The 54,302-nt window shown below is 73.7% G+C and carries 55 protein-coding genes, 3 pseudogenes and 1 riboswitch (2 of these 59 only partly in view); of the genes and pseudogenes, 26 read left to right on the forward strand and 32 right to left on the reverse strand.

Features of this window, described 5'->3' with window-relative positions:
* Positions 1-177 carry the end of a COG1470 family protein gene (locus BLW14_RS01920; RefSeq protein ID WP_093703660.1) on the forward strand. It extends 1,155 nt beyond the left edge of the window, so only the last 177 of its 1,332 coding nucleotides appear in the window; its start codon lies off the left edge, out of view; the stop codon is at positions 175-177.
* Positions 178-210: 33 nt separating this feature from the next.
* Here BLW14_RS01920 and BLW14_RS01925 read toward each other — a convergent pair whose 3' ends face one another.
* Positions 211-1,068 carry an eCIS core domain-containing protein gene (locus BLW14_RS01925; protein ID WP_218137679.1) on the reverse strand — a complete coding sequence of 286 codons (858 nt, stop codon included), beginning with the start codon at positions 1,066-1,068 and terminating at the stop codon, positions 211-213.
* A gap of 248 nt (positions 1,069-1,316) precedes the next feature.
* Between BLW14_RS01925 and BLW14_RS01930 the strand changes: the two genes are divergently transcribed.
* Both BLW14_RS01930 and BLW14_RS01935 read left to right on the forward strand, forming a co-directional pair.
* Positions 1,317-1,727, forward strand: a complete 411-nt coding sequence (locus BLW14_RS01930; RefSeq protein ID WP_093710618.1) for a VOC family protein — start codon at positions 1,317-1,319, stop codon at positions 1,725-1,727.
* Between the two features lie 77 nt (positions 1,728-1,804).
* A complete protein-coding gene (locus BLW14_RS01935; protein WP_093710619.1) occupies positions 1,805-2,884 on the forward strand; it encodes an NAD-dependent epimerase/dehydratase family protein in 1,080 nt (359 codons plus the stop codon).
* A 3-nt stretch (positions 2,885-2,887) separates the two neighbouring features.
* Here BLW14_RS01935 and BLW14_RS01940 read toward each other — a convergent pair whose 3' ends face one another.
* Positions 2,888-3,994: a sensor histidine kinase gene (locus tag BLW14_RS01940; RefSeq protein ID WP_093703664.1), complete on the reverse strand. Its 1,107-nt coding sequence runs from the start codon at positions 3,992-3,994 to the stop codon at positions 2,888-2,890.
* Complete coding sequence (locus BLW14_RS01945; RefSeq protein WP_093703666.1) at positions 3,991-4,746, reverse strand: response regulator transcription factor; 756 nt, start codon at positions 4,744-4,746, stop codon at positions 3,991-3,993. The genes BLW14_RS01940 and BLW14_RS01945 overlap by 4 nt, the downstream gene beginning before the upstream one ends.
* Positions 4,747-4,870: 124 nt before the next feature.
* Between BLW14_RS01945 and BLW14_RS01950 the strand changes: the two genes are divergently transcribed.
* The 3 genes from BLW14_RS01950 to BLW14_RS01960 are packed head-to-tail and all read left to right on the forward strand — an operon-like array spanning position 4,871 to position 7,013.
* The gene (locus BLW14_RS01950; RefSeq protein WP_093703668.1) at positions 4,871-5,575 is read left to right on the forward strand and encodes a glycosyltransferase family 2 protein; all 705 of its coding nucleotides are present in this window, start codon (positions 4,871-4,873) and stop codon (positions 5,573-5,575) included.
* On the forward strand, positions 5,572-6,219 hold the full coding sequence (locus tag BLW14_RS01955; RefSeq protein WP_093703670.1) for a TIGR04282 family arsenosugar biosynthesis glycosyltransferase: 648 nt from the start codon (positions 5,572-5,574) through the stop codon (positions 6,217-6,219). The genes BLW14_RS01950 and BLW14_RS01955 overlap by 4 nt, the downstream gene beginning before the upstream one ends.
* The gene (locus BLW14_RS01960; protein WP_093710620.1) at positions 6,216-7,013 is read left to right on the forward strand and encodes a methyltransferase domain-containing protein; all 798 of its coding nucleotides are present in this window, start codon (positions 6,216-6,218) and stop codon (positions 7,011-7,013) included. The genes BLW14_RS01955 and BLW14_RS01960 overlap by 4 nt, the downstream gene beginning before the upstream one ends.
* A 328-nt stretch (positions 7,014-7,341) precedes the next feature.
* Here BLW14_RS01960 and BLW14_RS01970 read toward each other — a convergent pair whose 3' ends face one another.
* A complete protein-coding gene (locus BLW14_RS01970; RefSeq protein ID WP_093703672.1) occupies positions 7,342-8,643 on the reverse strand; it encodes a molybdopterin-dependent oxidoreductase in 1,302 nt (433 codons plus the stop codon).
* Between the two features lie 165 nt (positions 8,644-8,808).
* On the opposite strand from BLW14_RS01970, the gene BLW14_RS01975 reads away from it, so the two are divergent.
* Positions 8,809-10,203, forward strand: coding sequence for a hypothetical protein (locus BLW14_RS01975; RefSeq protein WP_093703674.1), 1,395 nt, complete (start codon positions 8,809-8,811; stop codon positions 10,201-10,203).
* Positions 10,204-10,215: 12 nt separating this feature from the next.
* On the opposite strand, the gene BLW14_RS01980 is transcribed toward BLW14_RS01975, so the two are convergent.
* Both BLW14_RS01980 and ligD read right to left on the reverse strand, forming a co-directional pair.
* On the reverse strand, positions 10,216-10,824 hold the full coding sequence (locus BLW14_RS01980; RefSeq protein WP_093703676.1) for an endonuclease: 609 nt from the start codon (positions 10,822-10,824) through the stop codon (positions 10,216-10,218).
* Between the two features lie 19 nt (positions 10,825-10,843).
* Complete coding sequence (gene ligD, locus BLW14_RS01985) at positions 10,844-11,728, reverse strand: non-homologous end-joining DNA ligase (RefSeq protein ID WP_093703678.1); 885 nt, start codon at positions 11,726-11,728, stop codon at positions 10,844-10,846.
* Between the two features lie 296 nt (positions 11,729-12,024).
* Here ligD and BLW14_RS01990 point away from each other — a divergent pair, with 296 nt between their 5' ends.
* Together BLW14_RS01990 and BLW14_RS01995 are read left to right on the forward strand one after the other, a co-directional pair.
* Positions 12,025-12,351, forward strand: a complete 327-nt coding sequence (locus BLW14_RS01990) for a plasmid stabilization protein (RefSeq protein ID WP_093710621.1) — start codon at positions 12,025-12,027, stop codon at positions 12,349-12,351.
* Between the two features lie 88 nt (positions 12,352-12,439).
* On the forward strand, positions 12,440-12,964 hold the full coding sequence (locus BLW14_RS01995; RefSeq protein WP_093703680.1) for a DUF6328 family protein: 525 nt from the start codon (positions 12,440-12,442) through the stop codon (positions 12,962-12,964).
* A gap of 56 nt (positions 12,965-13,020) precedes the next feature.
* Here the strand turns inward: BLW14_RS01995 and BLW14_RS02000 are convergent, their stop codons facing one another.
* A complete protein-coding gene (locus tag BLW14_RS02000; protein WP_093703682.1) occupies positions 13,021-13,986 on the reverse strand; it encodes an LLM class F420-dependent oxidoreductase in 966 nt (321 codons plus the stop codon).
* Positions 13,987-14,111: 125 nt separating this feature from the next.
* Between BLW14_RS02000 and BLW14_RS02005 the strand changes: the two genes are divergently transcribed.
* Positions 14,112-14,486 (forward strand): VOC family protein, encoded by a 375-nt coding sequence (locus tag BLW14_RS02005; protein ID WP_093703684.1) that lies wholly within the window; start codon positions 14,112-14,114, stop codon positions 14,484-14,486.
* Positions 14,487-14,570: 84 nt separating this feature from the next.
* Here BLW14_RS02005 and BLW14_RS02010 read toward each other — a convergent pair whose 3' ends face one another.
* The 5 genes from BLW14_RS02010 to BLW14_RS02030 form a co-directional block, all read right to left on the reverse strand.
* Entirely contained in the window at positions 14,571-15,239 is a 669-nt protein-coding gene (locus BLW14_RS02010; protein WP_093703686.1) for an HAD family hydrolase, read from the reverse strand.
* 34 nt (positions 15,240-15,273) lie between these two features.
* Positions 15,274-15,810 (reverse strand): cysteine hydrolase family protein, encoded by a 537-nt coding sequence (locus tag BLW14_RS02015; RefSeq protein WP_093703688.1) that lies wholly within the window; start codon positions 15,808-15,810, stop codon positions 15,274-15,276.
* A gap of 85 nt (positions 15,811-15,895) precedes the next feature.
* Positions 15,896-16,933: an NAD-dependent epimerase/dehydratase family protein gene (locus BLW14_RS02020; RefSeq protein ID WP_093703690.1), complete on the reverse strand. Its 1,038-nt coding sequence runs from the start codon at positions 16,931-16,933 to the stop codon at positions 15,896-15,898.
* A 21-nt stretch (positions 16,934-16,954) separates the two neighbouring features.
* Positions 16,955-18,145 carry an alcohol dehydrogenase catalytic domain-containing protein gene (locus BLW14_RS02025; protein ID WP_093703692.1) on the reverse strand — a complete coding sequence of 397 codons (1,191 nt, stop codon included), beginning with the start codon at positions 18,143-18,145 and terminating at the stop codon, positions 16,955-16,957.
* Positions 18,146-18,185: 40 nt separating this feature from the next.
* Positions 18,186-18,365: a hypothetical protein gene (locus tag BLW14_RS02030; RefSeq protein WP_093703694.1), complete on the reverse strand. Its 180-nt coding sequence runs from the start codon at positions 18,363-18,365 to the stop codon at positions 18,186-18,188.
* A gap of 352 nt (positions 18,366-18,717) precedes the next feature.
* On the opposite strand from BLW14_RS02030, the gene BLW14_RS02035 reads away from it, so the two are divergent.
* From BLW14_RS02035 to BLW14_RS02045, 3 genes and pseudogenes are all read left to right on the forward strand, one after another.
* Entirely contained in the window at positions 18,718-19,947 is a 1,230-nt protein-coding gene (locus tag BLW14_RS02035) for a cytochrome P450 (protein WP_093703696.1), read from the forward strand.
* Positions 19,948-19,983: 36 nt separating this feature from the next.
* On the forward strand, positions 19,984-20,865 hold the full coding sequence (locus BLW14_RS02040; RefSeq protein WP_093703698.1) for a glucose 1-dehydrogenase: 882 nt from the start codon (positions 19,984-19,986) through the stop codon (positions 20,863-20,865).
* Positions 20,866-20,920: 55 nt separating this feature from the next.
* Positions 20,921-22,377, forward strand: a pseudogene (locus tag BLW14_RS02045) (aminotransferase class I/II-fold pyridoxal phosphate-dependent enzyme).
* 55 nt (positions 22,378-22,432) lie between these two features.
* Here BLW14_RS02045 and BLW14_RS02050 read toward each other — a convergent pair.
* Both BLW14_RS02050 and BLW14_RS02055 read right to left on the reverse strand, forming a co-directional pair.
* Complete coding sequence (locus tag BLW14_RS02050; protein WP_177154197.1) at positions 22,433-23,524, reverse strand: glutamate--cysteine ligase 2; 1,092 nt, start codon at positions 23,522-23,524, stop codon at positions 22,433-22,435.
* A 151-nt stretch (positions 23,525-23,675) separates the two neighbouring features.
* Complete coding sequence (locus BLW14_RS02055; RefSeq protein ID WP_093703700.1) at positions 23,676-24,800, reverse strand: PAS domain-containing protein; 1,125 nt, start codon at positions 24,798-24,800, stop codon at positions 23,676-23,678.
* 215 nt (positions 24,801-25,015) lie between these two features.
* On the opposite strand from BLW14_RS02055, the gene BLW14_RS02060 reads away from it, so the two are divergent.
* Positions 25,016-25,576: a GAF and ANTAR domain-containing protein gene (locus tag BLW14_RS02060; protein WP_256332642.1), complete on the forward strand. Its 561-nt coding sequence runs from the start codon at positions 25,016-25,018 to the stop codon at positions 25,574-25,576.
* A 49-nt stretch (positions 25,577-25,625) separates the two neighbouring features.
* Here BLW14_RS02060 and BLW14_RS02065 read toward each other — a convergent pair whose 3' ends face one another.
* A complete protein-coding gene (locus BLW14_RS02065) occupies positions 25,626-26,597 on the reverse strand; it encodes an iron-containing redox enzyme family protein (RefSeq protein ID WP_093703704.1) in 972 nt (323 codons plus the stop codon).
* A 277-nt stretch (positions 26,598-26,874) separates the two neighbouring features.
* Between BLW14_RS02065 and BLW14_RS02070 the strand changes: the two genes are divergently transcribed.
* Positions 26,875-27,432: a DJ-1/PfpI/YhbO family deglycase/protease gene (locus BLW14_RS02070; protein ID WP_093703706.1), complete on the forward strand. Its 558-nt coding sequence runs from the start codon at positions 26,875-26,877 to the stop codon at positions 27,430-27,432.
* 45 nt (positions 27,433-27,477) lie between these two features.
* On the opposite strand, the gene BLW14_RS02075 is transcribed toward BLW14_RS02070, so the two are convergent.
* On the reverse strand, positions 27,478-28,311 hold the full coding sequence (locus BLW14_RS02075; protein ID WP_093703708.1) for a class II glutamine amidotransferase: 834 nt from the start codon (positions 28,309-28,311) through the stop codon (positions 27,478-27,480).
* Positions 28,312-28,456: 145 nt separating this feature from the next.
* The gene (locus tag BLW14_RS02080; RefSeq protein WP_093703710.1) at positions 28,457-28,819 is read right to left on the reverse strand and encodes a YrdB family protein; all 363 of its coding nucleotides are present in this window, start codon (positions 28,817-28,819) and stop codon (positions 28,457-28,459) included.
* Between the two features lie 284 nt (positions 28,820-29,103).
* Between BLW14_RS02080 and BLW14_RS02085 the strand changes: the two genes are divergently transcribed.
* The 7 genes from BLW14_RS02085 to BLW14_RS02115 all read left to right on the forward strand — a co-directional run bounded on the left by BLW14_RS02085 (position 29,104) and on the right by BLW14_RS02115 (position 37,055).
* Positions 29,104-31,380, forward strand: coding sequence for a catalase (locus tag BLW14_RS02085; RefSeq protein WP_093703712.1), 2,277 nt, complete (start codon positions 29,104-29,106; stop codon positions 31,378-31,380).
* 121 nt (positions 31,381-31,501) lie between these two features.
* Positions 31,502-31,699: a hypothetical protein gene (locus BLW14_RS02090; RefSeq protein WP_093703714.1), complete on the forward strand. Its 198-nt coding sequence runs from the start codon at positions 31,502-31,504 to the stop codon at positions 31,697-31,699.
* Positions 31,700-31,819: 120 nt separating this feature from the next.
* A complete protein-coding gene (locus tag BLW14_RS02095) occupies positions 31,820-32,287 on the forward strand; it encodes a DUF5709 domain-containing protein (protein ID WP_093703716.1) in 468 nt (155 codons plus the stop codon).
* 96 nt (positions 32,288-32,383) lie between these two features.
* The gene (locus BLW14_RS02100; protein WP_256332643.1) at positions 32,384-33,532 is read left to right on the forward strand and encodes an FUSC family protein; all 1,149 of its coding nucleotides are present in this window, start codon (positions 32,384-32,386) and stop codon (positions 33,530-33,532) included.
* Positions 33,533-33,682: 150 nt separating this feature from the next.
* Positions 33,683-34,447: a VOC family protein gene (locus BLW14_RS02105; RefSeq protein ID WP_093703718.1), complete on the forward strand. Its 765-nt coding sequence runs from the start codon at positions 33,683-33,685 to the stop codon at positions 34,445-34,447.
* 338 nt (positions 34,448-34,785) lie between these two features.
* Complete coding sequence (locus BLW14_RS02110; RefSeq protein WP_371128041.1) at positions 34,786-36,072, forward strand: MFS transporter; 1,287 nt, start codon at positions 34,786-34,788, stop codon at positions 36,070-36,072.
* Positions 36,073-36,248: 176 nt separating this feature from the next.
* Positions 36,249-37,055, forward strand: coding sequence for a SigB/SigF/SigG family RNA polymerase sigma factor (locus tag BLW14_RS02115; protein ID WP_093710624.1), 807 nt, complete (start codon positions 36,249-36,251; stop codon positions 37,053-37,055).
* On the opposite strand, the gene BLW14_RS02120 is transcribed toward BLW14_RS02115, so the two are convergent.
* Genes BLW14_RS02120 through BLW14_RS02175 form a run of 12 tightly spaced genes read right to left on the reverse strand, consistent with a single transcriptional unit; the run spans position 37,043 to position 49,421 of the window.
* Positions 37,043-37,960 carry a glycosyltransferase family 2 protein gene (locus BLW14_RS02120; RefSeq protein ID WP_093703722.1) on the reverse strand — a complete coding sequence of 306 codons (918 nt, stop codon included), beginning with the start codon at positions 37,958-37,960 and terminating at the stop codon, positions 37,043-37,045. The two genes, BLW14_RS02115 and BLW14_RS02120, sit on opposite strands and share 13 nt — an antisense overlap.
* Positions 37,957-38,868, reverse strand: a complete 912-nt coding sequence (locus tag BLW14_RS02125; RefSeq protein WP_093703724.1) for a glycosyltransferase family 2 protein — start codon at positions 38,866-38,868, stop codon at positions 37,957-37,959. Before BLW14_RS02125 ends, BLW14_RS02120 begins: the two co-directional genes overlap by 4 nt.
* Entirely contained in the window at positions 38,861-39,868 is a 1,008-nt protein-coding gene (locus tag BLW14_RS02130) for a glycosyltransferase family 9 protein (RefSeq protein WP_093703726.1), read from the reverse strand. The genes BLW14_RS02125 and BLW14_RS02130 overlap by 8 nt, the downstream gene beginning before the upstream one ends.
* 5 nt (positions 39,869-39,873) lie before the next feature.
* Positions 39,874-41,286: a D-glycero-beta-D-manno-heptose 1-phosphate adenylyltransferase gene (gene rfaE2, locus BLW14_RS02135; RefSeq protein ID WP_093703728.1), complete on the reverse strand. Its 1,413-nt coding sequence runs from the start codon at positions 41,284-41,286 to the stop codon at positions 39,874-39,876.
* Complete coding sequence (locus BLW14_RS02140; protein ID WP_093703730.1) at positions 41,283-41,903, reverse strand: D-sedoheptulose-7-phosphate isomerase; 621 nt, start codon at positions 41,901-41,903, stop codon at positions 41,283-41,285. The genes rfaE2 and BLW14_RS02140 overlap by 4 nt, the downstream gene beginning before the upstream one ends.
* Positions 41,900-43,141 carry a glycosyltransferase gene (locus BLW14_RS02145; protein WP_093703732.1) on the reverse strand — a complete coding sequence of 414 codons (1,242 nt, stop codon included), beginning with the start codon at positions 43,139-43,141 and terminating at the stop codon, positions 41,900-41,902. Before BLW14_RS02145 ends, BLW14_RS02140 begins: the two co-directional genes overlap by 4 nt.
* Entirely contained in the window at positions 43,138-44,100 is a 963-nt protein-coding gene (locus tag BLW14_RS02150) for a glycosyltransferase (RefSeq protein ID WP_093703734.1), read from the reverse strand. Before BLW14_RS02150 ends, BLW14_RS02145 begins: the two co-directional genes overlap by 4 nt.
* Positions 44,097-45,104 (reverse strand): glycosyltransferase family 9 protein, encoded by a 1,008-nt coding sequence (locus BLW14_RS02155; RefSeq protein ID WP_093703736.1) that lies wholly within the window; start codon positions 45,102-45,104, stop codon positions 44,097-44,099. Before BLW14_RS02155 ends, BLW14_RS02150 begins: the two co-directional genes overlap by 4 nt.
* A complete protein-coding gene (locus tag BLW14_RS02160) occupies positions 45,101-45,709 on the reverse strand; it encodes a D-glycero-alpha-D-manno-heptose-1,7-bisphosphate 7-phosphatase (protein ID WP_093703737.1) in 609 nt (202 codons plus the stop codon). Before BLW14_RS02160 ends, BLW14_RS02155 begins: the two co-directional genes overlap by 4 nt.
* Positions 45,706-46,761 carry a glycosyltransferase family 2 protein gene (locus BLW14_RS02165; protein ID WP_093703739.1) on the reverse strand — a complete coding sequence of 352 codons (1,056 nt, stop codon included), beginning with the start codon at positions 46,759-46,761 and terminating at the stop codon, positions 45,706-45,708. The genes BLW14_RS02160 and BLW14_RS02165 overlap by 4 nt, the downstream gene beginning before the upstream one ends.
* The gene (locus BLW14_RS02170; RefSeq protein WP_093703741.1) at positions 46,758-48,392 is read right to left on the reverse strand and encodes a carbamoyltransferase family protein; all 1,635 of its coding nucleotides are present in this window, start codon (positions 48,390-48,392) and stop codon (positions 46,758-46,760) included. The genes BLW14_RS02165 and BLW14_RS02170 overlap by 4 nt, the downstream gene beginning before the upstream one ends.
* 12 nt (positions 48,393-48,404) lie before the next feature.
* On the reverse strand, positions 48,405-49,421 hold the full coding sequence (locus BLW14_RS02175) for an NAD-dependent epimerase/dehydratase family protein (protein ID WP_093703743.1): 1,017 nt from the start codon (positions 49,419-49,421) through the stop codon (positions 48,405-48,407).
* Positions 49,422-49,612: 191 nt separating this feature from the next.
* On the opposite strand from BLW14_RS02175, the gene BLW14_RS02180 reads away from it, so the two are divergent.
* On the forward strand, positions 49,613-50,512 hold the full coding sequence (locus BLW14_RS02180) for a polysaccharide pyruvyl transferase family protein (RefSeq protein ID WP_093703744.1): 900 nt from the start codon (positions 49,613-49,615) through the stop codon (positions 50,510-50,512).
* 6 nt (positions 50,513-50,518) lie between these two features.
* On the opposite strand, the gene BLW14_RS02185 is transcribed toward BLW14_RS02180, so the two are convergent.
* Positions 50,519-51,271, reverse strand: coding sequence for an SDR family oxidoreductase (locus BLW14_RS02185; RefSeq protein ID WP_093703746.1), 753 nt, complete (start codon positions 51,269-51,271; stop codon positions 50,519-50,521).
* A gap of 372 nt (positions 51,272-51,643) precedes the next feature.
* On the opposite strand from BLW14_RS02185, the pseudogene BLW14_RS02190 reads away from it, so the two are divergent.
* Positions 51,644-52,384, forward strand: a pseudogene (locus BLW14_RS02190) (cytochrome P450); the annotation flags it as partial.
* A 14-nt stretch (positions 52,385-52,398) separates the two neighbouring features.
* Positions 52,399-52,626, forward strand: a pseudogene (locus BLW14_RS02195) (hypothetical protein); the annotation flags it as partial.
* Positions 52,627-52,677: 51 nt separating this feature from the next.
* Here BLW14_RS02195 and BLW14_RS02200 read toward each other — a convergent pair.
* Positions 52,678-53,070, reverse strand: a complete 393-nt coding sequence (locus BLW14_RS02200) for a hypothetical protein (RefSeq protein ID WP_256332646.1) — start codon at positions 53,068-53,070, stop codon at positions 52,678-52,680.
* Between the two features lie 61 nt (positions 53,071-53,131).
* Positions 53,132-53,199: riboswitch (cobalamin riboswitch) on the reverse strand.
* Positions 53,200-53,302: 103 nt separating this feature from the next.
* Between BLW14_RS02200 and BLW14_RS33950 the strand changes: the two genes are divergently transcribed.
* Positions 53,303-53,404, forward strand: a complete 102-nt coding sequence (locus tag BLW14_RS33950) for a helix-turn-helix domain-containing protein (protein WP_256332647.1) — start codon at positions 53,303-53,305, stop codon at positions 53,402-53,404.
* Here the strand turns inward: BLW14_RS33950 and BLW14_RS02205 are convergent.
* Positions 53,401-54,302, reverse strand: partial view of an aromatic ring-hydroxylating oxygenase subunit alpha gene (locus BLW14_RS02205; RefSeq protein ID WP_093703750.1) — the 3' portion only. It continues 259 nt past the right edge of the window; the window shows 902 of its 1,161 coding nt (coding positions 260-1,161); the start codon falls outside the window, past its right edge — the gene reads right to left on this strand; the stop codon is at positions 53,401-53,403. The two genes, BLW14_RS33950 and BLW14_RS02205, sit on opposite strands and share 4 nt — an antisense overlap.

Genomic DNA, 54,302 nt, shown 5'->3' on the forward strand with positions numbered 1-54,302 from the left:
AACTTCCGTGACTCCGACTACCACTTCGTGACGCCGATCGTGATCCCGGCGGGCGGCAAGGTCACCATGACCATCGACTGCCGCAAGGTGGGCAGGCCGGTGGGCGCGCAGGCCCCTTCGCGGTGCGCGGAGTCGATGTTCCTGGGCGGCACGATGCGTGACGCCGAAGGGGGCTGACCAGGCGTCGGTCACGGTCCGGACCGGAACGCCTCACGCCGGCGGGGCCTCCTCTTCCTCCTCCGGGTTCTTCTCCTCGGCACGCTGGACGAACGAGCCCTGCACGTCGGCCGGTTGCTCGTCCTCGTCCTCCGCGGCCGCCCGCTGCACGGCGGGCGCGGACGTGGGCGCCGCGGCGGCGGGGGCGGCGGGGGCCGCCGGGGCCGGATCGGAGAGCACCCGGTCCGCGTTGGCGACAGCCTCGCGTTCGAACCGGTCCGAGGGGTCGCTGACCCGGATGCCGCCGGGCGCCTCGGTTCCCTCGACGGGCCCGTTGCGCTGCTGGATGACGTGGGTCAGTTCGTGCGCCAGTGTCGTGCGGCCCTGGGGCGACGAGGGGTCGTAGGCGTCGCGCTGGAAGACGACGTTGTTGCCCACGGTGTACGCGTGCGCGCCGACGCCCTTCGCCGACTCGTGGGCGGCGGAGTCGTTGTGGATGCGTACGTCGGAGAAGTCGGCGCCCATCCGGCCCTCCAGGTCCGTCCGGGTCTCGGTGTCCAGGGGGGTGCCGCCGCCGGAGGAGATGACGTCGTGCACCGGCGAGCGCGTCTCCGCCTCCTCGCCCTGCTCCGGCGCGGCGGCCCGGGCGCGCTGGATGACGGGGCCGAGCGCGGCGTTGCCGACCGTGCGCTGGAGGACACCCATGCCGGCGGTGCCCACCACGTCGGTCCGGCCGGTGGCGGCGGCCCGGAAGAGGTGGTGCGGTGCGCCGTGGGTGTCCGAGGTGGCGGGCGCCCCGGCCGTGTCGCCGTGCAGGTGGCCGCCCGAGAGCCGCTCGTGACCGTCCCCGGTCTCCAGGGGCGGGGTGTGGTGCTCGTGCTGGTGGTCGTCGTCGTGGTGCTGTGCGTTCACCGTCGTCTCCCCTGACCGCACCGGGGGCCGGCCCATGCCGCGCGGCCGCGGCGGACCGCCCGCCCCTACCGGCCCTCCACCCTTGTGGACGGCTTCCCGCCCCGTCCAGCCCTGCGCTGTCCGGCCCGGGGCATCGCGCGGTGCCCCATCGGGCAGGGGGCGGGGACGGACGGCCTCGGGCGCCCGGCGGTCCGAACCGGTCAGGAATCGAGAAGCGGGGCGGGGAGGCCGTGCCTAGCATGATCTTCATGGACATCACCATTCACACCAGCGTCCTCCCGCACGACGACCCGGAGGAGTCCCTCGCGTTCTACCGCGACACGCTCGGCTTCGAGGTCCGCACCGACGTGGGCCAGGGCAAGATGCGCTGGATCACCGTCGGTCCGAAGGACCAGCCGAGCACCTCGATCCTGCTGGCCCCGCCGGCCGCGGACCCCGGCATCACCGACGACGAGCGCCGCACCATCACGGAGATGATGGCCAAGGGCACGTACGGCTGGATCCTGCTGGCCACCCGCGACCTCGACGCCACCTTCGAGAAGGTGCAGGCCGGTGACGCGGAGGTGGTCCAGGAGCCGACAGAGCAGCCGTACGGCATCCGCGACTGCGCGTTCCGCGACCCGGCGGGCAACCTGGTCCGGATCCAGGAACTGGGCTAGGGCCGAAGGCTTACGGTTGCGTGACGTGCCGCCGCCGAAGCGCGTGACGGGGCCGCGCGCGTCCTAGCGTGGCGTTCATGCGCGTACTTGTCACCGGCGGAGCCGGGTTCATCGGGTCGGAGATCGTCCGCAGTCTCACCTCCGCCGGGCACGAGGCGGTGGTGCTGGACGCGCTGCTGCCGTCGGCGCACGGTCACGCCGTGCACCGGGCGGCCGGTGACACCGACGGGCGGATGCTCGTCGGGGACGTGCGGGACCGCGCGGCCGTGGACCGTGCGCTGCACGGGGTGGACGCGGTGTGCCATCAGGCGGCGATGGTCGGCCTGGGCAAGGACTTCGCGGACGCCCCGGAGTACGTGGGCTGCAACGACCTGGGCACGGCCGTCCTGCTCGCCGCGATGGCCGGGGCCGGGGTGCGGAGCCTGGTGCTGGCCGGGTCGATGGTGGTGTACGGGGAGGGCCGGTACTCCTGTCCGCGTCACGGCACCGTCCGCCCGGGTCCCCGGGACCGGTCCGATCTGTCGGCGGGCCGCTTCGAGCCGCGCTGTCCGGACTGCGGGGCCGCGCTGGCACCGGGCCTCGTCGCGGAGGACGCTCCGACGGACCCGCGCAACGTGTACGCGGCGACGAAGCTCGCGCAGGAGCACCTCGCCTCGTCCTGGGCGCGGGCGACGGGCGGGAGCGCTGTCTCGCTGCGCTACCACAACGTGTACGGCCCGGGCATGCCCCGCGACACGCCGTACGCGGGTGTCGCGTCGTTCTTCCGTTCGGCGCTGGCCCGCGGCGAGGCGCCGCGCGTGTTCGAGGACGGCGGCCAGCGGCGCGACTTCATCCATGTACGGGACGTGGCCGCCGCGAACACGGTGGCGCTGGAGGCCGTGGGCTCCCGCGCTCCGGGCGGTTTCGCGGCGTACAACACCGGCAGCGGCGAGCCGCACACGATCGGCGAGATGGCCGGGGCGCTGGCGGCGGCCCACGGCGGTCCTGCGCCGGTGGTGACCGGGGAGTTCCGGCTCGGGGACGTACGCCATGTGACGGCGGACTCGCGGCGGCTGCGGGAGGAGCTGGGCTGGCGGCCGGAGGTGGGGTTCGCCGAGGGCATGGCCGATTTCGCGGCGGCCCCACTGCGGGAGGCCGGTGCGGCACTGCCGGTCTGAGGCTCACCCGAGCGGCAGCGTCACCTCGAAGCAGCAGCCGCCGGTGACGTTGCGGACCTCGGCCCGGCCGGCGTGCGCCTCCACGATCCCCCGCACGATGGCGAGTCCCAGACCCGCGCCGGCCGGCGGCGTACGGGCGTGGCTGCCGCGCCACCCGGTGTCGAAGACCCTCGGCAGGTCCTCCTCCGGGATGCCGCCGCAGCCGTCGGTCACCGAGAGGACCACCCCGTCCCGCGCGCGGTGGGCGGCGACGGCGACCGTGCCGTCGGCGGGCGTACGGCGGATCGCGTTGATCAGGAGGTTGCCGAGGACCCGGCTCATCTCCTTGCCGTCCACCTCCACGGGCACCTCCTCGATCCGCCCGCCGATCAGCCGCACGCCACGTTCGCGGGCGAGCGGATCCGCTCCGGCCAGGGCGTCGCCCACGAGGTCGTAGACGGAGATCCGGCTGGGGGTCAGCGCGAGCGAGCCGGCGTGGATGCGGGAGAGCTCGAAGAGGTCGCCGACCATGTCGTTCATCCGTTCCACCTCGGTGCGGATCTGGCGCAGATAGCGCGGCGAGTCGGCGGCCACGCCGTCCTCCAGCGCCTCCGACATGGCACGGAGCCCCGCGAGAGGGGTGCGCAGGTCGTGCGAGATCCAGGCGACGAGTTCGCGGCGGGAGGTCTCCAGGGCGCGTTCCCGCTCGCGCGAGCTGTCCAGCTTGGCGCTGGTGGCGGCGAGTTCGCGGGTGAGGGCGGCGAGCTCGGCGGTGGCCGGGGCCTCGGGCGCCGCGAAGGTGCCGCCGTCGCCGAAGGAGCGGGCGGCCAGGGTCAGTTCGCGGCTCCGGGCGGCGACCCAGCGGCCGAGCAGCATCGCGGTGACGAGCGAGACGACGGCGGCCATGGCGACGACGGTCGTCACCACGGTCAGGTCGTGCGGTGACAGGAACATCGCCCAGGCGACGGCCAGGGTTCCGGCGAGCATCGCGGTGACGGCCACGGTCGCGACGATGCTCAGCGACACGACGAGCGAGCGGTGCCGGGAGAGCCGCAGCGCCGCCGCCCCGAGCAGTCCCGCGGCGGCGGCGCCGAGGAAGGCGAACAGGGCGATGAGGAGCAGGTCGGTCATGACGGCGCTCCGGTGAGCGGCTCCGAAGGCAGATCGAGGCGGTAGCCGACGCCCCAGACCGTACGGATCAGCTCCGGGCGCGCCGGGTCGGCCTCGACCTTCCCCCGCAGGCGGCGTACATGCACCGTGACGGTCGACAGATCGCCGAAGTCCCAGCCCCAGACCTCCCGCATCAGTTCCTCCCGGCTGAAGACGCGGCCCGGGTGACGCAGGAGGAAGGCGAGCAGGTCGAACTCGCGGAGGGTCAGGCCCAGCGGCCGTCCCCCGCAGGTCGCGCTCCGGGCGGCCGGGTCGAGGACCAGTCCCGCACCTTCCAGCAGCGCGGGATGCGCGCCCGGGGCGGCGGCCGCCCTCGCGCGGCGCAGCACGGAGTCGACGCGCAGGACGAGCTCGCGCGGGCTGAACGGCTTGGTCACGTAGTCGTCCGCGCCGGTTTCGAGGCCGAGGATGCGGTCGTCCTCGTCGCCGCGCGCGGTGAGCATGATGACCGGGACCGGTCCGTGTGCCCGCATGCGGCGGCAGACCTCGAAGCCGTCCATGCCTGGCAGCATCAGGTCCAGGACCGCCAGGTCCGGCCGACGCGCCGCGTACAGCGCGAGGGCGCGTGGTCCGTCGGCCGCCCGGGCGACGTCGTAACCGGCCCCGGTCAGGTAACCGGCGACGACCTCCGCGACGGTCGGGTCGTCGTCGACCACTAGGACATGCCCGCGGGCCGGGGCGGCGGGAGGCGGTGCGCCGGGGGTCGTCTGCATGGGACCACCCTGGCACCTGCGGCGGCGCGGCCGGAAACGCGAGCGGGCCCGTGACGGGCGACGTCCAGGTTTCGTAAGAATCCAAAGCCCGAAATGCCGGTTTTCGCTCCGTAGGGTGAGCCGGGTGATCCTTCCTTCCGATGACTCAGGGCCCCGCGCCGACATCGTTCTCCCCTGTCTCGACGAGGCGGCGGCCCTGCCGGGCGTGCTGGCCCGCGTCCCCCGGGGCTGGCGGGCGGTCGTGGTGGACAACGGCTCGACCGACGGTTCGGCCGATGTGGCGCGTGCGCTGGGCGCGACCGTGGTGCCCGAGCCGCGGCGCGGTTTCGGCTCGGCCTGCCATGCCGGGCTGCTCGCCAGTGAGGCGGAGTTCGTCTGCTTCTGCGACTGCGACGGCTCGCTGGACCCCGCCCTCCTCTCCGGCTTCGTCCGCCGGGTGGCCGACGGCGAGTGCGATCTGCTGCTCGGACGGCGGCGCCCTCAGGAGCGCGGCGCCTGGCCGCTGCACGCACGGGCGGGCAACGCCGCCCTCTCCCGGATGCTCCACCGCCGCACCGGGCTCCGGCTGCGCGACCTCGGTCCCATGCGCGCCGGGCGCCGCGCCGATCTGCTGGCGCTCGGGCTCACCGACCGGCGGAGCGGCTATCCGCTGCAGATGGTGGTGCGGGCGGCCGATGCGGGGCTGAGGGTGGCCGAGACCGACGTCCCGTACCTCGCGCGTACCGGGAAGTCGAAGGTCACCGGCACCTGGCTGGGTACCTGGCACGCGGTCCGCGACATGCGGGCCGTGCTGGGCGAGCCTCCGGTGCCGGTGGGGGTGCCGCGGTGAGCCCGGTCGGTGCGACGACCGTGCTGGTCATCGCCAAGGAGCCGCTGCCCGGGCGGGTCAAGACCCGGTTGACGCCGCCCTTCTCCCCCACCGAGGCCGCCCGGCTCGCCGAGGCGGCGCTCGCCGACACCCTGCACACCGTTCTGACCCTGCCGGCCGCGCGGCGCGTCGTCGTCCTGGCCGGGGCGCCCGGACCGTGGCTGCCGCCTGGCATCGAGGTCGTGGAGCAGGGCACGGGAGGGCTCGACGAGCGGCTCGCCGCGGCGTTCGGCGCCTGCACCGGGCCGACGCTGCTGATCGGTATGGACACCCCCCAGGTCACGGCGGCCGCTCTGGCGCCGGCGCTGGGCCCGGGCGGCTGGGACGGGTGCGACGCCTGGTTCGGCCCCGCGGAGGACGGTGGTTTCTGGGCGCTGGGCCTGGCCGAGCCCGATCCGGACCTGCTGCGCGGGGTGCCCATGTCGGTGCCCGAGACGGGTGCGGTGCAGCGGCGCCGGCTGGTCGACGCCGGGCTGACCGTGCGGGACCTGCCCCCGTTGCGGGACGTGGACACGGCGGCGGACGCGGCGGAGGTCGCCGCGCTCGCCCCGGGCGGCAGGTTCGCCGCCGAGTGGTCGCGGCTGGCCCGGACGGCCGCCCGGTGAGCCGGGAACCGGAGGTGCTGGACACCGCGCGGCCGGACGGCGACGCGTGGGGCACGGACCCGTACGCCAACGCCCTGCGCAACGGGCGCGGGCCGCTGTTCCTGCGCCGTACGGACGGCTGGCTGCTGCCGCTGGACGTCGAGCGCTGGTGTGCCGGGGCGGACGCGGCGGACCTGTCGGCGCTGCGCCGTTGCGAGGGTCCGGTCCTGGACGTCGGCTGCGGGCCCGGCCGGCTGGTCGCCGCGCTGTCGGCGCGGGGCCACCGCGCCCTGGGCATCGACGTCAGCGCGGCGGCGGTCGCCCGGACCGTGCGGCTCGGCGGCTACGCCCTGTGCCGGTCGGTGTTCGATGCGCTGCCCGGCGAGGGACGGTGGGGCACGGTGTTGCTCGCCGACGGCAACCTCGGCATCGGCGGAGACCCGGACCGGCTGCTCAGCCGTACGGCGGACCTGCTGGCGCCGGGCGGGCTGCTCGTCGCGGAGACCGTGCCGCACGCCGTCGACGAGCGGGTCCGGGTGCGGCTGGACGACGGGAGCGCCCCGGCCGGCCCGGCGTCGGCGGGCCTCTTCCCGTGGGCGAGGCTCGGTTCCACGGCCCTGCTGGAGTACGCGCGCCCACACGGGCTGCGCGCCGTCGATCAGTGGGAGGCTGACGGCCGTACCTTCGTCTCCCTGCGGCGCGCCCGGACCGCCCGTACGACGAACCAGAGCGCCGAGGCCAGGAAGAGCGCGGCCGTGATCAGCAGCCAGTTCCCGAGGAACACGTCCGGGGACAGCCCACTGGCCGGCTCGTAGCGCTCGGCCTGACGGGTGATCAGCGGGAACCACACGAGCAGCAGGAGCGCGGACAGGAAGGCCGGCACCCGTACGTAGTTGACGGATGCCGGCCGCCGCCGTCCGAGACAGCGGCTCAGCAGCAGGTCCGCCGACGCGTACAGGGGTACGAGCACCAGGTCGTGCACGAGGGCCGCGCCGACGAACCAGATGACCACGCCGAGCCAGTCGCCCGCGAGCAGGCGCACGCCCGCGTATCCGGCGAGGGCGAAGGAGGCGGCCAGCAGTACGAGGTGCAGTGGCCCCGCCCCGTAGCGGCGGCGCAGGACGGCACGGAGGGCGTGGGCGTTCACAGGTCTCCAAAGGTCAGCCGGGACACCCACTTGGTGTTGAGCACGCCCGGTGCGGCGGGGACGATCACGCGGGCCGGATAGCCGTGATCGGGTGACAGGTCTTCGCCGTTGACCTCCAGTGCGAGCAGCGATCGCGGGTCGCGCACCTGGTTGTCCCGCAGGGCCGCCCGGCGGAAGGCGCCGCTGCGCTGGAGGGACTCCACCAGCACCCCGGGCGGCCGGTCCGGGTATCCGGCAAGGGCCGCCAGATCGCTCAGCCGTACGCCGCGCCACCACTGGTCCGAGGTGGACCAGCCCTCCACGCACGCGATGGGCAGGGCCGCGCTGTGCTGCTCCATGTCCAGCAGCCGGGCCCGGCTGAACCGCAGGTCCCCGGCCGGGCCGCTGACGGTGAGCCACCAGCCTTCTCCGGTCTCCGCGGTGGTGATCCCGACGGCGGCGGCGGTCTTGTTGATCTGGAAGCCATTCGGGCCGGACCCCGGTTCGGCGGCGCCGTGCGGGGTGAGCGCGGCGAGGCGGCGCAGCGGCCCGTCGAAACTGCGGCCGGCCGAGGTGACCAGCAGGACGAGTGAGCCGGCGCCCACCATGGCGAGGGCGCCGCGCCGGGACAGAGTCGGCGCGGCGGGGGCGGGCGACTCCAGCACATCGTCCGGGACCGGTCCGCCGAGCCCGCCCCGCCGCAGCACCCGTACGGCCTGCGGGGCGCGCAGCCCGGCGTGGGCGAGGAAGGCGGCGAAGAACACCCACGCCCCGTAGAAGTGCAGCGGGTAGAAGGAGCCGGGGAACAGGTACTCCAGCTGGATGTTGAGCAGCCCTGTGACGAACTCGAACAGCGCCCCGCCCACCAGCAGGAGCAGCGAGATCCGTTCGAGGGCGTGGGCGGGCGAGCGGGCCGGCGGGAGGGTGAAGAGCCGGGGCACAACGGACCACAGCTTGGCCAGCAGGACGGGGACGAGCACGATGCCCACGGTGACGTGGAGTCCCTGGGTCAGCCGGTACAGCCAGTGCGGCGAGGTGGGCCAGGGAAACAGGTAGAAGCCGAGCAGCCCCTTGTCCGGTGTCTTGTCGTTGACCGGGTTCAGGTCCGGGTTGTACGCGGCGTAGGACAGCAGGCCCGTCACGAAGAGCAGCGTGATCCCGGCGAGCAGGACGAGCCCGAGCACGGCGGTGAACGGCACGCCGCGCACGGGGCTGCGCCAGAAGCCGGGCGCCGAGGGCAGCCGTTCGAGGAGAGCGGTGGCCCGGGGCCGGGAGGAAGTCGAGGAGGATGTCGGAGCGTTTCGACGGCTGTCGCCCATGAGGCCGACGCTATGCCCGGGCCCGGGGCGTTCGACGGGTGCGACTCCTGACGAAACGGTGACGTCACCCCGGCGAACGTACGGCGGCGACCGTGAATCTGACGGTTGTGTGACGCGCCCGGCCGGTACCCGCCGCCGCGCCCTGCCGGTGCGTACGGTGCCTGCGTGAAGACCGAGGACCGCACCGCGCCCCGTACCGAACCGACCACCACCGCCCGGTCCGGGCATCGCTGGGATCTGGCGGCCGCGGGGGTGGGCGTCGCGCTCGTGGTCGCCGCCGCCCTGGGCGGCCGGGCCGTCGAGGACTACGCGCAGAGGCTGTACGTGCACTGGCCGCCGCTGCTGGCGTCCTGGTACCCGCACACGGGCCCGGGCACGGTCGCCGCCCCCGTCGTGGCCGTCGCCGTGATCGCGTACGGGCCGCTCCTCGCGCGCCGGCTGCGCTGGCACGCGCTGCTCCTGGCCACGTACGCCGCCTCGCTCGCCTGGGTCTTCTCCCTCGCGCTGATCGACGGCTGGGGACGGGGCATCGCCGGGCGTCTGACCACGAAACACGAGTACCTGCGGGTCATCGACCGGTTCACCGACATCGGTGCCTCGCTGCGCACCTTCGACGAGCACATCCTGCTCGGCGCGCCGGGCAACTGGCCGGCGCATGTCGCCGGTCACCCGCCGGGCGCGACGCTCACCTTCGTGCTGCTGGACCGGGCCGGGCTCGGCGGCGGCGCCTGGGCCGGCGTCTGGTGCATCCTGACCGGCGCGTCCGGCCTGCTGGCCGTGCTGGTCACGATCCGGGCCCTGGCCGGTGAGCACATCGCCCGGCGCGCGGCTCCGTTCCTCGTCCTGGCACCGGTCGCGGTCTGGGCCGGGACGTCGGCGGACGGCTACTTCGCGGCGGTGGCCGCGTGGTCCGTCGCCCTGCTGACCCTGGCGGCGACACGTACGGTACGCAGTCCTGCCACCGCCGCGTTCGGGGCGGGGCTCCTCTACGGGCTGGTCTGCTACCTGAGTTACGGACTGGTGCTGATCGCGCTCCTGCTCCTGGCCGTCCTGGTGCTCGCCCGCACCGCGCGCCCGCTGCCGCTCGCGCTGCTCGGCGCGCTGGTGGTCCCGGCCGCCTTCACGGCGGCGGGCTTCAACTGGTGGGATGCCTACCACGTGCTCGTCGAGCGCTACCACCAGGGCGCGGGCGGCTTCCGGCCCTACTGGTACTGGGTGTGGGCGAACCTGGCCTGCACCGTGATCGCGGTGGGCCCGGCGGCCGTCGCCGGGCTGCGCCGGACCTTCGCGGGCGCGCCGGGTGCCGTACGCGGCCTGCGCGGCGGGGAGGCGAGCGCGCCGGACCGGCTCGCGTCACTGGTACTGGTGGCCCTGCTCCTGCTGCTGGCGGCCGACCTGTCCGGGATGAGCAAGGCGGAGACCGAGCGGATCTGGCAGCCGTTCATGCTCTGGCTGATCCCTGCGGCGGCCCTCCTGCCCGACCGGGGCCGGCGGGGCTGGCTGGCCGCCCAGGCGGTGGTGGCCCTCGCCGTCAACCACCTGCTCTGGACGGGCTGGTGACGGCGGGGCCGGTCACTTCAGTCCGACCCGGACCAGCGCCGCCGCCAGCCGCGGCAGGTCCTCGTCCTCGACGAGGCCGGCCAGCTTCTCCGGGGAGCGCGGCAGGCCCAGCTCCTCCGCCGCGTCCTGGGCGCGCTTGTCGAAGGCGGGGCGCAGTTCGGGCCACAGCCCCTGCGCCTCGCGGCTGAAGATGTCGGCGCCCACGGGGCCGATCCGGGGAAACTCCGTCAGCAGTTCGCGCAGCTTCTCCGGATCGCCGTCGGCCTCGTGGCGCAGTCGGCGCAGGTCGCCGCGGTACCGGTCGAGTACGAGCTGGGCGCCCTCGCCGAGGGCGGTGGCGGTGCTCTCGTCGTAACGGCGGTAGTGGGCGCGGACCAGTGCGTCGACGCGGTCCTGCCAGGACGCGTCCACCATGGCGCGGGGCGTGCGCATCCCCGCGGCGAAGAGTTCCCGGGCGGCGGCCACCGCCATGTCGGCCTTGATGGGGACCGAGAACAGGACGCACAGGGTCAGCAGCTGGTACAGCGGCATCGGGGTGTCGCGCAGGTGGATGCCGGCTTCCTCGGCGTAGGTCCGCCCGTGCTCGTCGAGCAGGTTCCGCACGGTCGTGGCTCTGGACATGGTGGTTCTCCGTTCGGCTCTACGCGGTGAGCGCGTCGAGCAGGGTGCGGGCCCGGCCGAGGGAGCGGGGCCGTGGGGGGTCGTGCCAGGGGTCCCGGTCCAGGAGCGCGTCGGCGTCGCGCAGCGTCCAGCGGCGGGCGCCGAGCGCCGGGTCGTCGACGTCCTCCCAGGCCAGTGGCGCGGCGACGGGTGCGCCCGGGCGGGCCCGGACCGCGTAGGGCGCGACGGCGGTCTGGGCGTAGGCGTTGCGCTGCACGTCGAGGTAGAGCCGGTCCCCGCGGGCCTTCTTGCGGGCCTCCGTGGTGAACCGGTCGGGTTCCCGGGCGACGAGGGCGTCGGCGACCGCGCGGGCGAATTCCCGTACGCCGTCGAACTCGTCCCGGCGGTCGAGCGCCACCACCACGTGCAGGCCGCGCGATCCGGTGGTCATGACGAGCGACGGCAGTTCCAGCTCGTCCAGGAGCCCGTGCAGGCCGAGGGCCGCTTCCCGGACCGGGGTGAAGTCGTCACCGGGCGGGTCGAGGTCGAAGACCATGCGGTCCGGGTGGTGGGGCCGGTCGGCGCGGGAGAGGAAGCGGTGCGGGGTGACGCACGCCTGCCCGGCGAGGTACACCAGGGTCGCGGTGCCGTCGGCGATCGGGTAAGTGACGGTGCCGTCCTCCTTGGGGAGTTCGACACGGTGGATCCAGTCGGGGAAGTAGCCCGGCACGTCCTTCTGCATGAAGCCGTGGCCGCCGATCCCGTCGGGGAGGCGTTCGAGCATGAGGGGCCGGTCCCGCAGATGGGGCAGCATGCGGCGGGCCACCGTGCGGTAGTAGTCGGCGAGTCCGGCCTTGGTGATGCCATCGTCCGGGAAGAGGACCTTCTCCGGGCGGCTGATCTCCGGGATCTTCCGAGTGGTCATCCGCCTCACCTGCCCCGCGGCCGAGGGGCGCGCTCCGCCCGGGTTGCGCGTACCACGATCATGCGTTCCTCCTCATGGTCCCGGGCTCGCGCCGGGTGGCCCCGCCTCGCAGGAAACCCCGTACCCGAAGTCGGCCACTTCACTGATGGGCGGCGCGCGGGGTCACCCGGACGCGCGACCCGATGGGCGCACCCGCCGCGGCGGTGCCATGTTTCGGACGTGGCCACCCGGCAACCCGGGTGGGTGACCCCGGACCGGGCCCGAGGGCCGAGGACGAGAACCAGGAGGAGAGCGTCATGCCGGCAGGATCGAGCCCCAAGCGTGAGCGCCAGTACGAGCACGTGAAGGAGAGCGCGGAGAAGCGCGGCACGTCCGAGAAGCGTGCCAAGGAGATCGCCGCGCGCACCGTGAACAAGGAGCGCGCACGCTCCGGCGAGTCCAGGACGGCGAGCAAGACGTCCACACGCGACCCCAAGTCCGCCTCCGAGCGGGGCGGCGAGCGCTCGCACAAGGGCGCGCAGGGCCGCACGAAGGACCAGCTGTACGAAGAGGCGAAGAAGAAGAACATCGAGGGCCGCTCCACCATGAACAAGGAGCAGCTCCTGAAGGCCGTCGGCCGCTGAATCACCGAGGCGTGGCCGAAACCTTTGTGCGCGGGCCGTACGGCCCGCGCACAAAGGTTTCGGCACGAGGGAGGGAGGGACACCGCACATGGACGACGGACGCGTGGACGAGAACGAGGAAGCTCACAAGGGGCGGCACGAGACGACCAAGGAGAGAGCGGACCGCCGCTGGACGGAACTCCTCCAGGAACTGCGGGTGGCCCAGACGGGAGTGCAGATCCTCTTCGGCTTCCTGCTCGCGGTGGTCTTCCAGCCGCGCTTCGCCACCCTGGCGGACTCGGACAAGGGGATCTACGTCGTGACCGTGCTCCTGGGCTCGGCCACGGCTGCGGCGCTGATCGGCCCGGTGTGCCATCACCGGCTGCTGACCGGACGCAATATGAAGCCGGAGACGGTGGTGTGGGCGTCGCGGCTCACCCTGCTCGGGCTCGTGCTCCTGTTCTGCACGATGTGCTCGGCGCTGCTGCTCATCATGCGCGTCGCCCTGCACAACACACTCGCCCTGTGGCTGGTCGGCGGCATGGCGCTCTGGTCCTTCGTCTGCTGGTTCGTGTTTCCCGCCGTGGCGGTGGCCCGGTCCAACGGACGCGACGGCTCCGACGACGGGAAGTAGTCCCTGTACGAAGGTGCCCCCGGCCCGCGGGCCGGGGGCACCTTCGCGTACGCGCGTCACATGGCGCGCAGCGCGGGCAAGAGCTTCTCCTGAGCCCAGTCGATGAACGGCTTCTGGTGGTCGCCGCCGATCTGTACGAGGGCGACCTCGGTGAACCCCGCGTCGACATACGGGCGCACCGCTTCGACGAACTGTCCGACGTCGTCGCCGCAGGGCACCGCCCCGGCGATGTCCTCGGGCGTGACGTACTGGGTGGCCTGGTCGAAGGCGGAGGGACCCGGCAGCTCCGAGTTGACCTTCCAGCCGCCGATCGACCAGCGGAACTGGTCGTGGGCCCGCTTCACCGCCGCGTCGCGGTCGGTGTCGTAGCAGACCGGCAGCTGCCCGACGCTGGGCTTTCCGCCCCCGCCGTGCCGTTCGAAGCCGGTGAGCAGCTCCTGCTTGGGCTCGGTGGCGATCACCAGATCCGCCAGCCGGCCGGCGATCTCGCACGACCGGTCGCCCGATACGGCGACGCCCAGGGGCACGGCCACGTCGGGTAGGTCCCACAGCTTGGCGTTGTCCACGTCGAAGTGGGCGCCGTGGTGGGTGACGTAGCCGCCGGCGAGGAGCGCCTTGATGATCTCCACGGCCTCTTCGAGCTTCTCCAGCCGCACCCGTGCGTCCGGCCAGCCGCCGCCCACCACGTGTTCGTTCAGACTCTCGCCGGAGCCCAGCCCGAGCCGGAACCGCCCCTCGGAGAGCAGTTGCAGCGTCGCGGCCTTCTGGGCCACCACGGCCGGGTGGTAGCGGGTGGTCGGGCAGGTCACGTACGTCATCAGCGGGATGCGCGACGTGGCCTGCGCCGCCGCGCCGAGCACGCTCCAGGCGTACGGGGCGTGCCCCTGAGACGCCAGCCAGGGGAAGTAGTGGTCGGAGGTCACGGAGAAGTCGAAACCGGCCTGCTCGGCCGCCACAACGTCCTCGACCAGGGCCTTCGGTCCCGCCTGCTCGGTCATCATCGTGTATCCGAATTGCACCATATGAGAAGGGTTACCGATCCCCGACGGCCGAAACGTCCGGCCGCCGGATCATGTTTCCTCGCGGCCGGTCGCGGAACCCGTGAAGGGTGTCCGCACACCCGCGTACCCCGAAAGCGAGGAACGACATGGCTGTCGCGACCTACTGCCTGGTTGCCGTCGACTGCCCCGATCCCGCGGCACTCGCCGCCTTCTACCAGGGGGTGCTGGGCGGGGAGGTGACGCACGACAGCGACCGCTGGTACGAGCTCCACGTCCCCGGCGGCGCGCGCCTCGCCTTCCAGCTCACCCCCGACCACCAGCCGCCCGAGTGGCCGCGCGGTGACCGGAACTCGCAGCAGGAGCACCTGGACTTCAAGGTCCGGGACATGGAGGCCGCCCAGCGCGAGGTGCTCGCCCTGGGGGCCACGCCGCTCGACCTGGACGACGACGGCGGCAAGCGGGACTTCCGCGTCTTCGCGGACCCGGCCGGGCACCCGTTCTGCCTCTGCTACGGCGGTTAGGGGTGCGGGGCCCAGGGCGTGTCCGCAAAGTCCCGTCGTACGCCCGAAGGGCGTCGCAGGCCAGACGGACTTTGCGGACACGCCCTACGGGGTCATACGGGCGATGACGCCGGTGTCCAGGTGGGACAGGAGTGCGGCCGGGGACTCGTGGATCTCCACGGCCCCCGCCGCCTCCAGGTCCGCCCGGGGGATGCCGCCCGACAGGAGGCCGACCGCGGGCACCGACGCCTTGGTCGCCGCCTCCATGTCCCATACGGAGTCCCCGATGTACACGGTCTCCTCGCTGGCGGCGCCGGCGATCTCCATGGCGTGCCGGATCGGGTCCGGGGCGGGCTTTCCCTCGTCCACGTCGTCGGAGCTGGCCGTCCCGGAGATGACGTCGTCCGCGTCCAGCGCGCCCCGCAGGGCCTCCAGCTCCGGCCCGGACGCGGAGGTGGCCAGGACGATCGTCCAGCCCCGGCCGGCCAGGGCGCGCAGCAGGTCCGCCGCCCCGTCCAGCGGCGGCAGGCGCTCGAAGTAGGTGGCGTACAGGGCGGAGTGCGTGGCGCTGATCCCCTCGTCCTGGTCCCGGTCCCGGCCGGGCCCCAGCAGGTGGGCGATCAGGTCCTCGGAGCCGAGGCCGATGGCGCGGTGGATCGCGGGCATGGCCACCGTGTGCCCCGCCTGGTGGAACGCCTCCCACCACGCGGTGACGTGCAGGTAGTTGGTGTCGACGAGGGTGCCGTCCACGTCGAACAGCGCTGCGCGGGTCATGGGGGTCCTTTCGTTCCGGCGTGGCCCGCCGGTGTCACAGGTCGATCTCTTCGGCGGCGCACACCCGGGCGCCCATGTTGCGTTCCGTCATCCGAAGGGCCGCGTCGGCCAGGTCGGCGTGGATGTGGGCCACCCCGTCCCGCGGAATGGTCAGGTCCATGTGGCGGATGTGCGCGTCGAGCGCGGAGTAGAGGATGCACTGCTCGGTCACCTGGCCGGTCAGGACGAGGTGGCCGACGTCCAGCTGGTGGAGCAGGTAGGGCAGCGGTGTCTCGTAGAAGATGGAGTGCCGTGCCTTGACGACGAAGAGCGAGTTGTCGTCGGGGCGCAGCGGTTCGACGAGGTCGGGGCGGGCGCCCGCCATGGCCGCCTCCACGATCTCGCCGTGGTGCGAGCGCCAGTCGCCGAAGTTGTCGTTGGCGTAGATCACGAGCGAACCGCTCTCCCGGGCCGCCTTCAGCATGCGTGCGATGACGGGCACGGCACGCTCGGCGGAGGGGAGGAGCCGGTCCGCGTCCGCGTGGTCGTACGGGTTGATCATGTCGATGACGATCAGCGCCTTGCGGGACATGGTTGTCATCGTGGCATCGGCCGTCCGCCACGGCGACCCGTCGGCCTACGGGGTGCCCGCCCGCCGCGGGACCGTCCCGTGCCCATCAGCTCCACCGGCTGCCGGCCAGGGGGGCGGTCGCCTCGCCCTCGCCGCGTACGACACCGCGCAGGAACGCGGTCAGCGCGTCCGACGCCGAGTACCGCGGCCGCCAGCCCAGCTCCTCGTAGGCCCGCGCGCAGTCCATGACCGGGAGGCGGAGGACCGCGTCGAAGAGGTGCGGCGAGGCCGGGACCGCCCGTGCGTGCCAGGCGGTCGCCAGCGCGCCGCGTACCAGTGACCGGGGTGCGCGCACCACCCGGGCGTCGAGGAGTTCGCCGAGGGCGCGGGCGTCGGTGACAGGGTCGGCGGCCAGGTTGAAGGGGCCGCGCACATCGCCCAGGACGGCGAGCCGGTACGCCTCGGCCGCGTCGTCCGTGTGCAGCACCTGGAACCGCAACCCCTGGAGGTCGGGCACGAAGGGCAGCAGGTCGGGGCGGAGCAGCACGCCGGGGAGGTACTTCCCGCCGAAGATGCGCCGCTGCTCGGGAGCCGCGGTCTCCTTGAACAGGAAGCCGGGCCGCATGCGCACCACACGGATCTGCGGGTGGCGCAGCTCGAAGGTGTCCAGGACCCGTTCGAGGTACGCCTTCTCGCGGCAGTAGGCGGCGTCGGGCCAGCCGTGGGTCGGCCACTGCTCGTCGACCCCGGGCTCGCGCTTGGGGCCGGGCGAGTAGGCGCCGACGGACGAGGCGTGCACCAGGGCCGGGACGCCCGCCGTGCGTACCGCGTCGAAGACCCGCAGGGAGCCCTCGACGTTGCAGCGCCAGGTGACGACGGGGTCGTGGGTGGGCTGGAAGCGCCAGGCCAGGTGGACGACGGCGTCCGCGCCCGTCAGCAGCGAGGCGAGCCGCTGGGCGCTGTCCGGGCGGGAGAGGTCCACCCTGCCCCACTCGACGCCGGGGAGGGCGAGATCGGGCAGCCGTCGGGCCAGGCCGAGGACCGATCCCACGTCCGGGTCCTGCGACAGGGCCCGGACCAGGCTCGTGCCGACGTTTCCGGTGGCGCCGGTGACGACGACGCGCAGCCCTTGCGATGCGTTCACGGCAGTCCTTTCGTCGGGCCGTCAGGGCCGCAGCAGCGTCTTGACCATGCCGTCGGCCTTCTGCTGGAAGGTCTCGTACGCCTTCGGGGCGTCCTCCAGGGACAGGCGGTGCGTGGCGAAACCGTCCACGCCCAGCGGATCGTCGTCGACGAGCAGCGGCAGGATCTCGGGCACCCAGTGCTTGACGTTCGCCTGGCCCATCCGGAGCTGGATCTGCTTGTCGAACATGGTGAGCAGGGGCAGCGGGTCGGCGGCGCCGCCGTAGACGCCGGAGATGGAGATGGTGCCGCCCCGGCGCACCACGTCGATGGCGGTGAGGAGGGCGCTGAGGCGGTCGATGCCCGCTCGTTCCATGAGTTTGCGGGCCGCCGCGTCCGGCAGCAGCCCGGTCGCCCACTGGCCGGCCTTGCCGATCGGCGTGCCGAGGGTGTGGGCCTCCATGCCGACGGCGTCGATGACCGCGTCGGTGCCCCGGCCGCCGGTGAGGTCCCGGATCGCTGCCGGGAGGTCCTTGCCGTAGTGGGCCAGGTCGAGGGTCTGGACGCCGCGCGCGGCCGAGCGGGCGAGGCGTTCGGGGACGAGGTCCACGCCGATGACCAGGCCGGCGCCGCGGTGCAGGGCGATCCGGGCCGCCATGTCGCCGATCGGCCCGAGGCCGAGGACGGTGACGCTGCCGCCGGGCGGGATCGCGGCGTACTCGACGGCCTGCCAGGCGGTGGGCAGCACGTCCGACAGGTACACGAAGCGGTCGTCCGGCGGGCCGTCGGGGACCTTGATGGGCAGGGTGTTGCCGAAGGGGACCCGCAACAGCTCGGCCTGCCCGCCGGGCACCTGCCCGTAGAGCTTGGTGTAGCCGAAGAGCGAGGCCCCGGTGCCGTGCTCCTTCACCTGCGTGGTCTCGCACTGGGAGTGCAGGCCCTTGGCGCACATGAAGCAGGTGCCGCAGGAGACGTTGAACGGGACGACGACCCGGTCCCCGCGCGACACGGCGGTCACCTCGGAACCGGTCACCTCGACGACGCCCATCGCCTCGTGGCCCAGGATGTCACCGGCGTCGAGGAACGGGCCGAGTACTTCGTACAGGTGGAGGTCCGATCCGCAGATGCCCGTAGAGGTGACCCTGATGATGATGTCGGTCGGGTCCTGGATGACCGGGTCCGGCACGGTCTCCACGCGGACGTCGCGCTTTCCCTGCCAGGTCAGTGCACGCATGAGTGACTCCTCGTTGTCGGGGTGGCGGCTGAGCCGCCGTTCAGTGGCGGTCCGTGCGCCGGGCCGCCTTCGCCTCGGCCTGGGCGATCCGTCCGGCGGTCTCCCGCCGGCGTCCCTCCGACTTCAGGCGCTCGTCGTCCAGCGCGGCGCCGTCCGACCTGAGCTTCGCCCCCTTCGCCCTCATGGCCAGGGCGCGGGCGATTTCGGCATGCCGTCCCATATCTCCTCGGTCCCTCCCGGTAGTCCTGCGGGCGTGCCCGCACAGCGGTTCCGTGCGACGGGTTCCCACGGAACGCACCCTTAACCGGAATGCCCGATTCGATCCGGGGCGGCCTCTGCCGGCGAAAGCGTCCCGGCCCGCCCCGCATGTCCTCGGGTGGTACGGGTACCCGCCTGGCCAGGCTCCCGGCGTACGCGGGAGCAGGCGCTGCCGGTTGGGACCACAGCCGCAGCGCCGTCCAGCGGATTCCGAGTCGCGGGCCGGTCCCGGTGCGCCCAGGATCGACGGCGGGGCACCGACGGGCCCGCACGCCGCCGCGCGGACCCCCTCAGACCTGTCCTACGGAGAGTCCATGGCCGACAGCACCCTGCCCCTTCTGCTCCAGGGCTACGCATGGCTGCCCGACCGCCGGCGGCGCGGCGGCGGCGCACCGGTCCGCACCCGTCTGCTCGGCAAGCGGGTGATCGCGCTGCACGGCCCGGCCGCGGTGCGCTTCTTCTACGACGAGGAGCACATCCAGCGCCATGGGGCCCTGCCGGAACCGGTCATCGACACGCTGTTCGGCCAAGGAGCGGTGCACACCCTGGACGGTGAGCCGCACCGGGTACGCAAGGGCATGTTCCTCCACCTGCTGAAGGATCCGGAGGGCGTACGGGCCCTCACCGACCGGGTCGTCCTGGAGTGGAAGGAGGCCGTCGAGGGGTGGACGGAGCGGGGCCGGATCGTGCTGTTCGACGAGGTGGCCGGGGTGCTCACGCGCGCCGTCCACGCCTGGGCCGGGGTGCCGCTGCCGGAGGACGAGGCGGATGGGGTCGCGCGCGACCTGGTGGCCATGGTGGACGGCTTCGCGTCGGCCGGACCGCGGCAGCTGCGTGCCCGGCGGGCCCGGCGCCGGCAGGAGAGGCGTGTGGCGCGGCTGGTCGAGCGGGAACGCGCCGGCGCGGACACCGGGGACGGGGCCGGGGTGCGCGCCACCCCGTTCCGTACCGTCGCACACCATCGGGACGCCGACGGCTCGCTCCTCGATCCCCGTACGGCGGCCGTCGAGGTGCTCAACATCCTGCGGCCGACCGTCGCGGTGAGCTGGTTCGCGGCCTTCGCGGCGCACGCCCTGCACCGGTGGCCCGAGCACCGTGCGGCGCTCCGGGACGACGACCCTGCCGCCGCCCTCGCCTTCGCGCAGGAGGTACGCCGCTTCTACCCGTTCGCCCCGTTCATCGGCGGGCTGGCGGCGGAACGGCTCGACTGGGCCGGCCGCACGATCCGGCCGGGCACGCTCGTGCTCCTCGACCTGTACGGCCAGAACCACGACCCGGACCTGTGGCCCCGGCCCTATGTCTTCGACCCCGCACGTTTCCGGGGCGCGCCGGTGCGTCAGGACGAGCTGGTCCCGCAGGGCGGCGGCGACCCGGCCACCGGGCACCGCTGCCCGGGCGAGGACATCACCCTCGCTCTGCTGTCCGCCCTCGCGGTACTTCTGTCCGGACTCGCGTACCGCGTGCCGGAGCAGGACCTTTCCATCCCGCTGCGCCGGATTCCCACCGCGCCCCGGAGCGGGTTCGTCGTCGAAGACGTCCGCTAGCCCCCCACCCACGCCCGGCAACGGAAGAGGAACCCCATGAGCACACCCGGCCAGGACCCCACCGAGCGCTTCGCGCGGCCCGACTTCCCGCAGCAGGACCAGGAGCATCCCGGCTGGACCGGGCCCATGGACCCGCCGCCCGACCACGGCGAGGACTCCTACCGGGGCCACGGCCTCCTGAAGGACCGCAAGGCCGTCGTGACCGGTGGCGACTCCGGGATCGGCCGGGCCGTCGCTCTGGCCTTCGCCCGCGAGGGCGCCGACGTGCTGATCACCTACCTGGAGGCCGAGGAGGACGAGGCCCGGGAGACGGCCCGGCTGGTCGAGGAGGCGGGCCGGCAGGCGCTGACCGAGGCCTGCGACATCCGCGACGAGAAGCAGTGCCGGGCGCTGATCGGCAGTGCGGTGCAGGAGTTCGGGCGCATCGACGTGCTCGTGAACAACGCCGCGTACCAGATGGCCCAGCCCGACGGGATCGCCGCGATTTCCACGGAGCAGTTCGACCGGGTCCTGCGGACCAACCTGTACGGGATGTTCTGGCTGTGCAAAATGGCGCTGCCGCACATCCCGGCCGGCGGGTCGATCATCAACACCACGTCGGTGCAGGCGTACAAACCGAGCCCGCATCTGCTGGACTACGCCATGACCAAGGGCGCGATCGTCACCTTCACGCAGGGCCTCGCGCAGATGCTGGCCTCCGACGGCGTCCGTGTGAACGCCGTGGCCCCGGGCCCGGTGTGGACGCCGCTGATTCCGGCGACGCTGCCCGACACGAAGGAGTTCGGGAAGCAGAGCCCGCTCGGGCGGCCCGCCCAGCCGGCCGAGATGGCCCCGGCGTACGTGTTCCTGGCGTCCGACAACGCGAGTTTCATCACCGGGGAGATCGTGAACGCGACGGGCGGCACCCCGCTTCCCTAGCCCTGTGCGCCTCGGTGTGCGGATTGGCGGAGCGGACCACGGGAAGGCGGCGGGTATACCGAAGAATCATGAGGAAGCACCTGTTCTGGACGCCCTGGCCGCTTACCGGCGGCGGGACGAGCTGGGGTTCACTCCCCCCGGTCACAAGCAGGCCCGGGGCGCCGCGCCCGAGGTCAGGGCGGTGCTCGGCGACGCCGTGTTCTTCGGTGACGTGCTGGCCAGCGGAGGGCTCGACGACCGGCGGATGAAGTCGGGGGTGCTGCAGCGCGCGGAGGTCCTGATGGCCGACGCCGTACACGCGGAGCACGCCTTCTTCTCGACCTGCGGCAGTTCCCTCTCGGTCAAGGCGGCGATGCTGAGCGTCGCCGCGCACGGCCAGAAGCTGCTGGTGGGGCGGGATGCGCACAAGGCGGTGGTCTCCGGGCTGATCCTCTCGGGCATCCAGCCGGTGTGGATCGAGCCCCAGTGGGACACGGAGCGCCATCTCGCGCATCCGCCGTCCGCCGAGGCGTACGAGCGCGTTCGAGGAGCACCCGGACGCGAAGGGCGCCCTGGTCACCAGCCCCACCCCGTACGGCGTCGCGGCGGACCTGCGGGCCATCGCCGAGGTGTGCCACCGCCGCTCCCGCCCCCTCGTCGTCGACGAGGCGTGGGGGGGCGCATCTGCCGTTCCACCCCGACCTGCCGGCCTGGGCGATGGACGCGGGCGCGGACGTCTGCGTCACCAGCATCCACAAGATGGGCAGCGGCCTTGAACAGGGGTCGGTGTTCCACCTGCGGGGCGACCTGATCGACCACGACACGCTGGCGTCCCGGGCCGATCTGCTGGGAACGACGAGCCCCTCCGTACTGCTCGGCTGGCGCCGCCAGATGGTGCTCGAAGGCCACACGCTGATGTCGCGGGCGCTCGACCTGGCCGCGTCGGTGCGTGAGGAGATCGAGTCCATCGACGGCATGCACGTCAACGACCGCGACGACTTCTGCGGCCCGGGCGCGGGTTCCGACTTCGACCCGCTGCCCGTCGTCATCGACATCTCGGACCTCGGGGTGTCCGGGTACAGGGCGGCGGACTGGCTGCGCGAGCACCACCACTTGGACACGCACCTGATGGACCACCGGCGCATCAGCGCCCAGCTCACCCATGCCGACGACGACGAGACGACGAAGCGGCTCATGACGGCGCTGCGCGATCTCGCCCGCCGGGCTCCCGCACTGCCCCGGGGGCCCGATGTGGCGGTCCCCGCCCCGGCGGAGCTGAGGATGGAACAGGCGAGGCTGCCGCGCGACGCCTACTTCCACGGGACCGAGGACGTCCCGGTGGAGGAGGCCGTGGGCCGCGTCGCCGCCGAGATGATCACGCCGTATCCCCCGGGCATCCCCGTGGTACTGCCCGGCGAACGGCTGACCGAGCCGGTGCTGAACTACCTGCTCACCGGACTCGAAGCGGGGATGAATCTGCCCGACCCGGCGGACCCGGAGCTGCACACCGTACGGGTCTGCGCGGACGACTGAGCACCCGGCACGCGAAGGCCTCCCGTCCCTGAGGGGCGGGAGGCCTTCGTCCGTCTCAGCCGCGTGTCCTGGTGACGCACTCGGCGACCGCGTCGCGGAGGCTGCCGGTGCGTTCGAGCGCGTCGCGCTGGATGCGGGCGCCCGTGCCCCTCTTCAGCACCAGCTCGATCCCCTCCTCCGCCGCGGCGAGGTCCCCGCTGTCCTCCAGCGCGTCACGCACATGGGCGAGCAGGGCGCGGACCACGTCCGGCGCCGGTGCCGGGCGCATCGTGGCAGGGTGCAGCAACGGCCCCTCAAGGCCCGAGCGGCCGGCCTGCCAGGCGGCCATGCGCAGTAGCCCCACCCCGTACGGCTCCGGCGGATCGCCCGCCCGCCAGGCGCGGGCCGCCGTCTCGACCAGGCCGCGCACCAGGGTGGCCAGCAGCGCGGCATCGGCGGGTTCCAGACACACGTCCGCGACCCTCACCTCGACCGTCGGGTAGCGGTGCGAGAGCCGGGCGTCGAAGTAGATCATTCCCTTGTCGCGCAGGACGCCGGTGTCGACGAGCGACTGGACCTCGTCGTGGTAGCGGCCCGCGGAGCCGAAGATCTCCACGGGGCCGGACGAGGGCCAGCGCCCCCAGACCCGGCTGCGGTAGCTGCTGTACGTGGTGTCCTGGCCCTGCCAGAAAGGCGAGTTGGCGCTCAGCGCGAGAAGCACCGCGAGCCAGGGGCGGATGCGGTCCAGGACCGCGACGCCCTCCTCGTCCGATTCCACGGAGACGTGCACATGGCATCCGCAGGTCAGCTGCTCCTGCGTGGTCAGCCCGAACTTGTCGGCGAGCCACCGGTACCGCTCTCCCTCGCCGATCGTCGGGCTCACGGGCAGCGGCGAGGTGGCGAGTGCCACGACCGCTCCCCCGGCCTCGACGGCGCTGCGGGCCGCCTCCGCCCGCCAGCGCAGGATCTCGTCCGCGAGTTCCCGCATGTCCGTGCGCGGCTCGGTGGCGAACTCCAGCTGCTGGCGGTGCAGCTCCGACTCGAAGACCGAGTCGCCCTCGGCGCGCCGTTCCGCCAGGGCCAGGACGGCCATCGAGAGCGCTTGGGGGTCGCCGCTCTGCTCGTCGACGAGCAGCAGCTCCTCCTCGACACCCACAGTCCGCACCATCATGTCCTCCATGCTCGATCGGCCGGGGGGCGGTGCCCGCTGCGCCGGAGCGTCCGCGGAGCGGCCCTTGAAAGCTCCCCCACTTCGCCGTATGCCACCTCCTGGCCCCGGCACCCCTGACCGGGAGTGCTTTTCTCCGTACGCGCCCCTCTCAGCACGGGCCGGGGCCGCACAATCCGTCCCGTTCCGCGACGAGAGCCAGGTGGCCGGCCGCGATCTCCGCAGTGCCGGCCTCCAGCAGCGAGAACGGCGGCCCGGCCCCCGCCCGGAGCAGGGTCAGCGCCCCCAGCACCGTCGTGCCGTCGGGCGCGGTCAGGGGTACGGAGAGCAGCGAGGTGACCTCGGCCCTCACCATCAACGGGGTCCCCTCCTCGTCGCTCCCGAGCCGCTCCGGGTCATCCGTCAGCAGCTCCACCGCCGCCGCACCGGACTCCATCACCCCCACGGCCACGGGGCAGTCACGCGGGTCCTGCCGCAGAAACGCCTTTTCGAGGGCGGTGTCCTCCGGCGCCGTCGGGCCGTGGGCCGCCACCCGGACCGGCCCGGCCGGCGGCCCCAGGTCGAGCAGGGCCCAGTCCGCGAGCCCGTCGCGCAGGAGGCCGGCGGCGGCCCCGAGAGCCGACGAGGGGGATGGCCCGCCCAGGAGTGCGCGGGCGGTGCGGTCCAGGAGCGCGGTCAGCTCGGCCTGGCGGACGACCGTGGCAGGGTCGCTGCGGGGTTCGGGATGTTCGGCTCCGGCGGGCCTGGGCATGGGCGTGAACATGAGGAGCACGTCCGGACTGCGCTCCCCCGGCGCCTCGACGGCGGTGAGCGTCGCGTACAGCGGACCGTCCGGCAGCCGCTGGAGGCGGACGGGGAGACTGCGGTCCCCGTCGCCCCGGGCCACGGCCGCCGTGTGGGCGCGCAGGGCGGCCCGGTCGGCGGGGCGCAGCAACGCGGCGAGGGGCCGGCCGGCGGCGTACGCCTGGGGCAGTCCGGTCAGTTCGGCGGCGGCGGTGTTGAGGCGGCGGACCGAGGTCTGCTCGTCGGTAAGGATGACGGGCCACGGCAGGTGCTCGAAGATGGCCTTGAACGGATACGCCGCCCCTCCCCCTGGGGTCAGCGCCGGCGCCTGCGCCGTGTGGCGCAGGGCCTCGACCGCGTGGTCCAGCTCGGCGAGGGCCGCGTCGAGCAGTACGGGGTATTCGGAAGGAGGATGGGCGCGGGCAGCGCGCAGTTCCCGCAGGCGGGCGGCGAGGGTCTCGACACCGCTCTCGCTCTCCGGTGACCGGCTCATACGAGGAAGCTAGCCGATCCCCCGCGCGTCGACGCTGAGCGGCGCGGGTGGTCCCGTGGCGCCGAGGGAGGCCGAAGCGGATGGAGACGACGCCGGATGCAGGGGCCGTGACGCCGTGGCTCATGCGGCTCGGCGGTCGGGCGATGCGCTGCTCGGCCGGTTGCCGGGGTGCAACGGTGGTGCTGCGGCTCCCCGGCGGGGTGAGCCACAGTGCCGTGACCCATCCGGACCTCGCCGCCCTGGCCGCTTCGCAGGAGGAGACCGGCGAGGGGCCCGGTGCCGAGGCCGCCCGCTCGGGCCTGCCGGTGTGCGCGGCCGACCTCGTCACCGACCCGCGGTGGCCGGAGTTCCGGGTGGCTGCGCTGGAGCGTGGCCTGCGCGCCTGTACGGCTGTGCCGGCCGGGGCGGAGGGCGTCGTGACGACGGTGACGCTGTACGCGTTCCAGCCGTGGCGGCTCGCGGCGGGGGCCCTGGAGGCGGTGCGGGTGCTGGCCGAGGAGACGGCCGCGGGGCTGCTGCGCGACCATGCCCGGGCGGGCGCCGAGGCGGAGGCGGAGCAGTTGCGGACGGCGATCGCGTCGCGGGCGGTGATCGACCAGGCCCTCGGCATCGTGATGCACATGCTGGACTGCGACGCGGACCGGGCCTTCGGGGCACTGCGCACACTGTCGCAGCACACGAACCGCAAGCTGAGCGTCGTGGCGGCGAGGATCGTCCGGGTGAAGGGCCGGGGCAGCACACGGGAGCTGCGGCGGCTGCTGGGCGAGGGGGGCTAGAGAGCGAGTGCCGGGCGTCGCGGGCCGGACGGGACTCCGGCGGGCACGCCTAAGCGGTGGCGGCGCCCCAGTCCGTCAGGAAGCGGGCGCCGAGGCGGTCCTCCAGGAAGCCGGTCGCGTCGATCCCGAACACGACGTCCGCCTCCAGGCCGGGTTCGTCGTCCAGCAGCCCCCGTACGACGTCGTAGCGCACCACCTGTTCGTGGACCGCGTCGGCCTCGACGTGTTCGGTGTAGAAGAACTCGGCGGCGGGCCCGGCCCCGGCGCGTTTCATCGCGAGGGCGAGCCGGCCCGACGCGGGCGACGAGGTGATCTCCACGGCGGCGAAGTGCCCGACGAGGGAGCCCCGCAGCCGCCGGTGGAGCCCGAACAGGGACATGAGGTTGACGAGGGCGAGCATCTCGGCGTGGCCGTCGTCCAGGTAGTGGCCGTACGCCGTCTCCAGGCCCAGGTCCGCCATGAGGTCGGCGAAGAGGCGGGCGTGGACGCGTTCGGCGCGGCCCGCGCCGAACTCGTCGTACTCGATAGCGGCCATGCCGGCCTTGGCGCGTCCGCTGAGCCGGGGCAGGACCCAGGCGTGCGGGTCGGCCTCCTTCAGGTGGTAGAGGGAGCGCTGTGCGGCATAGGCCCGCAGCCGGTCCCGGGTGGCGTGCTCCTGGAGGAAATGCGAGACGCCCGTGCCGTCGACCGGCTCGACGAGCAGGTCTTCCAGGGTGTCGTCGAGGTCGGCCCCGGGGGGTACGTCCCGGCGCAGGGCGGACTCGAAGCGGCGTTCCAGGCCGGCCCTGAGCGCCAGCAGTCCCGGGTCCCACTCCAGGGCCGGGTCCACGCCTTCGAAGCCCCGGTAGTGGAGCTCGTAGCAGAGGTACAGGGCGAGCTGGAGGTCGTCCCCGTAGGGGTCCGCCGCGTCCGCCGCAGCGGGGTCCGGCAGGGGGCCGCTGCCCCGCAGGTGGCCGATGAGCGCCTCCGAGATCCCGCCGCGGGCCCGGGGAAGCGGGGGCCCACCCGTCTGACCGGCCATGGTGTCACTCCTCGTGGGTCTGCCTGGGGGTTCCGCTCCGGTACCCCTCGTCCGGCAGGTCAACCCCGCCCCGCCTCTCCCACCATGGGGGCCCGCCGTCCGCGCCGCTACACCGGCGGCCGGACGGCGGGCGTGCGGTTGCGGGCGCCCCGGCACGGCCGCAGGCTGCCGGAGGCGGGCGAGAGGAATGACCGCCTCCGTGGGGGGAACCCAGAGGCTGCGCGCCGGGGGCAACGACACCGGGCGTGTTCCCCGCAGGACGGAAGGACGACTGAAGATGAGCGACAACGGCAGCAAGCGCAAGGTGCTGGCGATCGTCACCAACTACGGCGTGGAGCAGGACGAACTCGTCGTGCCGCTCGGCCATCTGCGTGACCGGGGTGTCCAGGTCGATGTCGCCGCGCTGAAGAAGGACGACATCCGGACACTCGTCGGCGACAAGGATCCCGGCAAGACCGTGCGCCCCGATCTCACGCTGGAGGACGTCGATCCGGCCGGTTACGACCTGCTGCTCGTACCGGGCGGCACGCTGAACGCCGACACGCTGCGGCTCCAGGGACCGGCCTGCGACATCGTGCGTTCCTTCACCTCGTCCGGGCGCCCCGTCGCGGCCATCTGCCACGGCCCGTGGATGCTGGTGGAGACCGGCAAGGTGTCCGGCAAGCGGCTCACCTCGTACGCCTCGTTGCAGACGGACATCCGCAACGCGGGCGGCGACTGGGTGGACGAGCCGGTCGTCACGGACGAGTCGGGCGGGTGGAAGCTCATCACCTCGCGCGACCCGGGCGACCTGGACCCGTTCCTCAAGGAGGTCGACGCCGCGCTCACCGGCTGAGACCGCGGAGCACGAGGGCTGCCCGGCGGACCGGCCGGGCGGCCCTCACACGGGTTCGGGCGCGAACGGCAGGAACTCGTCGGTGCCCGGCTGCACGACCCCGTAGCTGCTCTCCGGGACCTCCTTCCACACGCCGGGCAGCCCGCCGAGCGGTTCCGACACCACCAGCCGGGTGCTGTCGGACACACCCCGCAGGAAGTCGGAATCCGGGTGGAGCGCCCGGACCGTCTCGGCCTTGCTGCTGTAGAAGAGCGAGCGGGACTTGCCGAGGCTCGAATAGCGGAACGACCACAGCCGCTCCCCGTCGGACACCGCCACGGTCATCTGGAGCGGGTACTCCACGCCCTCGTCGCGCCCCACGCGTTCGATCAGACCGGCCATCCGGGCCACGGCGCCCGGCACGTCCTGGTCGAGCCCGAAGGTCAGCGCGAGGTAGAACATCACCTCGGAGTCCGTCGAGCCCTCCAGGGCCGAGAACAGCGCCGGATCGAGCGCCAGCGAGAGTTCGCGCCGCAGCCGGTGGAAGTCCGCGACGGCCCCGTTGTGCATCCACATCCAGCGGCCGTGCCGGAACGGGTGGCAGTTGGTCTGCTGGATGGCCGTCCCGGTGGACGCCCGCACATGGGCGAAGAAGAGCGGCGATCTGATGTGGCTCGCGATCTCCCGGAGGTTGCGGTTGTTCCAGGCGGGCCCGGTGTCGCGGATGATCGCGGGCGAGTCGGTCTCCTGCCCGTACCAGCCGACCCCGAAGCCGTCCCCGTTGGTCGTCTCGACCCCCATGTGGGAGTGCAGGCTCTGGTCGATGAGCGAGTGCTCCGGCTTGTAGAGGAGATCGCTGAGCACGACACTCGTGCCGGAGTAGGCCAGCCATCTGCACATGAGCGGCGTCCCTTCCCGGGCGGCTGGCAGGGGCCGGGGCGAACGTTCCGGTGGTGCTTGTGTGGTCCTCGGCCCCTGGGGCGTCCGGTCGTCGTCGTTACGTCCACGCTACCGACTTCGCGGGGGCGGCGCCCACGGTGAGGCGTCAGGCGGCCGGGGCGGGCCGGCGCCGGAACGTCTCGGCCAGGGCCGTGTTCACCACGACGACGGCGCCCATCACCGCGGCGGCCGTGGGGTGCCCGACCCCGTACAGGGCGAACGCGCCGCCGCCGAGCACCAGGGCCTTCACCGCCAGTACGCCGGCGAGCGGCGGGCGGAACCGGGCGCGCGGTGCGGCGAACAGCGCCCACAGCGCGATGGCCGCGGCGAGGACCGCGCAGCCGAGCAGGGACCGGAGCGCCAGGTTGTCCGCCAGCGAGAAGGCCCACCGGAAGAGGCAGGCGAGCGCCACCAGTTCGAGGAGGAACGCGAGCAGTTCGTTCGCCGCCCACCAGGGCCGCCCGGCCACGGACGGAAGCGCCGGATCGTCAGCAGGTCTCTCGTACACCGCTCCCCCTCGTCGTTCACGTGGGCGCCAGCGTACTGGGGTGTGCTTCGGCGGGCCCCGGCGCAGGGGCCCGAAGAGCAGCCGTACGGCGGCGTGTCGCTCGTAGGAACGGGAGGTCGAAGCGGATGGCTCAACCCACGTGTCCGCCCGGGGGGCGTGGGGTACGCGTGGTCAGGCGATGCCGTCCCGCGTGTGCCGATCCTTCGCGCACGGCACTGCCCTTCCCCCCGCGAGATTGGAATTCAGTGAGCGAGAAGAAGAACCCGGTGTCGGCCGCCGCGGAGAAGATCGCCGGAAAGGTCCAGGACGCCGTCAGCACGGGCAACGAGATCCCCGGCGCCCCCGGCCCCGAGCCCGCCCAGGTCGACGAGCCCACCAAGCCGCGCGGTCCGCTGCCGCCCAAGCACGACCAGCGCGGCCCCGAGACCGTCAGCCCGACCGGGCAGCCGACCGGCGCCGGGCAGGACAAGGTGGCGCAGGGCGGCGCCTACCTGACCACCGCGCAGGGTGCGCGGCTGTACGACACCGACCACTCGCTGAAGGCCGGTCCCCGGGGCCCGGTGCTGCTCCAGGACCACCACCTCCGCGAGAAGATCACCCACTTCGACCACGAGCGTATCCCGGAGCGCGTGGTGCACGCGCGGGGTGCCGCCGCGCACGGTGTCTTCCGGGCGTACGGCGCGGCGACGGGCATCACGAAGGCGGCGTTCCTCGCCGAGGGCGCCGAGACGCCGGTCTTCGTGCGCTTCTCCACCGTGCTCGGCTCGCGCGGTTCCGCCGACACGGTGCGCGACACCCGGGGCTTCGCGACGAAGTTCTACACCGACGAGGGTGTCTTCGATCTGGTCGGGAACAACATCCCGGTGTTCTTCATCCAGGACGCGATCAAGTTCCCCGACATCGTCCACGCGGGCAAGCCGCACCCCGACAGGGAGATCCCGCAGGCGCAGAGCGCCCACGACACGTTCTGGGACTTCGTCACCCTGCACACCGAGGCGACGCACCACACCCTGTGGAACATGTCGGACCGGGGCATCCCGCGTTCGTACCGGATGATGGAGGGCTTCGGCGTCCACACGTTCCGGCTGGTCAACGCCGAGGGTGAGACCACGCTGGTGAAGTTCCACTGGAAGCCGAAGCTGGGCGTGCACTCGCAGGTGTGGGAGGAGGCCCAGATCACCTCGGGGATGGACCCTGACTTCCACCGCCGCGACCTGGCGGACGCGATCGAGGCGGGCGCCTTCCCCCAGTGGGAGCTGGGCGTGCAGACGTTCCCGGACACCGAGGACCAGATGTTCGAGGGCATCGACCTGCTGGACCCGACGAAGATCGTGCCGGAGGAGCTGGCGCCGGTCCGCCCGATCGGGCTGATGACGCTCAACGCCAACCCGTCGAACTACTTCGCCGAGACGGAGCAGGTCGCCTTCCACGTCGGCCATCTGGTACCCGGCATCGACGTCACCAACGACGCGCTGATGCAGGGGCGCCTGTTCTCGTACGTCGACACCCAGATCACCCGGCTCGGCGGGCCCAACTTCGCCCAGCTGCCCATCAACCGCACCCACGCGCCTGTCAACGACATGCTGCGTGACGGGATGCACCAGACGGCGGTGCACCGGGGCGTGGCTCCGTACCGGCCCAACTCGCTGGACGGCGGCTGCCCGTTCGTCGCCGGTGCGGACACCGGTGCGTACATCGAGGTGCCGGTCGAGGTCCCGGCGGCCCGCAAGGTGCGGGACGCGGCGGCCTCGTTCGACGACCACTTCAGCCAGGCCCGGCTGTTCTGGCTGAGCATGACGCCCACGGAGCGCGAGCACATCACCGCCGCGTACACCTTCGAGCTCGGCAAGTGCTGGGACCAAGCGGTCAAGGAGCGCGGGCTGAAGGTGCTCGCCAACATCGACCCGCAGCTGTGCGCCCACGTCGCCCAGGGCCTCGGCCTGCCGGCGCCGGAGGCGACCGTCCCCCTGGCCTCGCCGGAGCCGAGCCCCGCGCTGTCCCAGCTGGGGCACACCTGGCCGGTCGACGGGCGGATCGTAGGCATCGTCACGGACGGGGAGAGCGGCCTGGACGCCGTACGGGAGGCGCGCGGCTCGGTCCTCGACGCCGGGATGGTCCCACTGGTCATCGCGCCCTCGGGCGGCAAGCTGGGCCCCGAGAGCAACCCGGTCACCGTGCAGCGCACGTTCACCACGGCCCGGTCGATCGAGTTCGACGCGATCGTGGTCGCGGGCGCGCCCGTGCCGGCCCCGGACGCGTACGGCGCCCGCGACGCGAAGACCGACGACGCGGCCACGGCCACCGGTGTCGACCCGCGCGTCCTGCTGCTGGTGACCGAGGCGTTCCGGCACGGCAAGGCGATCGGCGCCTGCGGTGACGGGGCGACGGTGCTGGAGAAGGCCGGTCTGGCCGCCGACGCGCCGGGGGTGGTGGCCGGCGGGGCCGCGTCCACGGTGCTGGACGGCATCACCGAGCTTCTCGCAGGTCACCGCGCCTGGGACCGCTTCACCCCGGCTCTCTGACATCGCGCCGGGCCGGCGCGCGTAGCCGGCCCGGTCCAGAGCACGCGCGGGAGGAGACCAGGGGGCCGGCGGGCAGCGTACGCACCGACGCCAGCCCCTTCACCCCGACACGAGGAGACGCATGAACCACCAGGACCGTGAGCACGGGAAGCCGCCCCGCACCGCCGCAGACGAGGTGATCGAGGAGGCGGAGGAGGCCGCGACCGACGTGGCGGACACCGCAGGTCCGGCGAAGCGGCATCACGAGGACCGCGAGGCGGGCGATGCGCTGACCCCGAACGAAGAGGCCCAGGAAGACGTGGACCGGCCGCACACCTAGGGTGACAAACGGGGCGTTTCCACCGTGCCCCGCAGGGCACTCGCAGGGTGCGAAGGGCGGCCGCCGGGTGTACTCGGCGCCGCCCCGGCATTCATGACGCCTCAGACGGAAGGACGAATCATGCCGACAGAGGCACGTGGCGACGACGTCTACCAGCCGCAGGACGACGGCCAGGACCCGCCCAACGACGACCTCGATCTGGAGAACACGCTCGGCGAGCGTGACCTCGACGACCAGATGGAGGAGGGCTATTCCCCGCCCGAACGTCCGCTCGGCGTCGACAAGTACGGCACGACGGGCGAGGAGGAGCGCCGGGGCGAGTCGCTCGACCAGCGCCTGGCGCAGGAGGTCGACGACGTCGAACCGCCGGACGGCGACGGGATCGGGGACCTGGACGGCGGCGAAGGCGAGCCGCTGGAGCCGGACGACGAGACCCGCTCCGGCCGGCTGAGCGCGGCGGACGAGGTGCCCGGGCGGAGCACCGACGTCTACGCCGACGACGTGGGCATCGACGGCGGCGCGGCCTCGGCCGAGGAGGCCGCCGTACACACCACGGACGACGAAGAGGACCAGGGCCGGGAGGGCTGAACGGCCGGCCGGGCCCGGACGCGGCAGGCGGACCCGGGCCCGGCCGTCGGCGTACAGGGAGGGGTGTCCGTGCATCGGACAAGGAAGACGGCGACCGTGAGGGAGCGGCTCGGGGAGGTGGCCTCCGGCATACGCCTCCCCGACCGATACCAGCTGGTCCAGTCCCTGAAAGCGGCCGCCGCGGCAGCTCTCGCGTGGGCCGTGACGGGGTGGTGGCTGGCGGCGCCGATGGCGCTGATGGCCCCGTGGGCGGCCGTGGCCCTCGTACAGGGAACCGTCTACCGGTCCCTGCGCTCGGCGGTCGAACTGCTCGCGATGATGGCCTCCGGCACCCTGTTCGCCGCGGGCGCGGCGGCCGTCACGGGAAACACCATGACCGCCATGCTCATCGCCCTGCCGCTCACCGTGCTCCTCGGCAACTGGCTGCCGGTCGGCGAGCAGGGCCTGTACGCGCCCACCACCGCCCTGTTCGTGTTGGCGTACGGAACCTACTCGCTGCCCGCCGTCGGACACCGGCTGCTGGAGACGGTGGTGGGGGCGGCCGTCGGGATCGCGGTGAACGCGATCGTCCTCCCCCCGGTGCACTCCCTGCACGTCAGGAACCTCGCGCTCACGCTCCCCCGCGACTGCTCCCGGCTGCTGCATGACCTGAGCGAGGGCATCGTCGAGGAGTACGACGAGGAGCGGGCGGAAGGCTGGCACCGGGCCGCCGGTGAACTGCCGGGCGCAATGTCGGAGCTCCGCGCGGCCCGGGGGTGGGCGACGGAGAGCTTCCGGTACAACCCCGGGCACCGGATGCGCCGCAGCACCCCCTCCCCCTCCGAGCGGTGGGACGTGGTCTGGGCGCAGGTGGGGAACCAGTTGCTCACCATCACGCTGACGCTCTGGGAGACCGCGTCCGAGCGGCGCGCGCTGCCCCGCCCGTCGGGGGCGTTCCTGAAGGAGCTGAGCGCCGTGCTGGCCGCCGCGTCGGAGGTGTGCGCCGCCGACGAAACGATCATGGAGCAGGGTCCGGACGACACCTGCCTGGAGGAGCGCGCCGGCCACCTGGCCGAGGCCCGGCGCGCCCTGGCCGACGCCAAGCGCCATCTGCACGGGCCCGGCCCCGACGCCGGCGCCTCGCTCGGCAGCCTGGTGGCCGGCTGCCAGGCGCTGCTCGACGACCTGACACCCGGCGAGTTCTGGCCCGTACGGGTCGACAGCCGACCCCCAGAGGGCATGGCGACGGACGGGATCGAGCGCTGAAGCCGCGCCTGTCGCGGCAGCCGCCTCCGTTGCCCGTCGAGCCGAATGGCTCCACCGGTGCGGAATCGGGCGCCCCCACCGGCACCGGCGGGTGCGCCGCCCCCGGCGGGGGCGCATCGTTCAAGAGGGACCCCGGCGAAGGAGCGCCGCATGCCTAGCCTCGACTGGAAGACGCCCGTGGCGGGCGCGCCCTGCTGGGTGAGCCTGACGGCCCGGGATCTGCGGGTGGCGCAACCCTTCTACGAACAGGTCATGAGCTGGGAGTTCCAGGACAGCACCCTCGGTGACGACTTCGTGCTCGCGCGCAACCACGGCAGGGCGGTCGCCGGCATCGGCTGGTGCCGGGGCATCGACCGCCCTCCCCCGGCCTGGATCCCGTACTTCGCGGTGCCGGGCGCGGACGCCACAGCCGACCGCATCAGGGAGCGCGGCGCGACGCTCGCCGTGGGCCCGCTGCCGCTCGGCGAGGGCCGTGCGGCGATCGCTGCCGACCGGGAGGGCGCGGTGTTCGGCTTCTGGGAGGGCCCGGCGCCCGTCTGGTCGGACGGCCCGCGCGCCCCGGCGCGCGTCGACCTCCAGTCGCGCCACGCGTTCGAGGCGGCCATCTTCTACGCGGAGGTCTTCGGGTGGACCAGGACGCCGAGCCGGTGCACGGTCGACTACACGGAGGACCGGGTCCTGGTGCGGGCGGGCGGGCACACCGTGGTGACGATGCGCGGCGGAGGGGTGGAGAACCATCCGGATCCCCGGATCCGCGCCCGCTGGATCACGGACTTCCTGGTGTCGGACAGCCGGCGGACGGCGGAGGCCGCTGCGGCCTGTGGCGGTGAGGCGACGCCCGTGGACGGGCTGCCGGAGACCGCGTACGTGATCTGCGATCCGGAGGGGGCGCTGTTCACCGTCTCCGACCGCTGACCGGGCTTCGTGTGAGCAAGCACACCAGCCTCTCAACTCACATGCCACGAGAGGGCTTTGGCGGCCCTTGCGCAGTCAGGCAGGGGTCCTGCCGGGGCTCCGGAGGGCGCCTCGGCGGGATGTTTGTGAAGATGAGACGCACCGACGGGCAGCAGTCCGTCGCCTTTCGCGGCCGAGGCATTACCGAGACACCCGTTCCGTAATCCGACGCGAGCTGCCCATCCCTGCCGTCGTTGGAAATGTGCCTTCCCGTGCCTCCTGCCGCCCCCGTGACCGACTCCGCGCGGCCCTCGCGCCGTCGCGACAGCAGCCCCTGGCGCTGCCTCTCCGTTCCCAGCATGCGCTGGTGGTCCGCCGCCAACCTGGTGTCCAACACCGGCGCGTGGATGCAGCTCACGGTGCAGAACCTGCTGGTGCTCCAGATCACAGGTTCGGCCGCGGCGACGGGGCTCTCGCTGGCCGTGCAGGCTGGGCCCGGGCTGCTGCTCGGCGTCTTCGGCGGGGCCGTGGTGGACCGCTGGCCACTCAAGGTCACCGCCGCGGTGAGCCAGGCGGTGCTCGCCGTGATCGCCTTCTCGACGGCCGCCCTGATCGGGGCCGGGATGCTGAACATGCCCGTGCTGCTCGTCCTCGCGGCGGTCACCGGCATCGTGAACACCATCGACGGGCCCGCGACCTCGCTCCTCGGCAACGACCTCGTGCCCCGGACGGATGTGCCCTCGGCCATCGCCCTCGGCTCGATGGTGCACAGCGCCGGGCGGCTGGCCGGGACCGCGCTGGCCGCCGTGGCCGTCGGGACGCTCGGCACCGGGTCCGCCTACGTGGTCAACGGGATCTCCTTCCTGTGCGTGACCGCCGTTATCCCCTTCCTGCGGCCGGCCTCGGAGCCGGCGACGGCCGCGCGGCCGTCGCTCGCGAAGCGGCCGACCGCGCCCCGGGCCGGGAAGCGGGCGGCCGGGGGCGGCGACGCACGCTCCGGCATCGCGTACTTCCTCGGGAAGCCGGGCCTGGTCGCCCTGGCCGGGATCACCGCCGTGAGCTCGATCTTCGGGCGGAACTACCAGCTGACGCTCGCCGTGCTGGTCATCGGCCCGCTCAGCGCCGACGAGAGCGACTTCGGCACGGTCTCCACCGTGCTGGCCGTCGGCGGCATCCTGGGCGCCGTCGTCGCCGGGCGGCTGCGCAACCCGACCGTACGGCTGGTGGGCGTCCTCGCCGCCGTCGGCGGGCTCCTCCAGGTCGCGGCGGGGCTCGCCCCGGGGCTCATGGTGCTCATCGCCCTGGTCATCCCCATGGCCGTGGTGGAGTCCGTGTCGGACACGGCCGGGGCGACCGTCCTGCAGACCGAGCCCGAACCCGACATGCGGGGCCGCGTGCTCGGCGTCTGGCGCAGCGCGAGCACCGGATGGCAGCTGGCGGGCCCGCCCCTGCTCGGGCTGCTGGTCGAGTTCGCGGGGGCTCGGGGTGCCCTGGTCGTCGGCGGGCTGCTGATCGCCGGGGCCATCGCGGCCGGCGGACTCCGGGGACGCGCGACGGGCCAAAAGGCTTCGGGGGCGCCCGAGGCCCTTCCCCAGGAGCCGGTCCCGGCCGCGGTGCCCCTGCCCGCTCTGACACCGGTCGCCTGAGCAGAGGCCCGCGGGCCCGGTGCGCGGCGCGTGCATGTTTGAGGCTGGTTCGTGCGGGAAAGGGCCAGGCGTGCTTCGGACAAGAGGCGCGCCCGTGGGAGCTCTGCTCCGGGTGCCGCCTGTCCGCAGGTGCTCCCGCGGTCGTCCGGACATGCGACGACGAGGGAGTGAACACGATGACCGGTGCCCGACAAGCACTGCCCCCACGACGCCCGGACGCGCCTTCGCGGGCGGACGCCTTCCACCGGCTCCGGGCCCTTCCCGACGGCCCGGAGAAGGACGAACTGCGCCGCGCGACCGTCTGCGCCTGGCTCCCCATGGCCCACCGGCTGGCCTCGCGCTTCCGTGACCGCGGGGAGCCGCTGGACGATCTGCGCCAGGTGGCGGCCATCGGGCTCGTCAAGGCGGTGGACCGCTACGACCCGGCGCGCGGCAAGGCCTTCGAGACGTACGCGATACCCACCGTGGTCGGTGAGCTCAAGCGGCACTTCCGCGACCACACCTGGGACGTACATGTGCCGCGCCGGGTGCAGGACCTGCGCAACCAGGTGCGAATCGCCCGCCGCGACCTCTCCCAGACGCTGAGCGGACGGCTGCCCACCGAAGCGGAGATCTCGGCCAGGACCGGGCTCTGTACCGAGGACGTCCGGGACGGTCTGGAAGCCCTGGACAGCTACCGCACGCTGTCGCTGGATGCCGAGATGCCGCGGGCGGCCGGAGACGGGTCCTGCCTCGCCGACACGCTGGGGCTGTGCGACCACGCGCTGGACGTCGCCGTGGACCGCGAGGCCGTCAAGCCGGGGCTGCGCAGCCTGCCGGAACGTGAGCGCACCATCCTCTACCTGCGGTTCTTCCGCGACATGACGCAGGAACGGATCGCCGAAGCGCTCGGCATCTCGCAGATGCACGTCTCCCGGCTGATCGCCCAGTGCTGCGAGGAGGTACGCAGGCAGGCGCTCCAGGAGACCGCTCAGCCGACGTAGCGCCGCGCGGTCCCCTGCCGCTGCGCCCGCTCCAGGGCAGCCAGCCGCCTCTCGATGTCCGGCGGTACGGGCCGGCGCTGACGCAGCACCCAGGGCAGCCCTCGCCCGGCGTGGGCGAAGGCCCGCAGCGACGCCCGGTCCCTGGGGACCGTGGCCAGCAGGTGGAGGGTGCGCCGGAGCGCCGAGCGCGCGGGGCGTCGCAGCCAGGTGAACCAGAGGGTGTTGCGCAGGCCGAGCACACGCCGGGCGGTGCTGTCGCGGACGGTTGACGCCGCGTGGTGGATGACCATCTCGGGGACGTACGCCAGCCACCATCCGGCGCGCATCAGATCGGTCGCCATCAGCTCCTCCTCACCGCCGAGCCAGAGCCCGGGGTGGAAGCCGCCCGCCTCGCGGAACGCGTCGGTGCGCATCACGGTCGCCGCCGCCAGGAACGAGCCGATCGCGGGTCCGGGCAGCCAGGGCGGGCCGGTGAGCGGGGAGTCGCGGAGCTCCGCCACCACGGGGTCGTCCTCCCCCGCGGGCTCGACGACGATCCGCGCGGTGACAGCGGCCAGACGCTCGTGGGCGTCGAGCCGGTCGCCGGCGATGCGCAGGGCGCCCGGGTCCCACCATGTGTCGTCGTCGCAGAAGGCCACGTACGGGGTACGGACGTGGCGGACGGCGAGGTTCCGGCCGACGGCGCCCAGGTTGCGGCCCGGGGTGAGCAGCCGTACGTCCGGGAAGTCGCGCGCGACGGCCTCGGCCGTGCCGTCCTGCGAGGCGTTGTCCGTGACGACGACGGCCGGCCGCTCGGGGAGCCGGCTCAGCAGGCGCAGGGTGCGCAGCAGCTCCGGGCGGCGGTCGCGGGTGATGATCACCACCGTGACGCGCGGGTCCGGGGCGGGCGGAGCGCCGGGGCTCATCGGTCGTCTCCGTTCGGCGGGACACTCTCCAGGAGCCTGATCCGGCTTTCCACCCACGGCGGAAGCCTCCGGCGCCGGTGCAGGGCGGCGGGCAGCCGGACCAGGGCCTCGCCCAGGGCGCGTCCGGCACCCTGCCTGCCGCGCAGCCAGCCGACGGTCAGGTGGGCGGTCTCACGCAGGGCGACCGGGACCGGCCGCCGCAGCCAGGCCGTGAGGAGGGAGTTGCGGAGGACTGCGACGGTGCGGCCGGGCCGCTCGCCCGGGTCGGGGCCGTGGTAGGCGACCAGGGACGGTTCGTAGACGACGCCCCAGCCCGCGGCCGTGAGGTCGTAGGCGAGCAGGGTCTCCTCGGCGCCGAAGAAGAGGAGGCCGTGGTAGCCGCCCGCGTCGAGGAAGGCGGAGCGGCGGACCACGGCCGCGCAGCCGAGGAACCCGAGCACGGGCGTGCCTGGCAGATCCGTGCGGGCGGGCAGCGGCGAGGCGGCGAGCACCCGGTTGAGCGGGTCCGGCTCGCCCGTGGGGTGCACCAGCGTCCGGGAGGCCAGCAGGCCGAGCTTCGGGTAGGAGTCGAAGAGGGCTTCCGCCGTCTTGAGGGCGCCGGGCTCCCACCAGGAGTCGTCGTCGCTGAAGGCCACATAGGGCGTGGTGGCCCGGCGCGCCGCGAGGTTGCGGCCCAGGGCCCCGGTGTTGCGGCCGGGTGAGAGCAGCCGTGCGCCGACGGGATGGCGTCGTACCGCCTCACCGGTGCCGTCCGTCGACCCGTTGTCCACGACGAGGACGGGCGGTTTCTCCGGGAGGGCCGCGAGCCGGTCCAGGGTTCTGACGAGGCTCTCGCGACGGTTGCGCGTGATGATCGCGACGGTGGTGCGGCCGTCCCGCGCGGACGGTCGGCGGGCGCGCTCAGCCATGCCGGTCCGCCTCCTTCGCCGCCTCGCCGCGGTGCAGGGCGGCCAGGGCACTGCCCGTCACCTCGTCGGGGCTGATGCGCAGGAGCCGCGGGTCCGGGGTGGCCGCGTGCGGGTCGCCGGGCGGGCCGGGGTGCCACAGGGCGGTGTGCCGGTGATCCGGGGGCGGGCCCCAGAGCGAGGGCGCGACCGGGCCGAAGAGGGTCACCGACCGGGTGCCGTGTGCGAAGGCGAGGTGGGCGGGTCCGGTGTCGCCGCTGATGAGGAGCGCGGCCCCGGCGACGAGTGCGGAGAGGTCGTCGAAGGAGAGGGTGCCGGCGAACAGGCCGGCGTCGCCGAGTCCGGCGCGGTCGGCGATCCCGGCGCAGAGCTCCTCCTCGCCGGGGCCGCCGCTGACGACGACGCGGTGTCCGGCGTCCCGGAGCGCCGAGGCGACGGTGGCGTACCGCTCGGCGGGCCAGCGGCGGGCCGGGGCGTCGGCGCCGGGGTGGACGACGACGGCGCCCGGGGCCGGGGAGGCCGTGGCGGGTGGCGGGATGCGGACCTCGGCGGGGTCGGCGGGGACGCCGTACGCGGTCAGGAACCGGCACCAGCGCAGCCGCTCGTGCTCGTCGCGCCGCCAGCGGGGCGGGTCGGGGTGGTCCGGTGCGGGGCGGGCGAAGGAGAGCGTCCGGCCGGGGCGGAGCGCGGCGAGGGCATCGTGGCTCAGCGGGCCGTTGCCGTGCAGGTCGATGGCGACGGCGGGCGGCGGGCCCGGCCAGCGGCCCAGCGAGGGCACCTGCCGGCCGTTCTCGGGCGTGGCGAAGTGGACGTCGACGGTTCCGGTCGCCCGGACCGCCGCCGCGAGGCTGCCCGGTGCGGCGAGCACCGTCTCGTACTCCGGGAAGGCGCGTCGTACGCCTCTCAGCGCCGGCACCGCCGCCAGGAGGTCGCCGAGCCCGAGCGCGCGCAGGACGAGGACGGCCGGGCGGTCGCCCGAGGGGGCCGGGCGGGTCTCGGCCACCGGGCTCACCGCCGGGTGGCGGCGCCGGGGCGGCCGGCGGCCCGCTCCACGAGGCGGGTGCTGGAGCGTCCGTCGAGGTAGGGCAGCAGCACGACCTGGCCGCCCCAGCTCTCCACGAGGGCGGTCTCGGGCAGGTCGGTGAGGGCGTAGTCGCCGCCCTTGGCCCAGATGTCCGGGCGCAGTCCGTCCAGGAGGCGTTCGGGGGTGTCCTCGTCGAAGACGACGACGGCGTCCACGCAGTCCAGCGCCTCCAGGACCCGTGCCCGGTCCTCGGCGGGCACCACGGGGCGGCCGCCGCCCTTGCGGCGACGGACCGAGGCGTCGGAGTTGACGCAGACGACCAGGCAGTCCCCGGCGCGGCGGGCGGCCTGGAGCAGTTCGACGTGTCCGGCGTGCAGCAGGTCGAAGCAGCCGCCCGCCGCGACGACGGTGCCGCCGCGTTCGCGGACGCGGCGGACGAGTGCGCGGGCGTCGCCGGAGGCGTCCTCCCCGTCGGCGGGCCGCACGGGCCGGAGCACCGCGTGCGCGCCACCGGCGGAGACGAAGCGGGCGGCGGCCTCCACCGCCTCGCGCACGGCGAGTTCGACGAGGTCGCCGTCGGCGAGCCGGCCGGCCACCGCGGCGGCGAAGCTGTCCCCGGCGCCGCAGCAGTCGCCGTTCGCCCGCCAGGGTGCCGGCACCAGGAGCGGGGGGCCGCCCCGGGAGAGCAGGGCTCCGTGCTGTCCGAGGGTCACCGCCACCGAGGCGACGTCCCACTGGTCCAGGAGGGTCCGGGCGTCCGCGGTCGCCCGGCGCAGCACATCGCGGTGGTTCCCGGGGCGCGCGGCGGCGCCGGGGGCCGGCGTCCCGGCGAAGTGGCGGGCCTCGGCGGCGGCGGGGGTGGCCAGCCGGGTGCCGGGGACCGGGGGACCGCCGGCGGGGTGCGGGTCCCAGACGACGGGGACGCGGGCGGCGCGGGCGGTCAGGGCCCCGCGCAGGACGTCGGCGGTGCCGCGCCCGTAGTCGGCGACGAGGATCGCTCCCGCGTCGGCGAGCGCCTTCTCGGCACCGGTCGTCGGGCCGGTGGCCCGGCCGTCCCCCTCGTCGAGGCGGAGCAGGGGCCGCCCGTCCGCCATGAGGCGGGTCTTGCGGGAAAGAGGTCCGTCGAGCGGGAGTTCCACGAGGTGGACGCGGTCCGCCAGCAGGTCCCGTACCGCCTGGGAGGCGTCGTCGTCGCCGAGGGCGGTGACGAAGGTGACCTCGCGGCCGCCGGCGGCGGCGAGGCAGGCCGCCAGTGCGGCGCCGCCGGGCCGGGTGCGGTGCTCGATGCCGCCGACGACGGGGACGGGAGCGTCGGGGGCGAGCCGCTCGGCGCGGCCGGTGGTGTCCTGGTCGAGCAGCGAGTCGCCGACGATCACGAGGGGGGCGGGGCGCTTCACGAGGCGTCCTCCTCGGCCGGGGTGCCGGCCACGGGGCGGCGGGCGGCGCGGGCGGCGATCTCGCGGTCGAAGCTCTCGCAGATCATGTGGACGGCGACGAGGTGCAGTTCCTGCACGGTGGCCGAGCCGGCGGCCTCGACGCACAGCGACTCGTCGCTCGTCGCGGCCAGCGGGTTGGGCTCGGGACCGGTGAGGGACCAGACGGGCATGCCGATGCGCATGGCCTCCTGGGCGGCCTCCAGCAGGTTGGCGCTGGCGCCGCTGGTGGACAGGAGCATGAGGACGTCGCCGGGGCGGCCGTGGGCGCAGGTCTGCCGGGCGAACACCTCGTGGACGCCGTAGTCGTTGGCGATGGCCGTCGTCGACGAGGTGTCGGCGTGCAGGGCGATCGCCGAGTAGGCGGGGCGGTCGTCGCGGTAGCGGCCGACGAGTTCGGCCGTCAGGTGCTGGGCCTGGGCGGCGCTGCCGCCGTTGCCGGCGACGAGGAGCCGCCCGCCGTCGGACAGGACGCGGGCCAGGGTCTTGCCCCAGCGCTCCGTGACACCGGCGGCGCGGCGGAAGGCGGGGAGAGCGCGGGCGAGGTCGTCGCAGTGCTGGCCGGGAGCGATCAGCTTCATCGTGCCACCTCCGAGGGCTGGGGGGTGCGGACGAGTTCGGCGTAGACGCGGGAGACGCCGTCGGTCACCTCGTCCCAGGTGAACCGGGCGAGCGCGTGGGCGCGGCCGGCGGCTCCGTAGCGGGCGCGCCGGTCGGGGTCGTCGAGGAGGCCGCGGATGGTGGCGGCGAGGTCGTGGCCCTCCTCGTCGGTGGGCGGTACGAGCGTTCCGGTCACCCCGTCGACGACGGTGTCCAGCTGTCCGCCGACGGCGGTGGCCACGACCGGGGTGCCGCAGGCCATGGCCTCGATGGGGACGATGCCGAACGGCTCGTAGCGGGGCAGGGACAGGAGCAGGTCGGCGCTGGACATGAGATGGGGCATCAGCTCCTGCGGTACGCAGCCGAGCAGCCGGACCCGTTCGGCCACCCCGAACTCGGCGGCGACCTTGCGCAGCCGCTCGGCCTCCGGGTCGGCGAACAGGAGCGGGGCGTCGGGCCCGCCGGCGATGAGCAGTTCGGCGTCGGGGACACCGGCGAGTGCCTTGACGGCGCGGTCGAAGCCCTTGCGGGGGACGAGCCGGCCGACGGAGAGCAGCCGGTGCGGGGCGCCGGGCGGCCGCTCGGCAAGGGGGACGGGGGCGAAGTGCTCGGTGTCGACGCCGCAGGGCACGACGCTGATCCTGGTGCGCGGGATGCCCATGGCGGTCAGCTCGTTGAGCTCGTCCGCGCAGGTCGCGATGATGCGGTGGGCCTCACGGCCGATGCGGGTCTCGATGTCGACGCGCTCGGGCGGGCTGGTGTCCTCGCCGCCCTGATGACGCCTCTTCACCGTGCCGAGCGCGTGGTAGGTCTGGACGACGGGGGCGCCGGCCTCCCTGGCCCCGGTGAGCGCGGCCATGCCGGACATCCAGAAGTGCGCGTGGACGACGTCGGGCCGGTTGAGCCGCCAGAGCCTGGCCAGGTAGGCGCCGAACTCCGGCATCCAGGCCAGCAGGTCGTCCTTCGGGACGGAGGCGGGCGGCCCGGCCGGTACGTGCACGACCTTCACACCCGACTCGGTCCGTACGAGGGTCGGATTGTCGGGCCGGTCGCGGCGGGTGTAGACGGTGACGTCGTGTCCCCTGCGGGCCAGGCGTCCGGCAAGCTGGGCCACGTACACGTTCTGTCCGCCGGCGTCGGGGCCGCCGAGCTCGGCGAGCGGGCTGGCGTGTTCGGACACCAGGGCGATCCGTGCGGGTCGCGGCATTGGCTGCGTCATCGCGTGACCTCTTTCATGAGTCGGTCCCAGTCGTCCAGGAAGCGCTGGACCCCGTACCTGGCCACGGCCGCCTCTCTCGCCCGGCGGCCGGTGTCCTCGGCGTGCGCGGGGTCGGCGACGAAGTGGCGCAGCGCGTGGTCGAGTTCCTCGGGCCGGTTGGAGACGACTCCGGCGCCGGGCGGTACCGCTTCGCGCACTTCCGTGGTGCCGAGTGCGACCACGGGCATGCCGAGGAACATGGCTTCCAGCAGGGAGAGCCCGAGCGAGGTCCACCGCACCGGGTGCAGGTAGACCCGGCGGCGGGCCATGGCCCGGTGGAGCTCGTCCTGCGGAAGGTCGAAGGTGCGGCACCGGTCCTCGGTCAGCTCCAGGCGGGCCGCGAGCCCTTGCGTCCGCATGCCGAAGACGTCCAGGGGGACGGCGTCGGCGAAGGCGGGCAGCAGATCCGTGCCGGTGGTACGGCCGCGCCGCACGGGCTCGTTGACGACGACGGCGGCCCGGGATTCGGTGCCCGTCCACAGGGGTCCGGGGTCGATGATGCCGTGCTCGATGACGGTGGTGGGGGCGCGGCCGTTGTCCCACATCAGGCGGTTGAAGTGGGTGACGTGCACGACGGGGATGTCCGACCGGTCGGCGAGCGTGTGCCGGGTGTCCACGGGCGTCTCGTGCGGGCTGTTGTGCTCGACGTACACGGCGGGGACGTCCTTGCCCGGGCGCCTGCCGGTCCAGGCGTGGGCGAGCTCGATCTCGTGCGGGCGCTGCAGGACGACCAGGTCGATCTCGGCGTCGCGCAGCTCGTCGGGGGTCCGTTCCCGTACGGAGTCGGGCCAGGTCCAGGTCCGGGCGCGGCCGAGGCCGTCGGGTCCCCGGTCGGGGGTGACCGGCACCAGAAAGGTGTGCGGCCCCTGGACGAAGGAGGTCAGCCACGAACCGTGGACGTGCCAGATGAGGATGTTCATGCGTTCTCCTTCCGGAGCTTGTGCACCGCGCTCACCACGTCGTGCGCGGTGACGCCGTTGAGGCAGGGGTGGCCCGGCACCGGGCAGTGCGGGGCCCTGGTGTCGGCGCACGGGGCCCGCTGGTCGCCGAGCAGTACGACGGGCACGCCGAAGGGCGCCCAGCGGGACGCCGGCACGACGGGCGCGAAGAGCGAGACGACCGGGGTGCCGACGGCGGCGGCGAGGTGGGCGGGCCCGGTGTTGCCGCTGACCAGGACGTCGGCGTGGCGCAGGACTCCGGCGAGGGTGCGGGGACTCGTGCGTCCGCCGAGGTCCACGGCCACGTCGCCGCTGACGAGCCGGGTGAGGTCGGCCTCGGCCGGTCCTCCGGTGACGACGACGCGGTGTCCGGCGTCGGCGAGCCGCTGCACGGCCTCGGCGTGCCTGCCGGGGTCCCAGGCCCTGGCGGGGGCGCTGGCGCCGGGGTGGACGACGACGTAGGGGCCGTTGCCGGTGAGCGTGGCGGTGTCGGGCGGGGGCAGGACGCGCAGTCGGCCGTCGTCGCCCGCGGGGAGGGCGAAGCCCATGGCGACGGCCAGGTCGAGGGCCGCCTCCGCCTCGTGCCGGCCGGGCAGGCGGTGATGGCGTACGTCGAGCAGCCGGCCGGGATGGTCCACGCTGTCGGCACCGATCCGGTCCACCCCCGCCATGCGCAGCAACAGCGCCATCGGCAGCGGGCTCTGGTGGAACGACGTCAGCACCAGTGCGGTGTCGAACGCGCGCTCGCGCAGTACCGCGAGGAGGCCGGGTACGTCCGCCTCGTCGACGGGAGGCGGGCTGGTGCCTTCCCAGGGCGCCTGCCAGACGACGACCTCGTCCACGTCGGGGAGCAGCCGGGCGGCCGGCTCCCCCAGCGGCCCGCAGACCATGGTGACGTGCGCGGCGCCGTTCGCGACCGCCCTCACGGCGGGCCCGGCGAGGAGCACGTCGCCGAAGCTGTCGAGTCGTACGACGAGCGCTCTCATGCGGTCCGCCCGTCGGTACGGGTGGCGGTCCCGGCCGGGACGGGCCGCGCCAGCAGGCGGCGGACGGCGGTGAGGAGGTCGGTCGCGGGGTTCGTCTCCGCCCGGGTCTCCTCGGGCCTGGTCCGCGCGTTGGGTACGAGAATGCCTTCGGCGCCGGCGGCCCGGGCGGCGTGCACGTCCGCCGCGATGTCGCCGATGACGACGCAGTCGTCGGGGCGGACGCCGAGGCGCCGGGCCGCCTCGGTCACCAGGCCGGGCAGGGGTTTGCGGCAGGCGCAGCCCTCGTCGGGGCGGTGCGGGCAGTAGAGCCAGACGTCGAAGGGGCCGGTGAGTTCGTCGACCCGGGCGTTGACCCGGCGGACGTCCTCATGGGTGAGCAGGCCCCGTCCGATGCCGGACTGGTTGCTGACGACGCCGGTGGGGATGCCCGCCTCGCGCACCAGCCGCACGGCGTCGGCGGCGCCGGGGACGGGCCTGACCAGGTCCGGGTCGCCGTTGTACGGGACGTCGTGGACCAGGGTGCCGTCCCGGTCGAAGAGCACGGCGGCCGGCCGGGTGGGCGGCGGTCCGCCGGACGGGGCGGTGCGGCGGGACCCGGGGCTCATCCGGTGCCTCCCCAGGCGGCGGCGCGGCGGTGGCGCACGCCGCCCAGGCCCCGGTGCAGAACCGCGAGCGGCGGGATGACCACGCTGGTGCCGAGCATGGTGGCGACCTCGGCGGCGGTGCGGGGCCCGGGGGCGATGCGGGCCCAGGCGAACTGGGCGGTGCCGGCGGCCCACAGGGTGCCCGCGACCGCCCCCGCTCGGCGTCGTCCGGCCAGGGCCAGTACGGCTGCTGCGAGGCCTGCGGCGGTGACGGCCAGGTGGCCGGGCAGCCGGCCACGGGGGGCGTCGGCCCTGGTCCACCAGTCGGGCCCGTGGAGGCGGTTCATCAAGGCGTCGTCCGCGTTGCCGCGCTGGGTGCGCACGGAGACCCAGCGGTCGGCGGGGCGGACGGGGTGCAGGGTGGAGCGGGTGCCGCGGGCGAGGGTCCAGCCGCCGCTCATCAGGCGGAGGGCGAGGTCGGCGTCCTCCCGGAAGGCGCGCGGGAAGCGTTCGTCGAACCCGCCGGCCCGCCGTACCGTCTCGGTGCGGTAGGCCATGTCGGCGGTGGCCCAGGCGGCGTCCTCCAGGCCCGCCGTGCAGCGCTCCCAGTCGGTGGGCCTGCGGTCGTCGGGCAGCGGAACGGTCAGCCTGCCCTGCACACCGGCGATGCCGGGTCCGGCCTGCGCGAGGTCGTGGGCGAGCAGGGTCCCCCAGCCCGGGCACACCTGAACGTCGTCGTCGAGGAAGACGGCCCAGGGCGTGGCGACGTGGCTCAGTCCGGCGTTGCGGGCCGCCGCCGGCCCCCGGCCGCCCGTGACGAGGACCGTGATCCGGTCCGCGAGCGCTCCGGCCGCGGTCACGTCGAGCGGGGCGCCGGCGTCGCGGCGGTCGTCGACGAGGAAGATCTCGCGCGGCGGCGGGACGGCCTCCTCGGCGAGGGCCCGCAGGCAGGCGTCGAGGCAGGGGCGGCCGATGGTGGGCACGACCACCGAGTACGGGGCGGCGCTCGGCGCGTCCCGGGCCTCGTCCGGCGCGGCGGTCGTCACGCGTTCTTCGTGGTCTCCGGTCGTCATGTGAACGCCTTCGAACGGCGGACGATGAACGGGCCGATCGCCAGCAGGTCGACGGGGGCGGAGCCGAAGCACTCCAGCGCCTCGCGGGGGTGGTCGACCATGGGCCTGCCCGCTGTGTTGAGGCTGGTGTTGACGACGACCGGGAGGCCGGTACGTTCCTCGAAGGCCGTGAGCATCCGGGCGACCAGCGGCTCCGACGCCGCGTCCACGGTCTGGATGCGTGCGGTGCCGTCCACGTGCACGACGGCCGGGATGCGCGGCTTCCATTCCTCGGCGACCTCGTGGACGAAGAGCATGTACGGGCTGGGCATCGGGCCGTCGAAGAGTTCGGCGGCGCGTTCGGCCAGCACCATGGGGGCCACCGGCCGGAACTCCTCGCGCCCCTTGACCGCGTTGAGCCGTTCCAGGTTCTCGGCGCGCCCGGGGTGGGCGAGCAGGGAGCGGTGGCCGAGTGCGCGGGGGCCGAACTCGCTGCGCCCCTGGAACCAGGCGACGATGCCGTCCTGCGCCAGTTCCTCGGCGACGGCGGCGGCGATGTCCTCGGGCTCCTCGTAGGGCAGGGCAGCCGTTTCGAGCATGCGGCGCAGTTCGTCGTCGTTCCAGCCCCGGCCGAGGGCGGCGGTCGTCATCGGGGCGACCGGGCCGTACTCGGAGGCGACGTGGAGCGCTGCACCCAGCGAGGTCCCGGCGTCACCGGCGGCCGGCTGCACCCACACCTCGTCGAAGGGGCCCTCCCGGTGGAGGCGGGCGTTGGCGACGCAGTTCAGGGCGACGCCGCCGGCGAGCGCGAGGCGGGTGGCGCCGGTGCGGTCGTGCAGCCAGGAGGCCAGGTGGAGGACGGTCTCCTCCAGGCACCGCTGGGCGCCGGCCGCGAGGTCGGCGTGCTGCTCGGTGTACGGTCCGCCGGGCCGGCGGGCGGGGGCGAACTCGCTCCAGGGGATGCCGGAGGCCCGGAACCCACCGCCGTCGGTGGGGTGGACGTACTCGGCGAGCCGCTGGGCGAAGACCGGCTTCCCGTACGAGGCGAGGGCCATCACCTTGAACTCGTCGCTGCTGCGCAGGAATCCGAGGTGCTCGGTGAGCTCTTCGTAGAAGAGGCCCAGCGATTCGGGCAGCGGCTGGGTGTTCAGGATCTCCAGGACGCCGCCCTTGTAGTGGCCGGCGAGCTGGGAGGCGCACTCCCCGCGACCGTCGAGCACGAGCACCGCACGGTCGCCTGGTGGGGCGGCGAGCCCCGCGGACGCGGCGTGCGCCACGTGGTGCGGGACGAAGCGGACCCTGGCCGGGTCGAGGCCGGGCAGGGCCTCGGCGAGGAATTCGGGGGCGCGACGCGCGTAGGTCTGGCGCAGCTCGTCCCAGGGGTCGTGGAGGCCCATCTGTTCGGCGGGACGCGCCAGTTCGGGGTCGTAGGAGTAGGCGACCGCGTCCAGGTCGGCGGGTTCGAGGCCGGCCGTCTCCAGGCACCAGCGGGCGGAGAGTTCGGGCAGCTCCCATGCGGAGAAGGGCACGGGGCGCTTGCCGTGCTTACGCCGGCTGAAGCGTTCCTCCTCCGCCGCGGCGACGGTCTTCCCGTCGATGACCAGAGCAGCCGACGGATCGTGGAAAAGAGCGTTGATTCCGAGCACGCGCATGCGCTGACTCCTTCAGAGATCGCGGACCGGGAAATCAGCGGGGGAATCGTCCGGTGCGCCGGAGAGCGAGGCGAAGAACGCGATGGTGCGTTCCAGGCCCTCCTCCCAGGAAACGCGCGGTTCCCAGCCGAACATCTCCCGCACCAGGGTGGTGTCGGGACGCCGGCGCTCAGGATCGTCGACGGGCCGGTCGATGTAGTCGATCCGGCTGGCGGAACTGGTCAGTTTGACGATCCGGCGGGCGATTTCGCGTACGGTCGTCTCGTCGCTGCCGCCGATGTTCACCGGCCGAACGGATTTGCTCGCCGCTACGCGCAACACACCGTCGAGGGTGTCGTCGACATAACAGAGGGACCTGGTCTGACTTCCGTCCCCGGCGACAGTGAGAGGTTCCCCGGCGAGTGCCTGACTGATGAAGGTCGGCACGGCGCGGCCGTCATGGGCGCGCATGCGGGGACCGTACGTGTTGAACAGCCGGACGATTCCGGCGTTGGTGCCCTTGGCGGCGACATGAGCGGTCACCAGCGCTTCGGAGAACCGCTTCGATTCGTCGTACACGCTGCGCGGCCCCACCGGGTTCACATTGCCCCAGTAGTCCTCGCGCTGCGGGTGTACCAGCGGGTCCCCGTAGACCTCGGAGGTCGAGGCGAACAGCAGCCGTGCCCCGTCCCGGGCCGCGATGCCGAGCATGTTGCGCGTGCCGAGGCTGCCGACGTCCAGCGTTTCCAGCGGCATTCTCAGATAGTCGGCGGGCGAGGCGGGACAGGCGAAATGGAGAATGACATCGTAGGGCCCGTCCAATTCCCGTACGCAGGAAGGGTCGGAGATGTCCAGATGGAGGAACCGGAAGCCGTTCCGTCCTTTCAGGTGCGCGATGTTCCGCGGCGATCCGGAGGCGAGGTTGTCCGCGCAGTCGACCGCCGCTCCCCCAGCCAGCAGGCGTTCGCACAAATGCGAGCCGAGAAAACCGGCACCGCCCGTCACCAGGGCGCGCCGCCAGGATATCCGCTCGGGTTCCGAGGACGTCATGTGCCTCATCTCCTTTCAGGGAGCCAGGTGTTCCGGAACGCACGGCAGATGACCGTCGTACGTGACCGCCGGTTCGGCGCCACCGCATCGCGTTCCTGCCACTCGCCACTCCCCCATGGATCCTGCCGGAGCAATTCGCCCGCGCATCTTCGGGACTACCGTTGGAATGAATCCGAGAACGGGAGACGCCCATGAGCGAGGACCTGGCCGGTGTGCTGGACCGGCTGCTGCGGCCGCGGAGCGCGACCGGCCGTGTGCTGGTCACCGGATGGTTCAGCTTCCCGGACGGGGAAGTGACCGCCGGCGACTTCCTCGCCGAGCAGGCGGTGACCGACGCGCTGAGCCGTTTGGGTGTCCCGTACGAATCGGCCTGGAGTCCGCACTTCGCCCCGGGGGCCCTCACCCTGGAGGAGGCGTCGCCCGAGCGGTACGAGCAGGTGCTCTTCGTCTGCGGTCCGGTCCACGGGGACCAGCTCACCCGCCTGCACGAGCGCTACGCGTCCTGCAGGCGCACCGCGATCGGGGTGAGCGTGATCGACGGCGACGACCCGGCGGTGCGGGGGTTCGACCGGATCGTGCCCCGCGACCGCGACGGGGTGGGGCACCTCGCCGACCTGGCCCTGGCCGCCCGCCCCCGGCCGGACAAGCCCGTGGTGGGCACCGCCCTCACGCACGGCCAGGGCGAGTACGGGCCCCGGCGCGCGCACGACCGGGTCGCGGACACCCTTCACGCGTGGCTGCCCACGAAGGACTGCGCCAGGGTGACGGCGGACACCCGGCTGGCCCACGACGACTGGCAGCTTTGCCGGACCGCCGACCAGTTCCTCTCGCTGGTCGGCCGGCTGGACCTCGTGGTCACGGACCGCCTGCACGGGATGGTCCTCGCGCTGAGCACGGGTGTTCCTGCGCTGGTGGTGGATCCGGTACGCGGCGGCGCCAAGGTGTCCGCGCAGGCGAGGGTGGTGCGGTGGCCGGCGGTGATCCCCGCCGAGGAGCTGTCCGCGCAGGCGCTCGACGATAAGTGGACGTGGTGCCTGTCCGCCGCCGGGAAGGCGGCCGCAGAGCGCCGGCGCGGGCTGTACACCCCTTAGGGGGTGTCAGTTCGCCTGGCCGATCGGCCGGACCACCAGGGTGTTCACGTCCACGCCGCGCGGCTGCGTGATCGCCCAGACGAGCGTGTCCACGAGCTGCTCGGCGGAGATCATCGGACCGGCCGCCGCCGCGCCGCCGGGCCGCTCGTCCCAGAACGGCGTGAGCACCCGCCCGGGCGCGATCAGCGTGGTGCCGACGCCGTATCCGGTGGTCAGCATGCGGACGTTCTCCGCGAGGCCGGTCACCGCGAACTTCGTCATCGAGTACAGGTTGCCGGGTGTGTTCTTGAACCCCGCCACGCTGCCGACGAGCACGATCCGGCCCTGCGACTCCTTGAGCGCCGGAAGCGCCGCCCGAACCAGCAGAGCGGGCCCGAGCACGTTCGTCAGGATCATCCCCCGCCACTTCTCCGGGTCGCCGGTCTCGACGTGGGCGTCGGCCGAGTACCCGGCGTTCGCGATGGCGTGGTCCAGCCGGCCGAAGCCGCGTACGGTCTCCTCGACCGCCGCCGACACGTGCTCCCAGTCCGCCGCGTCCCCCTCGAAGGTGAGCAGCCGGTCCCCCGCCCCGGCCTCGTCCGCCGCCTGCGCGAGCGCCGCTAGCTTCTTCGCGCTTCGGCCGGTCGCGGCGACCCGGTGGCCGAGGCCGAGGAGGCGGTGCACACTCTGCGCCCCGATCCCGCTCGAACCGCCGGTGATGAAGGTGACGGGCGCCTCGGTGCCGGATGTGCCGTCCGTAGGCGCGATGTCCTTGGTCATGGTCTCCCCGTGCTCCGGTGCGGCGCCGCGCGAACCGCGACGCCGTCGCTGTCCCGCCCGACGTTAGATCGTCGGGGGCGGACGCGTCCATGCGATACGCGCCCGCGACGGAGGTTGACGCTACGTACGCACGTCCGTGGCGGCGTGAGATACGCGCCGGCCTGTACGCCGGGCGCCAGGTCACCGACCCGCGCAGCGGCGACCGGACGGCGGCCTTCTGACAACATGGTGCCCCCGCGCCCAGGAGCGGCGCGGGACACCATGCTGTCAGTGGAGTCGTTGCTTCGTGCCGTCGGTGGCCGCCCACGAGGCGAGGAGGCGCAGGGCCTCCTCCGCCGGTGAGCCGGGTTCGGCGGTGTAGACGGTCAGGGTGAACTGCTCGGCGTGCCCGAGGCCGACCGGGCCGACGTCCGGCGCTGGTCCGCCGACCTGTTCGCGTCGGGGGCCCCGGACGTCATCGACTCGGCCTCGTATGCCATCGCCGACTACATGACGGGGCTCGTCGCGGCCAGACGCCGCTCCCCCGGTACCGCCCTCCTCGACCGCCTCGTCGCGGCGCGGGACGGGTCCGACCGGCTGAGCGAGCAGGAGCTGGTCTCGCTGGGCGTGCTGTTGCTCGTCGCGGGCCACAAGACCACGACCAACACCCTCGGCAACGCCCTGCTCGCGCTGCTCCGGCACCCGGCCGAACTTCGGCGGCTGCGTACGCGACCGGAGCTCGTCCCGGGTGCGGTGGACGAGCTGATCCGGTTCGACTCGGCCGTGAGCACGGCGACGTTCCGGTTCACCACGGAGGCCGTCACACTCGGCGGCACCGAGATCCCGGCGGGCGTCCCGGTCCTGGTCGCGATCGGGGCGGCCAACCGCGACCCGCAGCGGTTCCCGGACCCGGACCGGCTCGACCTGGACCGGGACGCGTCCGCGCACCTGGGGTTCGGCCACGGCATCCACCGCTGCCTCGGCGCGCCCCTCGCCAGGGCCGAGACGGAGATCGCCCTGCGGGCGGCTCTCGACCGCTTCCCGGGCATCCGTCTCGCCGTACCGGCCGAGCAACTGACCTATCGGCACACCCGCCTTGTACGGGGGCTTGCAGCGCTCCCCGTACAGGTGTAGCCGGCTCAGGAGCCGGACGCGTTGCGGGACCGGGTGTCTAAGAGATCCACTCGCCGCGCGTCCCGAGCACCGAGGAGGCCGCCGCGCTCCTGCGTACCGGTCTGAAGGCGATCCCCGCCGAGCGGCTGTGGGTCAACCCCGACTGCGGCCTGGAGACCCGCGGTCGGCCCGAGACCCGGGCCTCGCTGGAGGACCTGGTCGCCGCCGCCCGTACCGTCCGGGGCGAACTGCCCGCCTCCTGAACCGGAGCGGCTCCTGGGCCGGGACGCGCGGTCCCGGCCAGGATGCCGCCCTCACACCCGCGCGGAGCGCTGGTTCGGTACGAACACGTACAGCTCGAGGATCTCCGGCATCGGCGCCACACCAGGGCCTCCCGCCTCCACCCACGCGATGACGTCCTCGGTCGCGTCGGGATCGTTGACCAGGCCGAGCCACACCGGCCGGGCCCCGGCGCGGCGGGCCTCGGCCGACGGCTGTACGACGATGACGTTGGCCTGCTCGCACACGTCCAGGCACTCGGAGACGCGGATCGGGACGGCGGAACGCAGCCTCGCCGTCTGGGACCTGTGGTCGCCCGGCACCTTGACCGTGCCGCAGCAGCAGTCCCGGCACACCACCACCCTGCTCGGCGCCGGGCCCTCAACCGCACCCCGGCCCACAGCCGTATCGGCCGCTGCACGCGACATCCCGCCACCCGCCTCTCACCGGGGAGATCCGCCCCGGAGTCCATGGAGGGGGCGACGGTGTGAGTCTCTGGCTCCCGGCTCGTGCCGGTCACAGTGGCGGGACCGCGCCGGAGTCACACCGGCTTCCTCGGATCACCATCGCCCGAATCGCCGGTCATCGTCTCATGGGGCCCGGAACGTCCCACGTCCGAGGCCCGCGCTCGCGTCGCACACCGACCGGGAGGAACCCGTCGTGAGCGTGGCGGCCGACGGCCCCAGGCTCCTGGACACCTTGCGGGCCTTCCTGTCCCACGACTGCTCCTGGTCCCGCACCGCGGAGGCCCTGCACATCTAACCGCAGATGCCGCCCCCGCCTCCGCCGCCGGGGCAGGCGGCGGGCCCGGTGCCGCGTGGGCCCGCGGAGGTGGACAGCGGGACACCGTTGGCCCGCAAGGTCTCGCGTACGTCCAGGATCAGGGAGAAGACCTCGTGGTTGCGGTCCTCGCCCTGCTCGTCCCACGCCCGCTGCTCCGCCTCGACCGCCATGCGGTCCTGCGCGAAGATGCGCTCGGTGAAGCGCCTGATGAGCGGCGCCGCAAGACTGAGTGCGCCCGGAACCCGGGGCTTCTTGATCATGAGGAGCCCGAAGACGTTGCAGGCGCGCTGGTCGGCACCCACGGGCACGTACGCCGCCCAGAGGCTGAAGACGGGCTGATCGGCACCCTCCGGCACGAGGTCGAGGGTCTGGTACGGGTACTCGGTGCGGATGGTCATCACGTCGCTGGAGCCGCCCGCGATGCCTTCGGCCGCCAGCATGCTGGCGCCGGCGTTGCGCTTCCCGCCGGTGTGGGTGAACAGGTACCTGGCCTCCACCGAACGGTCATCGCCGCGGTGGCCGAGGAGTTCGGGACGGAGCCGCCCGACGACACCTTGGTGCAGGAACTGATGGTTCATGTCCAGCAGGTTCTCGTGCATGAACGAGTAGTGGCAGCCGACCCTCCGCGCGTACGTCAGCGTCTTGTAGCCGGGCGAGCCGTGAGCGGGCAACTCCGGCAGCGGCGTGGCCTGCGCCCTGTCCGGGTCGCCGGGAAACACGAAGACCAGGCCGTACGCCTCACGCACGGGATAACCGCGAACGCCCCGGGGAGGCCGGCGGTCCTCCTTGGACAGGTAGGGAATCTGCGAGATGCGGCCGTCGCCCCGGTAGGCCCACGCGTGATAGCGGCAGCGCAGGACCTCGCCCTCCACCACGC

Source organism: Streptomyces sp. 2131.1, assembly GCF_900105515.1.
Lineage (GTDB): Bacteria > Actinomycetota > Actinomycetes > Streptomycetales > Streptomycetaceae > Streptomyces > Streptomyces drozdowiczii.

What these genes read in the sequence shown, in the direction of transcription:
- BLW14_RS01930 (WP_093710618.1), top strand. Translation starts at nt 1,317, where the DNA reads ATGGACATCACCATTCACACCAGCGTCCTCCCGCACGACGACCCGGAG.
- BLW14_RS01935 (WP_093710619.1), top strand. Translation starts at nt 1,805, where the DNA reads ATGCGCGTACTTGTCACCGGCGGAGCCGGGTTCATCGGGTCGGAGATC.
- BLW14_RS01940 (WP_093703664.1), bottom strand. Translation starts at nt 3,994, where the DNA reads ATGACCGACCTGCTCCTCATCGCCCTGTTCGCCTTCCTCGGCGCCGCC.
- BLW14_RS01945 (WP_093703666.1), bottom strand. Translation starts at nt 4,746, where the DNA reads ATGCAGACGACCCCCGGCGCACCGCCTCCCGCCGCCCCGGCCCGCGGG.
- BLW14_RS01970 (WP_093703672.1), bottom strand. Translation starts at nt 8,643, where the DNA reads ATGGGCGACAGCCGTCGAAACGCTCCGACATCCTCCTCGACTTCCTCC.
- BLW14_RS01980 (WP_093703676.1), bottom strand. Translation starts at nt 10,824, where the DNA reads ATGTCCAGAGCCACGACCGTGCGGAACCTGCTCGACGAGCACGGGCGG.
- ligD (WP_093703678.1), bottom strand. Translation starts at nt 11,728, where the DNA reads ATGACCACTCGGAAGATCCCGGAGATCAGCCGCCCGGAGAAGGTCCTC.
- BLW14_RS01990 (WP_093710621.1), top strand. Translation starts at nt 12,025, where the DNA reads ATGCCGGCAGGATCGAGCCCCAAGCGTGAGCGCCAGTACGAGCACGTG.
- BLW14_RS01995 (WP_093703680.1), top strand. Translation starts at nt 12,440, where the DNA reads ATGGACGACGGACGCGTGGACGAGAACGAGGAAGCTCACAAGGGGCGG.
- BLW14_RS02000 (WP_093703682.1), bottom strand. Translation starts at nt 13,986, where the DNA reads ATGGTGCAATTCGGATACACGATGATGACCGAGCAGGCGGGACCGAAG.
- BLW14_RS02005 (WP_093703684.1), top strand. Translation starts at nt 14,112, where the DNA reads ATGGCTGTCGCGACCTACTGCCTGGTTGCCGTCGACTGCCCCGATCCC.
- BLW14_RS02010 (WP_093703686.1), bottom strand. Translation starts at nt 15,239, where the DNA reads ATGACCCGCGCAGCGCTGTTCGACGTGGACGGCACCCTCGTCGACACC.
- BLW14_RS02015 (WP_093703688.1), bottom strand. Translation starts at nt 15,810, where the DNA reads ATGTCCCGCAAGGCGCTGATCGTCATCGACATGATCAACCCGTACGAC.
- BLW14_RS02025 (WP_093703692.1), bottom strand. Translation starts at nt 18,145, where the DNA reads ATGCGTGCACTGACCTGGCAGGGAAAGCGCGACGTCCGCGTGGAGACC.
- BLW14_RS02030 (WP_093703694.1), bottom strand. Translation starts at nt 18,365, where the DNA reads ATGGGACGGCATGCCGAAATCGCCCGCGCCCTGGCCATGAGGGCGAAG.
- BLW14_RS02035 (WP_093703696.1), top strand. Translation starts at nt 18,718, where the DNA reads ATGGCCGACAGCACCCTGCCCCTTCTGCTCCAGGGCTACGCATGGCTG.
- BLW14_RS02040 (WP_093703698.1), top strand. Translation starts at nt 19,984, where the DNA reads ATGAGCACACCCGGCCAGGACCCCACCGAGCGCTTCGCGCGGCCCGAC.
- BLW14_RS02050 (WP_177154197.1), bottom strand. Translation starts at nt 23,524, where the DNA reads ATGGTGCGGACTGTGGGTGTCGAGGAGGAGCTGCTGCTCGTCGACGAG.
- BLW14_RS02055 (WP_093703700.1), bottom strand. Translation starts at nt 24,800, where the DNA reads ATGAGCCGGTCACCGGAGAGCGAGAGCGGTGTCGAGACCCTCGCCGCC.
- BLW14_RS02065 (WP_093703704.1), bottom strand. Translation starts at nt 26,597, where the DNA reads ATGGCCGGTCAGACGGGTGGGCCCCCGCTTCCCCGGGCCCGCGGCGGG.
- BLW14_RS02070 (WP_093703706.1), top strand. Translation starts at nt 26,875, where the DNA reads ATGAGCGACAACGGCAGCAAGCGCAAGGTGCTGGCGATCGTCACCAAC.
- BLW14_RS02075 (WP_093703708.1), bottom strand. Translation starts at nt 28,311, where the DNA reads ATGTGCAGATGGCTGGCCTACTCCGGCACGAGTGTCGTGCTCAGCGAT.
- BLW14_RS02090 (WP_093703714.1), top strand. Translation starts at nt 31,502, where the DNA reads ATGAACCACCAGGACCGTGAGCACGGGAAGCCGCCCCGCACCGCCGCA.
- BLW14_RS02095 (WP_093703716.1), top strand. Translation starts at nt 31,820, where the DNA reads ATGCCGACAGAGGCACGTGGCGACGACGTCTACCAGCCGCAGGACGAC.
- BLW14_RS02105 (WP_093703718.1), top strand. Translation starts at nt 33,683, where the DNA reads ATGCCTAGCCTCGACTGGAAGACGCCCGTGGCGGGCGCGCCCTGCTGG.
- BLW14_RS02110 (WP_371128041.1), top strand. Translation starts at nt 34,786, where the DNA reads ATGCGCTGGTGGTCCGCCGCCAACCTGGTGTCCAACACCGGCGCGTGG.
- BLW14_RS02115 (WP_093710624.1), top strand. Translation starts at nt 36,249, where the DNA reads ATGACCGGTGCCCGACAAGCACTGCCCCCACGACGCCCGGACGCGCCT.
- BLW14_RS02120 (WP_093703722.1), bottom strand. Translation starts at nt 37,960, where the DNA reads ATGAGCCCCGGCGCTCCGCCCGCCCCGGACCCGCGCGTCACGGTGGTG.
- BLW14_RS02125 (WP_093703724.1), bottom strand. Translation starts at nt 38,868, where the DNA reads ATGGCTGAGCGCGCCCGCCGACCGTCCGCGCGGGACGGCCGCACCACC.
- BLW14_RS02140 (WP_093703730.1), bottom strand. Translation starts at nt 41,903, where the DNA reads ATGAAGCTGATCGCTCCCGGCCAGCACTGCGACGACCTCGCCCGCGCT.
- BLW14_RS02145 (WP_093703732.1), bottom strand. Translation starts at nt 43,141, where the DNA reads ATGACGCAGCCAATGCCGCGACCCGCACGGATCGCCCTGGTGTCCGAA.
- BLW14_RS02150 (WP_093703734.1), bottom strand. Translation starts at nt 44,100, where the DNA reads ATGAACATCCTCATCTGGCACGTCCACGGTTCGTGGCTGACCTCCTTC.
- BLW14_RS02155 (WP_093703736.1), bottom strand. Translation starts at nt 45,104, where the DNA reads ATGAGAGCGCTCGTCGTACGACTCGACAGCTTCGGCGACGTGCTCCTC.
- BLW14_RS02160 (WP_093703737.1), bottom strand. Translation starts at nt 45,709, where the DNA reads ATGAGCCCCGGGTCCCGCCGCACCGCCCCGTCCGGCGGACCGCCGCCC.
- BLW14_RS02165 (WP_093703739.1), bottom strand. Translation starts at nt 46,761, where the DNA reads ATGACGACCGGAGACCACGAAGAACGCGTGACGACCGCCGCGCCGGAC.
- BLW14_RS02170 (WP_093703741.1), bottom strand. Translation starts at nt 48,392, where the DNA reads ATGCGCGTGCTCGGAATCAACGCTCTTTTCCACGATCCGTCGGCTGCT.
- BLW14_RS02175 (WP_093703743.1), bottom strand. Translation starts at nt 49,421, where the DNA reads ATGACGTCCTCGGAACCCGAGCGGATATCCTGGCGGCGCGCCCTGGTG.
- BLW14_RS02180 (WP_093703744.1), top strand. Translation starts at nt 49,613, where the DNA reads ATGAGCGAGGACCTGGCCGGTGTGCTGGACCGGCTGCTGCGGCCGCGG.
- BLW14_RS02185 (WP_093703746.1), bottom strand. Translation starts at nt 51,271, where the DNA reads ATGACCAAGGACATCGCGCCTACGGACGGCACATCCGGCACCGAGGCG.
- BLW14_RS02200 (WP_256332646.1), bottom strand. Translation starts at nt 53,070, where the DNA reads ATGTCGCGTGCAGCGGCCGATACGGCTGTGGGCCGGGGTGCGGTTGAG.